Genomic DNA, 54203 nt, shown 5'->3' with positions numbered 1-54203 from the left:
CATCAACTCGGCCGCGAAGACGCTTTACATGTCCGGCGGCCAGATGGGCTGCTCGATCGTGTTCCGCGGTCCGAACGGCGCCGCTGCCCGCGTCGGCGCTCAGCACAGCCAGGACTATGCCGCATGGTATGCGCAGATCCCCGGCCTGAAAGTGGTGATGCCCTATTCCGCGGCCGATGCGAAAGGCCTGCTCAAACAGGCGATCCGCGACCCGAATCCGGTCATCTTCCTTGAGAACGAGATCATGTATGGCCGCAGCTTCGAGGTTCCCGACCTTGAAGACTTCACCATCCCCTTCGGCAAGGCGCGCATCGCCCGCGAAGGCAAGGATGTCACGCTGGTCAGCTTCGGCATCGGCATGACCCACGCGCTCGACGCGGCCGAGAAACTGGCCGCAGAAGGCATCGACGCCGAGGTGATCGACCTGCGCACCCTGCGCCCGCTTGACTATGGCACCATCATCGAATCGGTGAAGAAGACCAACCGTCTTGTCACCGTCGAGGAAGGCTTCCCGGTCGGCGCGATCGGCAACCACATCTCGGCCTATGTCATGGAAAACGCCTTCGATTATCTCGATGCGCCGGTCATCAACTGCACCGGCAAGGACGTGCCCATGCCCTATGCCGCGAATCTTGAAAAGCACGCGCTCATCACCACGGCCGAGGTGGTCGAGGCGGTGAAAAAAGTCACCTACCGCTAAGGGAAACGCGAGATGCCGACAGAAATCCTGATGCCTGCGCTTTCCCCCACCATGGAGGAAGGCACGCTGGCCAAATGGCTGGTGAAGGAAGGCGACGAGGTGAAAGCGGGCGACGTCATCGCCGAGATCGAAACCGACAAGGCCACGATGGAGTTCGAGGCCGTTGACGAAGGTCGCGTGGGCAAGATCCTGATCGCCGAGGGCAGCGCCGGGGTCAAGGTGAACACCCCCATCGCCGTGCTGCTGGAAGAAGGCGAATCCGCGGCGGACATCGGTGCGGCCGCCGCCCCGAAAGCCGCGGCCACGACCGAAGCTCCCAAGGCCGAGGCGGCCCCGGCACCTGCCGCCGCCAGCGCCCCTGCCCCCGCCGCCGCGAAGGCAGCGGATGGCGGCCGCATCTTCGCCTCGCCGCTTGCGCGCCGGATCGCAGCCGAGAAAGGCATCGACCTGGCCACCCTGACCGGCTCGGGCCCGCGCGGCCGGATCGTCAAGGCAGACCTGGAAGGGGCAAAGCCCGGCGCGGCGAAACCCGCAGCCGAGGCTCCGCGCGCCGCTGCCGCTCCGGCTGCGACCGCACCTGCCGGCCCGTCGGCGGAAACCATCCTCAAGATGTATGCCGAGCGCGAGACGACCGAGGTTCAGCTGGACGGCATGCGCCGTACCATCGCCGCACGCCTCAGCGAGGCCAAGCAGACCATCCCGCATTTCTATCTGCGCCGCTCGGCCAAGCTGGACGCGCTGATGGAATTCCGTGCCTTGCTGAACAAGCAGCTGGAATCGCGGGGCGTGAAGCTGTCGGTCAACGACTTCATCATCAAGGCCTCGGCCCTGGCGCTGCAGGAAGTTCCCGACGCCAATGCCGTCTGGGCAGGCGACCGCATCCTGAAGCTGAAGCCCTCGGACGTGGCTGTCGCCGTCGCGATCGAAGGTGGCCTGTTCACTCCGGTCCTCAAGGATGCGCAGCAAAAGACGCTGTCCACCCTTTCGGCCGAGATGAAAGACCTGGCCAGCCGCGCCAAGTCGAAGAAGCTGGCCCCGCATGAATATCAGGGTGGCAGCTTCGCCATCTCGAACCTCGGCATGTTCGGGATCGAGAATTTCGACGCGGTCATCAATCCGCCGCATGGCGCGATCCTGGCGGTCGGCGCAGGCATCCAGACCCCCGTGGTCGAGAATGGCGAGATCGTCATCCGCAATGTCATGTCGATGACGCTGTCGGTGGACCATCGCGTGATCGACGGGGCATTGGGCGCCCAGTTGCTGGAAAAGATCGTCAGCCATCTGGAAAACCCGATGGGCATGCTGGCCTGATCCGACCCGGATCGCCACGACGACAAAGGGGCCCTCGCGGGCCCCTTTACTGTTTCAAAATAGCCCAGGGTCCGGGGCAGCGCCCGGTCCTGCGTCACTCGCCCGGCATGTCCGGTGCCGAGTTGAGCCCGATCCGTCGCCCCAGCCAGCCCCCGATCCGGCTTTGACCGCCGTGGATCACCGAGAACAGCGACGGCACGAACAGCAGGGACAGCAGCGTCGACAGAAGCAGCCCACCAATCACGGCAATGGCCATGGGGGCGCTGAACTCTGCACCCTCTCCCGTGCCCATGGCCGAAGGCACCATGCCTGCGGTCATCGCGATGGTGGTCATGACGATCGGCCGCGCGCGCTTGTGAACCGCATCCAGAATGGCCGCTCGCTTCGGCGTTCCGCGATCCATGGCGGACAATGCGAATTCGATCAGCATGATCGCGTTCTTGGTCACGATCCCCATCAGCATCAGGAAGCCGATCACCACCGCCATGCTGATCGAGTTTCCGGTCAGGAACAGCGCCAGGATCGCGCCCCCGATGGCCAGCGGCAGCGACATCAGGATCGAGATCGGGGTGACGAAATTGTGGAACAGCAGCACCAGCACGACATAGGTCAGCATGACGCCCGACACCATCGCGACGGCGAAAGCCTCGAAGACTTCGCCCATGATCTCGGCATCGCCCGAGGGTTTGATCTCCGTGCCCGGTGGCAATTCGATCTGCTGCTGCAATTGGGCCACTTGCTGGTTGACCGGACCCAGCAACGCGCCCTCGGCCAGGTTGGCCGAGACCGTGGTGCGATAGCGCCGATCATAGCGCCCGATCTCGGTCGCACCCGCCGAGATAGCTATATCGGCCACCGCCTCCAGCGGAACCTGCCCGGCAGAGCTGGGCACGCGCAGGTCACGCACGGTCATCAGGTCGTGGCGCGCGCCTTCGTTCAGGCGCACCATGATCGGGATCTGCTCCTCGCCGGTGTTGAACTTGGCAAGGTTCGACTCGGTATCGCCCAAGGTTGCGATGCGCAGCGTGGTCGCCAGCGCGCTTGCGGTCACGCCAAGCTCGGCCGCGACGGCATCGCGGGGATGGATCTGGATCTCGGGCCGCTGAAGTGCCGCCGATGAGGTCACGTCCTCAAGTGTCGGCAGGCCCTTCATCGCAGCCATCAGGCGTTCCGCCGCCTCGGCCGCGCCCTGTTCGGTCGTGCCCAGAACCGAAATCTCGAAATCGTTGGTCCCCGCCTCGTTCAGGAAGTTCAGGCGCATGTCGGGGAACTCGGACAAGTCGCGCTTCAGCACATCCTCGATCTCGAAGCTTGAGCGTTTGCGTTCCTTCTTGGGGCCGTAATTGACCAGAACGCGCGCATCGGTCACCTGCCCGTCACCGCCATTGACGAAGACCGAGCGGACCTCTGGCTCCTGCATGATCCGTTCCGAGATGCGCCGCGTCGCCTCGGATGTCTGCGCGATCGTCGATCCCGGCGGCAGCTCCACCGAAACCTGGCTGCGTCCGACATCCTGCGCGGGCACGAACTCGGTCGGCAGCAGCGTCGCCGAAAAGATCGAGCCGGCAAAGATCCCCAGCCCCAGCAGCAGTGTCAGCCCGCGATGCCGCAGGGTCCAGCCCAGGATGCGCATCAGGAAACGCAGCATCGCTCCGTCGCGCCCTTCCGCGATATGGGTATTGTCGCGCAGGATATAGGCCGCCAGCATCGGCGTGATCAGCCGCGCCACAAGAAGCGAGAACAGGACCGATACCGCCACGGTCAGCCCGAACTGCTTGAAATACTGACCGGCAATGCCACTCATGAAGCTGACCGGCGCAAAGACCGCGACGATCGAGAAACTGATCGCGATCACGGTCAGGCCGATCTCGTTCGCGGCCTCCATGCTCGCCTCATAGGCGGGGACGCCCATGTTGATATGTCGGACGATGTTCTCGATCTCGACGATGGCGTCGTCGACAAGGATGCCAGTCACCAGCGTGATCGCCAGCAGGCTCACCCCGTTCAGCGTGAAGCCCAGCAAATGCATGACGAAGAATGTCGGGATGATCGACAGCGGCAGGGCCACCGCCGCGATCAGCGTGGCGCGCCAGTTGCGCAGGAACAGGAAGACCACGATCACCGCAAGCGCCGCGCCCTCGTAGAGCGTGTCCATGGCCGAGTGATAGCTGGCCGCCGTATGCGTGGTTGCGTCGTCGATCAGATCGATCCGGGTGCCGGGATTGCGGTCCATGATCTCGGCGATGCGCGCCTTGGTGCCGTCGCCCGCGACAAGGTCGGATTCACCGCTGGCACGAAAGACGCCGAAGGCCACGACAGGCTGGCCGTTCAGCAACGCGAATTTTCGTTCTTCGCTGGGACCATCGGTCACGCTGCCCAGCTGGTCCAGCCGGACCGTCCGGCCCTGCCCGATCAGGATCGGGGTCGCCGCCAGTCGCGCGACATCGGGGGCCGATCCCAGCGCGCGGATCGAGTATTCGGTCCCGCCCAGATTGCCCCGTCCGCCGCCAAGATCGATGTTCTTGGTCCGCAGCTGGTCCGAGATTTCGGCCGCCGTCAGCCCGAACGCCTGCATCCGCGCCGGGTCCAGATCGACGTTGATCTGCCGTTCGGCCCCGCCGATGCGCGTGATGCTGGCAACACCCCTGACAGTCGACAGGTCGCGTTCAACAACGTCGTCGACGAATTTCGACAGCTCCTCGATCGACTTTCCGGGATCGCTGACGGCATAGGTCAGGATCGCCATGCCGCTGATGTCGATGCGCTGGACCAGTGGTTCAAGGATCGAGTCGGGCAGGTCCGATCGCACGTTCGAGACCGCGTCCTTGACGTCGTTCACGGCGCGGTCGGTATCCGTCTCAAGCTCGAACTCGACGGTGATGACGGCCGAACTGTCGGTCGCGGTCGAGCTGATATGCCGCACCCCGGTGATGGACGAGATCGAATCCTCGATCGGCTGGATTACCTGCCGCGTCAGTTCCGACGGCGCGGCGCCGGGTTGCGAGACCGTGACGCTGACCAGCGGAAGGTCGATATTCGGCATCGCGGTGACGGCAAGCTTGCTGAAGCTGTAAAGCCCGATCAGAAGCAGGACCAGAAAGACCGCAATCGGTGGAACCGGACGGCGGATGGACCAGGTGGCGAAATTCATGGCGCGGCTTCGGCAAGGTCGCCGTCCTGCTGCGCGGGCCGGGTACGAACCCGGTCACCACCCCGGAAGAAGGCCCCGGCACGGGCGATGACTTCTTCCCCCGGCTCCAACCCCTCGACCACCTCGCGCTGGCCCTGCCAGACGATGCCGGCCTTGACCGGGCGGGTCTCGACGACGCCGTCGCGCACGACCTGCACACGCTCGCCCTCGTCATCGGCAAGAATGGCTGTCGTGGGCACAGTGATGGCCTGGCGGCGGTCGGTAATGACCCAGCCGCTGGCGAACAAGCCGATGCGCAAGCGGGGATCGGAGGCAAGCGAGATGCGGGCCTGACCCAGTCGCGTGACGGGATCGACAGTAGCGGGCACCAGCCTGACCTTGCCTTCGACCGGGACGATGCCGGCCAGCATGACTTCGACCGGATCATCTTGCTTGATCTGCATCAGCGCGGTTTCAATCACGTCGGCGGCAAGTTCGATCTCCCCGCGCGCGATCATGGTGAAAAGCGCGTCACCACCCGTGCCGGAAATCGTCCCCATCTCGGCCGTGCGTCCGACGACCACGCCATCAACCGGCGCCTTGACGCGCGAACGGTCAAGGTCAAGCCGCGCGATATGGCGCGCGGCATCGGCCTGCGCCAATTGTGCCTGCGCGACACCCAGCCCATCCGAGGCCGAAGCCGTCGCCGCGCGGGCCGCGGCTTCGGTCGCCACCGCGTCGTCCAGCGCGGCCTGCGCGGCGCTGCCGCTTTTGCGCAGGCTTTGCGTGCGGTCCAGCGCAAGCTGGGCCTGCCGCATTGTTGCTTCCGCGCTGACGATCTGGCTTTGCGCCTGGCTGACAGCGGCCACAGCGCGCTGATGTTCAGCATCGGCCTGCGCAAGCTGCGCGGCCAGCGTTTCGTCATCCAGGACGGCCAGCACGTCCCCCGCCTTCACCGTGTCGCCGACCTCGGCCAGCACTTCGCGGATCTTGTGTCCGGCGACATTGGCGTGGACCTGCACCGGCTCTCTTCCCACCAGCGATCCCGTGACGGGCACCCGCGCTTCGATCGTGGCGACGGCGGCCTGCGCGGTGGTGACCACCGGCACCTCCTGGGCGACGGTCGCCGCATCGGCCTCTTGCCCCGGCACGGGCTGCGCCAGCGACAGGGCCATGCCAAGACCGGCCCAAAGGGCGGCGATGCACCTGCGACTTGCTGACATCGTCGAAATTTCCTCCCGGCACGTGCCGCAGAGATAGGCATGACCTGCCGCGGCAACAATGGTTCGAAGGGGACTTAGAACGATACGGAAACGCCGGGAAGCCGCAATTCCGTGAACAGGTCGCGAAGCTCCTGCCGGGCGGCGATGTTGGACATGCTCAGCTGATCGGTGCCGATGTCCTTCAGGTCCAGCAGCGTCAATCCGCGCGGGAACAGTTCGCGAAAGATCACCCGCTCGGAAAAGCCCGGCGCGACCCGGAATCCGATTCGCCGCGACAGGGTTTCAAGGGCACCGCCGACCTTGCGCTTGTTGTGCATCTGCTGCGTTCCCAGTCGGTTGCGCAGGACCAGCCAGTCGATGGGGCCCGCCCCCGCCTCGCCCCGCATCTGGCGCGCGCCCCAGACCATCTCGGCATAGATCGAGGGGCCAAGAACCTTTCCGTCAGGCGACATCCGCGCCAGAAGGTCGAAATCGATGAAGCTGTCATTCATCGGGGTGATAAGCGTATCGGCCAGCGAATGCGCCATCTGGCTTAGCCGGGTGTGCGAGCCGGGGCAGTCAAGCAGGATGAAATCGCAGACCGTCTCAAGTCCCGCGATGGCGTGGGACAAGGGATCGGTGCCGTGGATCTCGGGTTCCAGCAGGCCAAGCATCGGCGTCGGCAAGTCCATCCCTTCGCGCGACAGGAAATGGATGCGGTTTTCAAGATAGCGGGCGAAGCTGCGCTGGCGCACGTCAAGGTCCAGTGCCCCGACCCTGTGCCCCATCCGCGCCAGCGCCGTCGCGACATGCATCGAGGTGGTGGATTTGCCCGAACCGCCCTTTTCGTTCCCGACGACGATGATATGCGCCACGAATCCCCCTGCCAGACCACGTCACTGCGGCTGAGAATAGGAGGCGCATCCCGACTTGAAAAGCGTGGGCTGGCAACGAAACTCGACAGCAGCGGCGACCTGAAATCCGCGCATACTGCGCGTCGGGCATCGGCAACACGCTGGAAACGTGACATTTTAAAAGACGATGAAGCCGGTAGAGTTTTTCTTGCAAAAGACGATCATCTATGTCGTAATAAACCCTGCCAGCAAATGCGCTGCGCGGCTGTGTCACGAAAGGAGCCAAAGATGACGATGCTGAACCATCTGTCGGCTTTCGCCGATCGCGCGATCCGGGCGACGGTGCCCGCCTCGCCCAGCTATGCCGTGTCGCTGATCGATCGCTGTTCGGGCCGGCCGCACATGATCTCGGGGATCCCTCTGGTCCTGATCTCGCGCGAGCCGGTCGAAACCTCGCGCGAACTGATGCGCAATCGCGACCCGTCGCGCTGGGACACATTCATCGAACGCATGGACGAAAAGGGGAACCGCCAATGATCCGCTTCAGACTTGCCGCTGTCGGCCGCGCCGTCACCCCCTTGCAACGCTATGCCACGATCGCGCTTTCCGCGCATCAAAGCGTGCAGGGCCCGGTGCTGCGCCGTTACCACGACGGGCGCGTGATGATCGACACCGGCAGTGGCCCCGTGACCGGCAGGCCACTGGGCGCGGGTCAGGTCAATGCCCCGGTCTGGTCGCCGCTTTTCGCAGGCATGATCTGACCTTCAACCGGTCACTCCGGGCGCCTCCCTCCGGCTTTCGGACAGGCCCACCGTTTCGAAAACCCGGCCCGGAAAGAGAAACGCCGCCCGAAAGGGCGGCGTTTCCAATTCAGCGCGACGGCAGGGATCAGAAGCCCAGACCGGCGTATTTGTTTTTGAACTTCGACACGCGACCACCGGTGTCCATCAGCTTGGCCGAGCCGCCGGTCCATGCCGGGTGCACGGTCGGGTCGATGTCCAGCGACATGACGTCGCCTTCCTTGCCCCAGGTCGAGCGAACGGCATAGATGGTGCCATCGATCATCTTGACTTCGATCAGGTGGTAGTCGGGATGGATGTCTGCTTTCATGGCGCGTCTCCTCAGGCCTTGGCGTCGGCTTTGGGCTTGTAGTTGGTGACCTCGGCGATACGAGCCGATTTACCGCGACGATCACGCAGGTAGTACAGCTTGGCGCGACGAACGCGGCCACGGCGGACGACGGTGATCGAATCTACGTTGGTCGAATACAGCGGGAAGACGCGCTCGACGCCTTCGCCGAACGAGATCTTGCGCACGGTGAAGGACGCGCCGATGCCGCCGCCCTTGCGCGAAATCACGACGCCTTCGTACATCTGGACGCGCGAACGCGTGCCTTCGGTGACTTTATAGCCGACACGAACGGTGTCGCCGGCCTTGAAGTCCGGAATTTCCTTGCCGAGCGCAGCGATCTGCTCGGCTTCGAGTTGGGCGATCAGGTTCATCGCTTTTGATCCTCTGGTTGCTCGCGGTAAGTCCGCGATTGGTCTGATGCGCCCGAGAGCTGTCGGTCCTTTGTCGGGTCCATACGGGTTTCCTCGTATGCCCGCCACAGGTCGGGGCGGCGTTCCTTGGTCAGCCTTTCGGCCATGTCGCGTCGCCATGCGGCAATAGCCGCGTGATTGCCGGATAGAAGAACATCCGGGATCGCGCGGCCTTCCCACTGGGCGGGCTTCGTATACTGCGGATGTTCAAGCAGGCCGTCGGAAAAGGATTCCTCGGCCAGAGAGTCCTGATTCCCCAGCACGCGCGGTATAAGGCGAACTGTCGCGTCGATCAAGACCTGAGCTGCAAGCTCTCCTCCGGTCAGGACATAGTCCCCGATGCTGATCTCTTCGACCCCGTGCGCGTCCAGCACACGCTGGTCGACGCCTTCGAACCGGCCGCAGATCAGCGTCATGCCGGGACCGTTCGCCAGCTCGCGCGCTCGGGCCTGGGTAAAGGGCTTTCCGCGCGGCGAAAGATAGATGACGGGAAGCTGCCCGCCCGCCTCGCGCAGCGCCGCGTCCATCACATCGGCGCGGATCACCATCCCCGCGCCGCCGCCTGCGGGCGTGTCATCGACATTGCGGTGCTTGCCGATGCCAAAGGGGCGCAGGTCGGTGGTGCGCAGGTTCCACAGCCCCTCGGCCAGCGCACGCCCCGTCAGGGACAGGCCCAGAATGCCGGGGAACGCCTCGGGGAACAGCGTCACGATCTGCGCGGTCCAGGCGCCGCGCACCTGTGGTTCGGCCATCAGGTCGCGCGGTCGCAGGCTCGGCTGGATCGACAGGCGGCCATGCGATTTCGAACCCGAGGATTTGGGTTGATCGCTCATGCCTTGCGCAGTCGCAGAAGGTTGGCGGCGGCGGCCAGAAGCGCGCCTGCGACGGTGCTGCCGACCGGCGCATTCGCGGGCAGGATCTTCGGCTGGAACAACCCCCCAAGATACCAGGCCCCCAGCGCAATCGCGCCGCAGATCAGGATGCCCTGCACCATCACGCGCGGGCTGGGCGAAAGGTTGCGCCCGGCAAGGGCCGGGATCACCCCGGCCAGCATCACCGGTGCAAAGACATAGGCGTTCGGGTTTTCGGCCCCACTCAGCCCCTGCAGGAAGGGGCCGGTCAGCATCAGAAGCACGGCCAGGACGAACAGGGCACGATACATCATTCGTCCTGCTCCTCTTCGGGCGGATCGGCGATGAGGCGGCCGGCCGCGATGTCCACGGTCGGCACAAAGGCGCGGGTAAAGGGCAGAAGCAACGCCTGGTTCCGACCCGGACCAAAGATTTCAAGGATGTCGCCCGCGCCGTGGTCATAGACCGCGCGGACCTTGCCGATCAGGACGCCGCCCGCGTCATAGACGCTCAGGCCGATCAGGTCGGTGTGATAGAATTCGTCATCCGGCAAAGCCGGCAGCTTTTCGCGGTCGGCCCAAAGGGTGACGCCCTTCAATGCCTCGGCATCGTCACGTGTCTCGACGCCCGAAAGCCGGGCGCCAAGCCCGCCCGTCACCGGCCGCGTCAGCCGCACGGTGAACGAACGCTTGCCATCCTCGGACCAGAGCGGACCATAGGCGGCGATATCGTTGGGCTCCGAGGTGAAGCTTTTCAGCCGCACCTCACCCCGGACGCCAAAGGCGCCCGCGATCGCGCCGACACAGATCCGCTCGGTCATCGGATTATTCCGAAGCGGCTTCTTCGGCGGGGGCAGCGGCGCGCGCGGCCTTCTTCTCGGCGCGCTCTTTCGCGGCCTTGCCCGGCTCGCCTTTTTTCAGGTTCTTGCGCTCGGCTTTCTCTTTCACGCCGGCAGCTTCCAGGAAGCGGGCGACGCGGTCGGTCGGCTGGGCGCCTTGCGAGAGCCAGTACTGGACGCGCTCGACATCCATCTTGATGCGGTCTTCCGAGTCCTTGGCGAGCAGCGGGTTATAGGTGCCCAGCTTCTCAAGGAAGCGGCCATCACGCGGCATGCGCGAGTCGGTCGCGACGATGGCGTAGTGCGGACGTTTCTTCGAGCCACCACGGGCCAGGCGGATCTTCATAGCCATTGAGATTTCTCCTTTGAAATGGCGGGATTGCGGGGAAACCCCGCGTCAGGATTGAAAGGTTTCGTGGTGCCGGATCACTTCGGCAATCACGAAGTTCAGGAATTTGCGCGCGAATTCCGGGTCGAGATCGGCCTCGCGCGCGAGGCGTTCCAACCGCTCGATCTGCTGCGACTCGCGCGCGGGATCGGACGGAGGAAGGTCGTGTTCGGCCTTGAGGCGGCCGACGGATTGGGTGTGCTTGAACCGCTCGGCCAGCGTATAGACAAGGATCGCGTCCAGCCTGTCGATGCTGGCGCGGTGCTCTTTCAAAAGGTTCGCGGCGCGGGCGATGGCGTCAGTCATTCAGGTCTCCGGGCTGGGTGCGCAGCGTGCACTTGGCAATGCGTGTCGTGATCATGCTCAGGCGGTTCCCATCGGATGACGGAACACGACGCAGGGTGTGCCGCGGATCACGGTTTCCGATTCCGGCGCGGCGCCCATCCGCTCGGCCAGACGGCGCGAGCGCAGGTTCCCATGCGCGATAAGCGAGATCAGCGGCCCAAGACCCATTGCGCCATAGGCATGTTCGCGCGCGGCAAGCGCGGCTTCGTAGGCGATACCCTTGCCCTCGAAACCATCATAGAGATGCCAGCCGAGTTCCGGCTCGGGCCAGTCGATGTTGTGGCCGATGCCAGTCCGGCCAGCGGCCTGCCCCGTCGCCTTGTCTTCGATCATCCACCAGCCGTAGCCCCGGATGATCCAATGGCCGATCATGCCGGTCAGGATCGACCAGCTTTGCCACGGGGGAACCGGTCCGCCCACGAAATGGGAACGCTCGGACAGGCCGAAAGCGGTGATTGCCTCAAGATCGGTGAACCGCGGCGCGCGCAGGATCAGGCGATCGGTCTCGATCACCGGAACATCCACATGCATGGTTTCGATCCCGTGGCGCATCACTTCTTCCCGAACAGCCCGGAAAGCCCGCCGGGCAGGTTCAGACCGCCAAGTTGGCCGCCAAGGCCCTTGGAATCCTGCAGCATCTTGGTCGCCTCGGCCATCTGCGCGGGATCGACATTGGCCATGTCGGGCAGCCCGCCGCCCTTGCCCGCCATCGCGCGCATGGCCTGCTTCAGCATGCCGCCCTTGCCCATCTTGCCCAGCTTCTTCATCGTGTCGGCCATCTGCTTCTGCATCTTCAGAAGCTTGTTCAGCTCGGACACGTCCATGCCCGCCCCGGCCGCGATCCGCCTTTTGCGGCTGGCCTGCAGCATGTCGGGATTGGCCCGCTCTTTCTTGGTCATCGAGTTGATCAGTGCGACCTGACGCTTCAGCGCCTTGTCGTCCAGACCCGCGGCCTCGGCCTGCTTGGCCATCTTGCCCATGCCCGGCATCATGCCCATGATGGACTGCATCCCGCCCATCTTCATCATCTGCTCAAGCTGGTTCTTCAGGTCGTTCATGTTGAACAGACCCTTCTGGAAGCGCTTCATCATGCGCTCGGCCTGTTCGACCTCCAGCACTTCCTGCGCCTTCTCGACCAGCGCGACGATGTCGCCCATGCCAAGGATGCGGCCCGCGATCCGATGTGCGTCGAAGACCTCGATCGCGTCCATCTTTTCGCCAAGGCCGACGAAACGGATCGGCTTGCCGGTCACGGCCCGCATCGACAGCGCCGCACCGCCGCGACCGTCGCCATCCATCCGGGTCAGGACGACGCCGGAAATGCCGACCTTGCCGTCGAATTCGGTTGCGACGTTGACGGCGTCCTGACCCGTCAGGCCGTCAACGACCAGCAGGGTTTCGCGCGGGTTTGCTACATCACGAACCGCCTGGACCTCGTCCATCAGGACCTGATCGATATGCAGGCGGCCCGCGGTATCAAGCATGTAGACGTCATAGCCGCCCAGCGTCGCCTGCTGCTTGGCGCGCTTGGCGATCTGGACCGCGTTTTCGCCCGGCACGATCGGCAGGGTGTCGACACCGATCTGCTGGCCAAGGATGGCCAGCTGCTCCATCGCGGCGGGACGGTTGGTGTCAAGCGAGGCCATCAGCACCCGCTTCTTCTCACGGTCCTTCAGGCGTTTCGCCAGCTTCGCGGTCGTCGTGGTCTTGCCCGAACCCTGCAGGCCGACCATCAGGATCGGCGCCGGGGGGCTATCGATGCGCAATGCGTCCGGCGCATCCTCGCCCTGCAGGACCTTGATCAGCTCGTCATGGACGATTTTCACGACCTGCTGGCCGGGCGTCACCGATTTCGTGACCGCCGCGCCCGTGGCCTTTCCGGTCACCGCCTTGACGAAGCTGCGCGCCACCGGCAGCGACACGTCCGCTTCAAGCAGCGCGACGCGCACTTCGCGCATCGCGGCGGCGACGTCATCCTCGGACAGCGCGCCCTGCTTGGTCAGCCGGTCGAAGACGCCGCCAAGGCGGTCGGACAGGTTTTCAAACATCGGCGGCCTCCATAGGTCGGTTTCCGTGCGCCCCGCGAAACGGGACATGATAAGCAGTAACGCCCCCGTGGGCGCAACGCGCTGACGGGGGGCGATCCCCGCCCAGCGGGGACCGGAAGGGCTGTCCTTCCGGGAATTCGGCGATCAAATACGAAAAAACGGCCTCCGAGTCAACGAAGGCCGTTTCTTTCCGGCAAAAGACGGAATCAGGCGGCGATCTTGTCCAGCGCTTCCTGCGCACGGGCAAGGCCGGCTTCGCGGTCAAAGGCCAGACGGTCGGCCGGAACGAACTCGACATCGGTGATGCCGATGAAGCCCAGAATATGACGGATATAGCCCGAAGCGAAGTCCACATCCGAACCGAAGGGCGTGCCCGCCGCCGCATAGGCGATAATGGCGCGCTTGCCCGTCAGCAGGCCTTCCGGACCTTCGGCGGTATAGCGGAAGCTGACACCGGCACGGGCGATCTGGTCGAACCAGTTCTTCAACTGCGCGGTCAGCGTGAAGTTATAGATGGGCAGGCCGATCACCAGCACGTCCGCGGCCTGCACTTCGGCCAGATACGCGTTCGAGGTGTCGATCAGGGCCTGCTGCTCGGCCGTCGGGTTTTCCGGCGACAGGCGGACGGCCTGGAACCAGTCGTTGTCGATCGCGGGCACACCTTCGGCCAGGTCGCGATAGGTGACGGTGGCATCGGCGCGCTCGGCTTTCAGCTTGGCGACGATCTCGGCCGTCAGTTGACGCGAGACCGAAGCATCGCCGGTGATCGCGCTGTCAATATGGAGGATGTTCATCTGCGGTCTCCGCTAAATCTGTTTCGGGATTGAATTAGGTCTTTGCGCAGATGAACAAAAGGGCGATATTTGTGCAGTGACTGTGCGCAGGTGCACAATGGAAACGGAAAGCTGGGACGATATCCGCGCCGCATTGGCGGTCGCGCGCTGCGGTACTGTCAGCGGTGCGGCGCATCTGCTGGATGTGCATCACGCGACGGTCATCCGTCGTATCGACGCGCTTGAGGCGCGGCTGGGCGCCCGGCTGTTCCAGCGCCACTCGCGCGGCTATTCCCTGACCGAGGCCGGGCGGCTGCTGCTTGATGCCGCCTCGGCCGCCGAGGCGCGCTTTGCCCAGATGGCCGCACGCATCACAGGAACCGGCGACCGGATCGAGGGCGAGATCACCGTGACCTCCCTGATGGGGCTTTCAGAACTGGTCATGCCGCGGCTGGTCCCGCTGTTGCGACAGCATCCGGGACTGCGGCTGAACTATACCACCGACACGCGACTGTTCCGGCTGGATGCTGGCGAAGCGCATGTCGCGATCCGAGCGGGCGCCAAGCCGGTCGAACCAGATTACGTCGTCAGCCCCTGGGTCCGCGTGCCCGAGACACTCTATGGATCGGCCGACTACCTGCGCCAGCATGGCCCGGTCGAGGATCTGAGCACACATCGCTTCGTCCTGCCTGGCGCAGAGTCGCGGCCCGCACCGCATATGCGCTGGTTGGCCGAACAGTTGCCCCAGGCCAGCGTCGTCATGGCCAGCAATGACAGCAGCGCCCGACTTGAGGCGATCCGCGCCGGTCTGGGTCTGGGTTGGCTTTTGCCTGCCGACGCGGGCGAGATGATCGCTGTCATGTCGCTGCCGGAATGGGAATCGCAGCTTTGGCTGGTCAGCCATGTCGATCTGCACCGTTCCCCGAAGGTCCAGGCGGTCCTGCGCGCCCTGCGCGAGACCGGCTAGCGTGGTCGCCCAAGGGGGCTTGTATCCCGGCAACAGATGTCGATGCTCTGCCCGCCTGAACACAAGGGGAAGAATCCATGGCCGATACGATCGCAGTGCCGCATGAGCGGCGGGAATCGCTGCGCGGCCATGCTGCCATGCTGGTGTTTTCCCTGCTGATTGCCGGATCCTTCTCGCTTGGGGCGCGGGCCGCAAACCTGATCGACCCGGCGGCCATATCGGCCGCGCGCTTCGTCATCGCGGCGGCGGCGGTCGGCGGCTTTGCGCTGGCGGCGGGCCCGGGCCTTCCGCGCGAGGCGTTTCGCGCGCCCTGGCGCTACCTGATCCTGGGCGGACTTTTCGCCGCCTATTTCGTGCTGATGTTCGAGGGCCTGAAAACCGCCCTGCCCGTCTCGGCCGCGGCGGTCTTTACCCTGACCCCGGTGATGGCGGCAGCCTTTGGCTGGATGCTGATGCGCCAGCGCATGACCTCGCGCCTGGCAATGGCACTGGCGCTTGGCGCGGCCGGATCGTTGTGGGTCATCTTCCGCGGCGATGCCGCCGCGTTGATGCGGCTGGAATTCGGTCGAGGAGAGGCGATCTATCTGGTCGGATGCGCCGCCCATGCCCTTTACACGCCCATGGTGCGGCGGCTGAACCGGGGCGAGAACCCGCTGGCTTCGACCTTCGCGACGCTGGTCGCAGGCGCGATCATCCTGGCCGTCTGGGGCTGGCAGGCGATTATCCACACCGACTGGACCAGCCTGCCCGCGATCGTCTGGATCACACTTTTCTACGTCGCGATTTTCGCAAGCGCCATGACCACCGCGCTTGTGCAATACGCGACCATGCGCCTGCCTTCCGCCAAGGTCATGGCGTATACCTACCTGACACCGGTCTGGGTCATCCTGCTGGAGGCGATGCTGACCCACACCGTCCCCGGGATGATGATCCTGCCCGGCGTGATCGCGACCGTCGCCGCGCTGCTCCTGCTTCTCAAGGACTGATCGCGGACTTGGCAAGATGGGTATTTGGAAAACGGTGAAGACGGACGCCGCGCACCAGAACTCACCGTTTCTACAAATACCCCTGCGACGCGCGCCACAAGCTCAGGCAGCAACCTCGTCGGGCCCGGCGAGTGCCACGATATCCATCATGATGCGATTCAGCTCGAAATCCTTGGGGGTATAGACGCGAGCGACGCCCATTTCCTCCAGACGCCCGGCATCCTCTTCGGGGATGATGCCACCGACGATCACGGGGATATGGGAAAGGCCCGCCCCGCGCATCCGCGCCATGACCTCGTCGATCAACGGAAGGTGACTGCCTGACAGGATGGACAGGCCGACGACATGCGCATCATCCTGCGCGGCCCGCGCGACAATCTGTTCGGGGGTCAGGCGGATACCTTCATAGGTGATGTCCATACCGCAATCACGCGCGCGAAAGGCGATCTGCTCGGCACCGTTCGAATGGCCGTCCAGCCCCGGCTTGCCGACCAGAAACTTCAGCCTCCGCCCCAGCCGCCGGCTGACCTGGTCCACCGCCTCGCGGATCGGCTCAAGCCCCTGCGTCCGGTTCGACGGGCTGGCAGAGACGCCGGTCGGGCCGCGATACTCGCCATAGACCTCGCGCATCACCGACGCCCATTCGCCTGTCGTTACACCGGCACGTGCCGCCGCGATGCTGGGTGGCATGATATTCGCGCCCCCCTGCGCGGCCACGCGCAGCGCCGCAAGGGCGGCAAGGGCGGCCGCGTCGTCGCGGGCCTCGCGCCAGGCCAGAAGCCGCGCGATCTGGTCCTGTTCATCCGCGGGATCGACGACAAGGATCCCGCCTTCGCCCGCGGTCAGGGGTGAGGGTTCACCCTGCTGCCAGCGGTTCACGCCGACCACGACGGTCTCGGCCGCCTCGATCCGGTTCAGGCGCTCGGCGTTTGATTCGACCAGCCGAGACTTCATGTAGTCGATGGACGCGATCGCCCCGCCCATGCCATCCAGAAGCGCAAGTTCGGCCCTGGCGCCAGTCTTCAACTCTGCGACCCGGGCGGCGATGACGGGGTTTCCGTCGAACAGGTCGCCATATTCCAGCAGGTCGGTTTCATAAGCCAGGATCTGCTGCATCCGCAGCGACCATTGCTGATCCCAGGGTCGGGGCAGGCCCAGCGCCTCGTTCCAGGCGGGAAGCTGAACCGCGCGGGCGCGCGCATTCCTGGACAGCGTGACCGCCAGCGTCTCAAGCAGGATCCGGTAGACGTTGTTTTCGGGCTGCTGCTCGGTCAGGCCAAGGCTGTTCACCTGCACGCCATAGCGAAAGCGGCGGAACCGTTCATCCTCGATTCCATAGCGCTCGCGGCAAAGTTCGTCCCACAATTCGGTGAAGGCGCGCATCTTGCAAAGCTCGGTCACGAAGCGAATGCCGGCATTCACGAAGAACGAAATGCGCCCGACCATTGCCGGGAAATCCCGCGCCTCGACCTTGCCCCGCAGATCGTCGAGAACGGCGATAGCCGTCGCCAGCGCATAGGCAAGTTCCTGTTCGGGCGTCGCCCCCGCCTCTTGCAGGTGGTACGAGCAGACGTTCATCGGGTTCCATTTTGGCATGTGCCGAGCGGTGTGGGCCGCGACATCGGTGATCATGCGCAGGCTGGGCGCCGGCGGGCAGATATAGGTGCCGCGCGACAGGTATTCCTTGATGATGTCGTTCTGCACCGTGCCCTGAAGCGCGGAAACGTCGGCGCCCTGCTCTTCTGCCACCGCGATGTAAAGCGACAGCAGCCATGGCGCGGTCGCGTTGATGGTCATCGAGGTGTTCATCTGTTCCAGCGGGATCTGGTCGAACAGCGCGCGCATGTCGCCAAGATGGCCGATCGGCACACCGACCTTGCCGACTTCGCCCCGTGCCAGGACATGGTCGCTGTCATAGCCGGTCTGCGTCGGCAGGTCGAAGGCGACGGACAGCCCGGTCTGCCCCCGCGCGAGGTTCATGCGATACAGGGCGTTCGACCGGGCCGCCGTCGAATGGCCGGCATAGGTGCGGAAAAGCCAGGGCTTGTCCTTGATGGGCGCGCGTTCCGTCATCATCCATCCCGCAATATTATTTCTGCACCTGCGTTGATATCGTAACAATCGTGCCCGGTCAATTCGCCGCAGCGCAGAGAGCGCTGCCACTTGCTCCGCCCGCCAAGCAAGGGACCAGGGCGGTGGGGACACATTTATTCCACTCCTTCGCCCGGATGTTCATTTGTATGTTTGGACTGCGGGGAATGGGATGTTAGCGTCCAAACTCAGAACACCGACCGAGGGGCCGAATGATCACCCGCCGAACCGTCCTTGCCTCGCTGGCCGCGACGCTCGCCGCGCCGGCGCTTGCCAGTCCGAAGACCCCGTCCGGGATCATGGAACTGGCCTATTCCGACCATTCGCCCCGCAACATGCTGGACATCTATCGCCCCGAGGGGCCCGGCCCCTTTCCCGCGATCCTGGATATCCACGGCGGCGGCTTTCTGACCGGCGACAAGCGCGACCTGCGGGTGCCTCGGCAGGTGCTGGATCGTGGAATCGCGGTGGTCCGCATGAATTACCGCCTGTCCAGCCAGTCGCGCTGGCCCGCGCAGCAGGATGACGTGCTGAGCGCGGCCGCCTTTCTGCAAAAGCACGGCAAGGATCTGGGGCTGGTAACAGACCGGATCGCGCTTGGCGGTCGCTCGGCCGGGGCATTTCTGGCCGTTTCGGCCGCGCTCAGTATGGTGCAGGCAGGCTGGTCCCCGGCCGCAGTGGTGAATTTCTACGGGCCGATGGATTTCGGCAGCATGGACGCCGACATGGCCCGGCTGGACCTGAAGGTCACACGCCCGCCCGCGGATTCTGCGCAAAGCGTCGAATCGCTGCTGGTCGGTTATGCGGTCGGCGACCGCCGGAAAGAGGCGACGGCGATGGGCCCCGTCGGAAGGCTGGCCATGATGGCAGAGGGTGTGCGGCTGCCGCCGCTGATGATCCGCCACGGGATCCGGGACAATATCGTCTCGGCCCATCAGGCCGAACACCTGCGCACCGCCTGGCACCGCGTCGATCCGCTGACACCGATCGACTTCCAGCTTTTGCCCGATGAGGGGCATGGCACGGCAGCCTTTGGCGGCGACAAGGTGCTGGGAGATCTGGCCTCTTTCCTGGCGCGCTATCTGGTTCCTGTCATGAGCGGCTGACCTGCCAGAATCGGCTGGGTTATATTGTTGCTCATTCGCGCCAGAATTTTATTGCAATGTTGCGCGAGCGATTTTACTCAGGGGGTGAGACGCCGATTCTGCACTGCGGCAAGACAGGAGATGCCGATGGCCCTTGATGCACCGAACTCCATCGCGCCCTATGACGCGCCCCTGAAGGATTTGTACGAGGTCGGAGAGATGCCGCCCTTGGGACATGTGCCCAAGCAGATGTATGCTTGGGCAATCCGGCGCGAGCGGCATGGCGAACCCGACAAGGCGATGCAGATCGAAGTCGTGGACACGCCCAGCATCGACAGCAACGAAGTGCTGGTTCTGGTGATGGCGGCAGGCGTCAATTACAACGGCATCTGGGCGGGGCTTGGCGTTCCGATCAGCCCCTTCGACGGACATGGCGCGGATTACCACATCGCTGGTTCGGACGCGTCCGGCATCGTCTGGGCGGTCGGAGATCGGGTCCGGAACTGGAAGGTTGGCGATCAGGTCGTCATCCACTGCAACCAGGACGACGGCAATGACGAGGAATGCAACGGCGGAGATCCGATGTATTCCCCGACCCAACGCATCTGGGGATACGAGACGCCGGATGGCAGCTTTGCGCAGTTCACCCGTGTGCAGGCGCAGCAATTGATGAAGCGTCCACAACACCTGACCTGGGAAGAATCCGCCTGCTATACGCTGACGCTGGCCACCGCCTATCGCATGCTTTTCGGGCATGAGCCGCATGAGCTGAAGCCGGGGATGAACGTGCTGGTCTGGGGTGCGTCGGGCGGACTTGGTTCCTACGCGATCCAACTGATCAATGCCGCCGGCGGCAATGCGATCGGCGTCATATCGGAAGAGGACAAGCGGGACTTCGTCATGGGCCTGGGCGCCAAGGGCGTCATCAACCGCAAGGAGTTCAGTTGCTGGGGCCAGCTTCCGACCGTGAACACCCCCGAATACAAGGAGTGGTTCAATGAGGTGCGTCGCTTCGGCAAGGCGATCTGGGACATCACCGGCAAGGGCGTGAACGTCGACATCGTCTTCGAGCATCCCGGCGAGGCGACCTTTCCCGTCTCGACCTTCGTCTGCAAGAAGGGCGGCATGGTCGTGATCTGCGCGGGCACCACCGGGTTCAATTGCACCTTTGACGTGCGTTACCTGTGGATGCACCAGAAGCGCCTGCAAGGCAGCCACTTCGCGCATCTGAAACAGGCCAGCGCCGCCAACAAGCTGATGCTCGAACGCCGTCTTGACCCCTGTATGTCCGAGGTCTTTCCTTGGGCCGAAATCCCCGCGGCGCATCTGAAGATGTATCGCAACCAGCACAAGCCCGGCAATATGGCCGTCCTTGTGCAGGCCCCGACCACCGGCCTGCGCACTTTCGAGGATGCGCTGGAAGCCGGACGGCGCTAAGACGAATGCCGGTCGCGGCCGTTCAGGCCGCGATCCGGTTTCCGCGCGAACGGCAGCCCCACCGGTGGATGGTTTCGCGCGGATGACTTCGCTTCCATTCCGCCAATTGGCTTTGTCCCTGTATCATGCACGTCATCAACCCGACGTCCTGGGTGAAAAGCAGGCTGCGATCCTGGCATTGCATCGGGCTTGCCGTCAGGCAGGTGACGAAGAACAGCTCGATCATGGGTCAATCCCCGCTGTAGTCGCCCTCCCCTGATTTCATCATGCCAGCAGCTGCGATCCGGCGGAAATCCGCGATCCGGGGGCTTCAGGCCGCGCCATCTGTTGCCGATCCAGTGCGCAGGCTCGGGGCCGCTTGCCCGCGGTCGGGGCAAAAAGGGGACCAGATCTCGCGCATTTCCGGGTGCGCATATCGGCACTTCCACTCGCGCACCCGCTCACGCGGATGACCTTCGACCCAGCGCGCCAATTCGGTTTGACCGCGCTGCATGCAGGTGAAAAGCCCGTGCCTTTCCTCGAACAACAGGCTGTGCGGGTGACAAACCTGGGGGTCTGCGATCAGGCAGGTCACGAAGAACAGCTCGATCATGGCGTCTCCTCCGACCCAGTCAGCATACACGCTGGAACGACAGAAAAGTAGCCCGCAGGCAATTCCGGGTAACGCAATTGCAGGTTGAAACGCCTGTTCCCGCCGCGCTAAGCCAACCGGCAAACTGCCGTTGGATACCCATGCTGATCTTTATCGAACCGCGCCTTGTCCTGCTTTCGGTCCCCAAGACCGGGACGACGGCGCTTGAACAGGCGCTTCTGCCCCATGCCGAAATTTCCTTCCGCTCTCGGCCCGAGATCAAGCACATCAACCACCGGCAATATCTCAAGCAGATCCGGCCGCTGCTGGCGCCGCTGGGCCACCCGTCCTTTGACCGCGTGGCCGTCATCCGCGAGCCATTGGACTGGCTGCGCAGCTGGTATCGATACCGCGCACGGGATGCGCTGATCGGCCACCCGAACAGCACTGCCCAGATCAGCTTCGACCAGTTCCTGCGCGACTACCTGAGCGAGGGCGAGCGTCCGGCCCATGCCCGTCTGGGGCGGCAGTCGGATTTCCTGCTGGACGCGACGGGTCGGATCAGCATCCAGCACCTTTACCGCTATGAGGCGCTGCCCGAGCTGGTCCGGTTCCTGTCCCAGCGGATCGGTGTGCCGATCAGTCTGGGCCGCAGCAATGTCTCGCCCGAGGCAGCCACGGATCTTGACCCCAAGGCCGAGGTCTGGGCCCGTGGGGCGCTGGCGCGGGAATACGAGGTGTGGGAGGGCGCGCGTCAGGCAGCGCCATACAATTCCTTGGCGCGCTCTTCGAACGCGCGGACGATACGGACCATAGCTTCGTGAAAGACCACCCCGATGACCTTGCCCAGGATGGCATTGCGGAATTCGAAATCGACGAAGAACTCGACCAGACTGCCGCCTTCGGGCTGATCGACAAAGGTCCAGCCACTTTTCAGGTATTTGAACGGTCCGTCCAGATATTCGGTGTCGATGCGCCTTTCGTCTGCCCACAGAGTGACGCGGCTGCCGAAACGTTCACGAAAGACCTTGAAGCTGATGACCAGGTCGGCCTCGACCAGCTCGCTGCCATCGGGACGCATCTGGCGGGACCGGATGCGCGCGGCGCTGTTCCAGGGCAGGAACTGCGGATAGCTTTCGATATCGGCGACCAGCCCATACATCTGGTCGGCGGAATAGGGCAGGATGCGGCTGTCGCTGTGATGAGGCAAGACATGGTCCCGGAGCTTGTTTCCGTTTCGCGCAGCACTAGCAGGGGATGGGGCAAATGAACAACCTCAACTGGCTGATCCGGGCGTCCCGCTGGGCCCGCCACCCGCCCAGCGGGAAAAGGGTTCGGCTGGTTCTCGCCGTGGTGGGCATATCCCTGGTCCTGGTCGGGTTGGAGCATTTCGGCCTGTGGCCGGATTGGGCGACGATGGACCGCCCGCGTGGAATGCACCTGCACCGACCCTGAACATCACGCACGATAACAGATGATCACGACTTGCTGATTGCCTTTTTCATGGGGCCGATGCAACGTCGCCCCAGATGATCCCTGGAGTCGACAGAATTGTCCTTACGTCCCGTTATGATTGCCTTTTCCGCGCTTGTCCTGATCGCTGGATGTCAGGATGAAGGCAGCCGCCGACCGAATGACTTCACCCAGTCCAACATCAACCGCGAAACCCGGATCGTGAAGAACGACCCTGCGACACGGGCGATGGTGATGAATGATTGCCGGGCCAATGTCCGCAGGGGATCCGCCAAGGACCGTCAAAACATCGCCGTCTTCATGAAAGTGCCTGTGGCCGAGGCGGCGGAGACGTTCTGCTCAAGGATAGTCGGCGGACTGGAGAGCGGTCGACTGACCGCAGCGGACGGGAACGCTCTCAAGCGCGGCCGGATCACGCCCGCCGCGCTGGCGGTCCTTCAGGGCGAGTGAATGACGCGGCGGGGCCTACAGCCCCGCTTCCTTGAATGTGTTGCACTGCGCGATCTGCCCACTGTCGAAGCCGCGCTTGAACCAGGTCATGCGGTCCTGCGATGAGCCGTGGGTAAAGCTGTCCGGGCGCACCGCCCGGCCCGCATTCTGCATCAGGGTGTCGTCACCGACGGCGGCGGCTGCATTGATGGCCTCTTCGATATCGCCATCCTCGATGGTGCCGAACTGCTCGTTGGCGTTCTTGCCCCAAACCCCGGCAAAGCAATCGGCCTGAAGTTCGGTCAGGACGGAGATGTGGTTCGCGTCGGCTTCGCTGGATTGCTGGCGCAGTTTCATCGTCTCGCCCAGGATGCCCAATAGGTTCTGGACATGGTGCCCAACCTCATGCGCAACCACATAGGCATAGGCGAAATCGCCGCCAGCCCCCATCTTCTGCTGCATGATCTTGAAGAAATCGGTGTCGAGGTAAAGCTTCTGGTCATTCGGGCAATAGAACGGCCCCATCGCCGCCGACGCACCACCGCAAGCCGACTGCACCGCGCCCGAAAACATCACAAGTTGCGGATCGGTATACTGGACGCCGGCCTGTTCGGGCAGGATGCGCTGCCAGACTTCCTCGGTATCGGCCAGCACGACCGAGACGAATTGCCCGACTTCCTGTTCCTCCTGGGTCAGTTCGCGGGGTTCCGAGCTTTCCTGACCCTGGTCGATGGCCCCCACGATGGGTGAGATGTCGATCCCGAAGAAATAACCGACGGCCAGGACGACCAGGACGCCCACGATCCCCATCCCCCCCGCGCCCGCCGTGCTGATGCCGCGCCTGTCATCGACGTTCCGGCTTTCCCGTCTGCCCCGCCACTGCATGAGACTTCCTCCACCACCCCAGATCCGGCGCGATCAGGCTACGCCAAACGCGCCATTGCACAATAGGTCTCAAGGGTTGACAGCGCCGCATGCGACCTTCAGCAAGCCCCCCAGACAAATGGAGTAACGCATGTTCGACTGGGTGGTTTCGACGATCGACAGCTGGGGCTATCTTGGCGTGCTGTTGCTGATGCTGGCCGAGAACGTCTTTCCCCCGATCCCTTCCGAGATCATCATGCCGCTGGCCGGGTTCCTGGCGGGACGCGGCGATCTGTCGCTGGGCCTGACGATCCTGATGGGCACCATCGGTTCGGTTCTGGGCACGCTGATGTGGTACCTGATCGCGATGTGGATCGGCGAGGCGCGCCTGCGTCATTTTGCTGCCCGGCACGGGCGGTGGCTGACCATGTCGCCCAGCGACATCGACACGGCACAGGGCTGGTTCGACCGTCACGGTGCAGCCGCAGTCTTCTTTGGCCGGATGCTTCCCACGATCCGCACCCTGATCTCGGTCCCCGCGGGCATCTCGCACCTGCCGTTCTGGAAGTTCCTGATCTACACCACCTTCGGCAGCGCGATCTGGACCGGCGGGCTGACCGTCGCGGGCCTGCTGCTGCACGAAAACTATGCGCTGGTCGGGGATTACGTCGATCCCGTCTCGAAGCTGATCGTGCTGGTCGTGGTCGTGATCTATCTTTACCGCGTGTTCACCTGGAAACCCCATTGAGATCACGCGATTGGCACTTGCCGGAAATCGCCTGCGGCCCTAACCCGGCAGCATGACCCAGACGAGCAACAAACAGCTAGGAATGCTTGCAGGCGCGGGATCCGCCGCGCTGCTGGCGGCCGCCCTGACCTTCCAGTCGCTGGGTTATGCGCCCTGCGAATTGTGCATCCTGCAGCGTTGGCCGCATCTGGCGGCGGCGATCATCGCCGCGCTGATGGCGGTCCTGGGCTGGCGACGGTGGCTGGCACTGCTGGGGCTGATCGCTGCGGCGACCGCCTTTGGCTTTGCCGTCTATCACACCGGGGTCGAAATGAAGCTGTGGCTGGGGCCGCAACACTGTTCGGGCGGGGTTTCGGGCCTTGCCACCATGTCCACGGGCGACCTGATGGCTGCGCTGGAAAAGGCGCCGGTCGTGCGCTGTGACGAAATCAGCTGGAGCCTGTTCGGCATCTCCATGGCGGGCTGGAACGCGATCTTCTCGGCGGGGCTGACGGCGCTTTGGGCGGCCTGCCTGCGCGGGCGCAAAAGGGTCGCCGGGCTGGCCTGAGTCGCGTTTTCCGGGCCGTCAAGATTGCACCCTCGGCTGGTATGGGATAGACCTCATATCAACAAAATGTTGAGGCGTTCCAGTGTCCGATACCCCCGATCACGACGATGACGAGACCAATGAAAATGGTACCCCGGAACGTGCCGTGATGGCCCATGACGGGCCGGTCATCGACATCGCGAGCGAGATGCGCTCGTCCTACCTCGACTATGCCATGTCGGTCATCGTCAGCCGGGCGATCCCGGACCTGCGCGACGGGCTGAAGCCGGTGCACAGGCGCGTGCTTTTCGCGATGCACGAAACCGGGAACACCCATGACAAGGCCTATCGCAAATCCGCGCGTCCGGTCGGCGACACCATGGGTAAATATCACCCGCATGGCGACGCCTCGATCTATGACGCGCTCGTCAGGATGGCGCAGGACTTTTCCATGTCCCTGCCCTTGCTGGACGGCCAGGGCAACTTCGGCAGCATGGACGGCGACAGCCCCGCGGCCATGCGCTATACCGAAGTGCGGATGGACAAGCCCGCTGCCTATCTGCTGATGGACATCGACAAGGACACGGTCGATTTCCAGGACAACTATGACGGCAAGGACCGCGAACCGACCGTCCTGCCCGCGCGCTTTCCCAACATGCTGGTCAACGGCGCCGGCGGCATCGCCGTCGGCATGGCGACGAACATCCCGCCCCACAACCTGGGCGAGGTGGTCGAGGCGACGCTGGCGCTGATCGAGAATCCCGACCTGCCGACCGAACGCCTGCTGGAAATCGTGCCCGGCCCCGACTTTCCGACGGGCGGGATCATCCTGGGCCGCTCCGGCGCGCGCAAAGCCTATCTCGAAGGGCGCGGCAGCGTCATCATCCGCGCCAAGACGCGGATCGAGGAAGGCCGCAACGGCCGCCAGATGATCGTGCTGGACGAGATCCCCTATCAGGTGAACAAGGCCAGCCTGATCGAGAAGATCGCCGAACTTGCCAAGGAAAAGCGCATCGAGGGCATCGCCCATGTCCAGGACGAATCCGACCGCGTCGGCGTCCGGGTCGTGATCGAGCTGAAGCGCGATGCCACCGCCGAGGTGGTGCTGAACCAGCTGTTCCGCTTTACGCCGATGCAGACCAGCTTCGGCTGCAACATGCTGGCGCTGAACGGCGGTCGTCCCGAACAGCTGACCCTGCGCGACTTCCTGACTCACTTCCTGACCTTCCGCGAAGAGGTGGTCGCCCGTCGGACCGCCTTTGAACTGCGCAAGGCCCGCGAACGCGCCCATGTGCTGTGCGGCCTGGCCGTCGCAGTCTCGAACGTGGACGAAGTCGTTGCGACCATCCGCAGCTCGGCCGACGCTGCCGAGGCGCGTTCTCGCCTGATGGAACGGCGCTGGCCCGCCCACGAGATCGTCGAATACCTGCGTCTGATCGACGATCCGCTGCACCCGGTGAACGAGGATGGCACTTATAACCTGTCCGAGACGCAGGCGCGTGCGATCCTTGAGCTTCGCCTGCAGCGCCTGACCCAGCTTGGGGTGCAGGAAGTCACCGACGAATTGAAGACCTTGGCCGAGTCGATCCGCGAATACCTGGCGATCCTGGCGTCGCGCGACCGGATCATGGCGATCATTGCGGGTGAGCTGCGCGAAGTCAGCGCGCAATTCGCCGTTCCGCGCCGGACCGAGATCACCGACTGGGCCGGTGACATGGACGACGAGGACCTGATCGAGCGCGAGGACATGGTCGTGACCATTACCTCGGGCGGCTATATCAAGCGCACCGCGCTGGCCGAATTCCGTGCCCAGCGGCGCGGCGGCAAGGGCCTGTCCGGCATGGCGACCAAGGAAGACGATCTCGTCACCACCCTGTTCGTCGCCAATACCCATACCGAGCTTCTGTTCTTCACCACGGATGGCATGGTCTATCGGATGAAGACCTGGCGTTTGCCGCTGGGCGGACGGACCTCGAAGGGCAAGGCGATGGTCAACATCCTGCCGATCGACAGCGGCGTCTCAATCGCCGCGCTGATGCCCGTTGATGCGCCCGAGAAGGACTGGGACAATTATCAGGTGATCTTCGCAACGTCGGAAGGCGATGTTCGCCGCAACGCGCTGTCGGATTTCACCAACGTCAAGTCTAACGGCAAGATCGCCATGAAGCTGCCCGAAGGGGTCGAACTGATTGGCGCGCGCATGGCGACCGAGGCCGACGACGTGATGCTGGTCACGGCTTCGGGCCGGGCGATCCGCTTCCCGACGACCGACGTGCGTGTCTTCAAGGGCCGGGATTCCACCGGCGTGCGCGGCATCCGCCTGGGCGAAGGCAACCGCGTGGTCAGCATGTCCGTCATCCGTCACTTCGAAGCCGACCCGGCCGAACGCGCCGCATATCTGAAGATGCGCCGTGCGGTTGCGGGCGCGCTGGATGATGGCGCCGAGCCCGACGAGGACGAGGATGTGGTGGCCGAAGGCAGCATCACCCAGGAACGCTATGCCGAGATGTCGGCGGCCGAGGACCTGATCCTGACCATCACCGCCAAGGGTTCGGGCAAGATCAGCTCGTCCCACGACTATCCCGTGCGGGGACGCGGTGGCCAAGGGGTCATGGCGATGGACAAGGCCATGCGCGGTGGCGAGTTGGTCGCCAGCTTCCCGGTCGAACCTGATGACCAGATCATGCTGGCCACCTCGACCGGGCAATCGATCCGCGTACCTGTCGACGGGATCAGCTTCCGGTCGCGCTCTGCCGGCGGAGTGCGCGTGTTCAATACCGGGGCGGATGAAACCGTGGTTTCAGTTGCCCGCATCGCCGAGAATGGCGAGGATGAAGCCGAAGCCTGACGCCTGCTGCCGGGGCGTCGTGCCCCGGCCCCGGCCCGCATCAGGCGAAACCTTAAGGGGACGTCTTGAGCGCAAATGACTCGCAGCTGAGCGAAAGGCTGCAGACGGGATTTCTTGGCGTCATCGCCTTTGCGCTGCTGCTGTTCCTGCTGGTGCAGGCGCGTTTCATGCTGACCTGCCTGGCTTTCTCGATCATCATCTTCTCGCTGACCAGCGACGCGATCTCGGCCTTTGCGCGGCTCAGGGTGCCGAACTGGCTGGCAACCACGCTGGCGCTGATAGCCATTGCCATCGCCCTGCTCTGGGCCGCGACAACGGTGGTCGCGCAGGTAAACGAGGTCGTCTCGACCTCGATCCTTTACGCCGACCGCGCTCAGGCAACGATCCTCAGCCTCAGCCAGCGCTGGGGGCCACGGGTGCAGGAATCGATCCTGACCTTTTTGGGCGGCATCGACTTTGCCGGCTGGATTCGTTCCGCCGCCAGCCAGGCGTCGAACCTGATTTCCGGCTCGGTCCTGGTGCTGACCTTTGTCGGGTTCATGTTCGCCGAACGGATCTGGTTCCCGGTCAAGGTCGAGCGCCTGACCGGCGATCCCGCCCGCGCGACCGAAGTGCTGCGCATCATCCACAGCATCATGCGCCGCGTGAACCGCTATCTGGTGGTCAAGGCCGCGATCAGCGCGGTAACCGCGGCATTGATCTGGGTGATCTTCCGATCCGCCGGTCTGGAGCTATCCGGGGCCGTCGCAACGCTGAGCTTCATTCTCAACTTCATTCCGACCATCGGATCGATCATCGCCACGGTGATCGCAATTGCGGTGGTGCTGGCGCAGACGGGCGATCCCACGACAACCCTGGCCATCGGCAGCGCCTGCACGGCGGTCCATTTCCTGATCGGCAACATCTTCGACCCGATGCTTCTGGGCCAGACGCTGCGCCTGTCCTCATTCGGGATCGTTCTGGCGCTGGCCTTCTGGGGAGCGGTCTGGGGGATCGCAGGAACCTTCCTGGCGGTCCCGATCATGGTCGCGGTGATGATCGTCTGCGCCCATATCCGCTGGCTGCGACCGCTTGCCGTGATGCTGTCTCACGAGGGGCTGCCCGAGGAAGAGCCGCCCCGACCCCGCCTGCGGGGTTGAGGCTCAGCCCCAAGCTTCAGGCGCGGCCATCCCCGTCGCCGTCCCCATCCCCGTCGAGATCGCCGTCATTGTCGTATTCCGGCGCGTCATCGCGCGGAATGGGGGCGTTGACGGGCGCGGGTTCGGGCTGCGCGGGGCCAAGAACCTTGCCGGTCGCGCTGCGCGTCTGAGCGTCAAGATGACTGGCAAGCTGGGCAAGGACTTCGGGATTGCGCAGCCAGACATCCCTTTGCGCATTCGGGATCTCGATCCCCTCGTCGGCAAAGCGCCGGACAATCTGGTGGTTGATCTCGGACGTCACGCCCGCGCCACCATTAATGTCGGAGAGGACCGCGCGGATCTCGAAATTCATGCTGTCCTGACCGAAGCCCCGGAACAGGATCGCGGGCGCCGGATTGATCAGAACCGTCGGCTGATCCTCGGCGATCTCCATCAAGATGCGCGCGACCTTGCGGGTGTCGCTGCCATAGGCCACGCCCACCGGCACGATGATGCGCCCCTGAAGGCTGCCGCGCGTCCAGTTCGTCACCTGCTGCGTGATCAGGTCCGAGTTCGGGACGATCACGTTGTTGCGGTCGAAGGTCTGGATCTGGGTGGCGCGGACCGACATCTTCTTGACCACGCCCTGCTTGGCCCCGACCTCGATCCAGTCGCCCACGGCTATCGGTCGTTCGACCAGCAGGATGATGCCCGAGACGAAGTTCGACACCACCTGCTGCATCCCGAAACCGATGCCGACCGAAAGCGCACCGGCGACGATGGCAAGAGATGACAGGTTGATCCCCGCCGCCGTGATTGCCAGGACAGCCGCCAGCGCCATCCCGACATAGCCCAGGATCGAGACAACCGCATTCTGGCCGCCGACATCCAGCCGCGTCTTGGGCAGGATCGAGTTGCGGAACGCGCCCTGCACGAAGCGCGTCATGAAATAGCCCAGCAGGAAGATCAGTGCGAAGGTCACGATCGCGGTCGGCGACAGGCGAACGCCCCCCAGGCTGACGCCCTGCTTGATCTTGGTCCATGCCTCGGCCAGGTCGCTGGAGCGCGCGCCCCAGATCAGGGCGAACATGGGCAGGGACAGCACGACCAGCGCAAAGCTGATCAGCACCGGCATCAGCGCGTCCCGCGCCGACTGGTCGCCCCCCGTGGCCATCGCATAGAGGTCCGCGATGAAATCCTGCAACACGATCAGCAACGCGACCAGCGCCAGCGACATGATCGAGGACCACAGGATCGCGTTCCCCGCCGTGACATAGCCAGCCGCCGCCAGCACGGGTGAAGCGACCGCGACCACCCGGCCGATGATCCCCAGCAGGACCACGATCCGCGTGCGGTAATCCGGCGCCTCGTGTTCGCCCGGCTTCAGCTTGCGCAGGACATTGCAAAGCTGGAACAGGAAGAAGGCGCCCAGCAGGATCATGAAGAAGTGCCAGACCCCGGCGGATGCCTCGCTCAGGCGCTCGGGCACGGTAAAGGCGTCGTTCTGGCTGTGGAAACCGGCCAGCGGCAGAACCGTGCGCGAGAACATCTGGTGCAGCGCCATCGCGAAGGCCAGCACGGTCGCGCGGAATGCAGCCATCCGCCTTTGCTTCTCGTCGATCGGCAGCGGCGGCGAATCCGAGGTGCCGGGTTCCGGAAAGACCCGGCGGACCAGCCAGAAGCCACCAAAGAACGCCATGCCCGCAACCGGGATGGACAGAAGAAGCGGCCGCCCCCAGGCACCGAACAGGTCGGTCGCGCTCAGCGCAGCGACGCCCAGCACGATGCCAAGGAAGGGAATTGCGATCTGCCCCAGCGAAACCGCGAAGATCAGCGCAGCCCGCGACCTTTCGCTGGCGCGCACGGACAGGCGCGAGGGCAGCGAGTCGACCCAATGGCGCCCGCGTGACAGCAGCAGCACCGCCGCCAGCAGGAAGCCCAGGGTGACGATGATCCGGCCCACCATGTCCGGCCCGCTGCCGAAATCGTTCCAGTTCTCGTGGACTTCCTTATAGACGTGGACGCCGACATCGCCGGCCTCGGTCAGCGCCGGTCCCCAATTTGCAGGGTTGAGCGGCGTTGGCGTCCTGCGGATCAGCGCATGGGTCTGGCGCTGGCGGACCTTCTGGTCGATCTGCTGGATGATGCCATCCGCGCGACCATAGGATTCGACCGCCTTCAGGCCCGGCGCCTGCAATTCGGAAAGCTGGGTACCCAGCTCCTTGCGCCGCGCGGCCACATCCTCGGCCTCGGTCTGCCCCTCGGCCGGGGCCGGGCCGAGGGCCGCGATCTGGTCCTTCAGCGTGGCGATACGGGTCGAGTTCGTGCCCTGCGCGGCCTGAAAGGTATCGCGCCAATGGACCATCTTCTCGCGCAGGTCCTGAAGATCGCCATCGCTGGCCTGTCCGCTTTCCAGCGCATCTTCCGTCTTGTCCGCCTGACGGGTCCACGCCTCGTAATCGGGCGGCTGAGGCTGGGGCTGTTCCTGCGCAAGCGCCGGAAGCGAAAGCATCAGCGCCAGCATCAGAAACAGCGGCGCAATCAGTTTGGTAAGACGGGTCATGCGGTCGATCAGTCCTCGAAGACCTCCGGCAGCGCGGCCGGTTTGCGGGTCAGCCATTGAGGGACCGGCAGCCCCTTGGCGCGCAGGAATTCCGGGTTGAACAGCTTGGTTTGATAGCGGGTGCCATAGTCGCAGAGCACCGTGACGATCGTGTGGCCGGGGCCCATTTCCCGCGCCATGCGGACAGCACCCGCGATATTGATCCCGGACGAGCCCCCAAGGCAAAGCCCCTCGTATTCCAGCAGGTCGAAGACGACCGGCAAGGCCTCGGAATCGGGGATGCGATACGAGAAGTCGGGGGTGAAGCCTTCAAGGTTCGCGGTGATGCGCCCCTGCCCGATCCCCTCGGTAATGGACGAGCCGGGGCTTTCGAACACCCCCTCGGTGTAGAAACTGTGCAGCGCCGCGCCCTCGGGGTCGGCCAGTCCAATCTTGACGCCCTTGGGTTGCAGCGCCATCGCCACGCCCGCCAGCGTTCCGCCCGAGCCGACGGCGCAGATGAACCCATCGACCTTGCCACCGGTCTGTTCCCAGATCTCGGGGCCGGTGGTTTCGACATGGGCCTGACGGTTGGCGACATTGTCGAACTGGTTGGCCCAGATGGCGCCGTTCGGCTCGGTCCGCGCCAATTCCTCGGCCAGTCGCCCGGAATAGCGGACATAGTTGTTGGGGTTCTTGTAGGGCGCGGCGGGAACCTCGACCAGTTCGGCCCCGGCAAGCCGGAGCATGTCCTTTTTCTCCTGGCTCTGGGTCTCGGGGATCACGATGACCGAGCGGAAGCCCATGGACGAGCCGACAAGCGCCAGCCCGATGCCGGTATTGCCGGCCGTACCCTCGACGATGGTGCCGCCGGGCTTCAGCTCACCGCGCGCGACCGCATCCTTGATGATGTAAAGCGCGGCGCGATCCTTGACCGATTGGCCGGGGTTCATGAACTCGGCCTTGCCCAGAATCTCGCAGCCGGTTTCGTCCGAGGCACGGTTCAGCCGGATCAGGGGGGTATTGCCGATGGCGGAGGCGAGGTCGGGGCAGATGCGCATGGCGGGCCTTTCGCGATTTGGTCGCCCCCGGTCTACACGCGGCCGCCGCCGGGCGGCAACCCCGTGGCGGGTATGCAAGCGCGTGATCAACCAGCCACGGGCAGCCCAAGTTCCGCCCGGATGCGCGCCGCGCCGATTTCCAGCCACAGCGCCAGCGACAGAAGCGGCCCGTTGCGGATCTCTCCGGCCATCGCCATGCGGGTCAATTCGACGCGCGGGACGACATGGGAACGGATGTCCTCATCCTCGGAGGCAAGGCCCCCGAACCCCGCCGCATCATCGGGCAGGTCAGCGATCCCGACATAAAGGTAAAGGAACTCTGCCATTGCTCCGGGGCTTGAGTAATGGTGCGGTCCGGGGATCAGTCGATCAAGCGTGATGCCGGTTTCCTCGATCGCCTCGCGCAGCGCCGCCTGTTCGGGTGTCTCGCCCGCATCGACGCGCCCGGCCACCGTCTCGTAAAACCAGGGTTGCCGGTCCCCCCGCGCCACGGGACCAGGGCGGAACTGGTCAATGAGCAGGACATGGTCGCGAACGGGATCCCAAGGCAGCACGACCGTCGCGTCGCCTGACACGAAGATCGCCCGCAGCATGTCCGGCGACCAGTCGCCACGATGGCGCCTTTGCCGCAGCACCAGCGATTCGACAGAAAAATGATCGGCATAGGGTTCGCTCCACCCTGTCAGCCTCACGCGCTCCTCCCCGTCCGGGCCAAGCCGGGGCAGATCCGCCGTCTCGATACCGGCCCGCAGACGAGATGCGATCCAGCCCGCGATCAGGGGCAGGCGACGGCGAATGTCCGCGGCCGAGCGGTCCTGCTGACGCGTCAGCAGCCAATCCGCGATGGCCGCTGCCAGTTGGGGCTGCCACGCCCCCTCCCCTCGATCATCGCCGATGCCCAGCACCTCTCGTCCATCAAGTTGCCGGGGCACCAACGCGAAGATTTCGGCATAGCGGGACAGGTCGGGGGTCCAGGGCGTTTCCCAGGCGGGAAGCTGGGACCCGCCAGGCAGAAAGGCTGGAAAGCCCTCGGCCGCGATCCCGGCAAGAGCACCGCCCACCAGCCGCCCATTCAGCGGCGCAGTGGCCGTCGCCTGCGGTGCAAGGCGCTCGCGCAGCGATGGATCCCCCAGCGGTCCGGTCAGAACCGGCATGGCGCAATCCCCGTCTTTGCGCGATCCGCGCGGCTGCTCCCGGCAAGAAAATCCATCTGTCACCCGATCTGCGTAAGGGAAGAAATGTTTTGCGCTTTTTTCTCCCGAACCCCCTTGCGCTTCAACCCCGGCCCGTCTAAATCCCCGCCACCACCCAAGAGCGCGGAGAGGTGCCGGAGTGGTCGAACGGGGCGGTCTCGAAAACCGTTGAGCCTGCAAGGGTTCCGTGGGTTCGAATCCCACCCTCTCCGCCACTTGGTTGTGGTTTTTCTTCCCAGAAAATCAGACGCATAACGCCAGCCATCCTTGGCTGTCGCTAGCGTTTCAGGATTGCCACCAGGTCCAGTTGGCCGGTGCTGCGTTCGGTCAGGTCAAGGTCGCGCTTGATCTGCGCAAGATGGTCGCGCATCAGTTCAGCCGCCAGATCCGCGTCGCGGTCGCGGATCGCATCGACGATGCTGGAGTGATCGTGGTCGCGGCAATCGGTCATGTCCTGCGCGCCGAAGATCCCGATGATCAGCGAGGTTCGCGTGATCAGTTCCCGCATCATCCGGGACATGACCGAATTGGCGGCGACCTGCGCCAGAAGCCCGTGGAACTGCCCGGACAGGCGGATCGCATCCCGGCGACGCCCCGAATGATGGGCCTGATGCTCAAGCTCGATATGCTCGGCCAATGCGGCGATGTCGGCATCGGTGGCACGCGCGACGGCCAGCCTCGTGATCGAAGGCTCCAGCGTCAGGCGTGCTTCAAATACTTCATGCGCCTGCTCGGCGGTGGGGCTTGCGACAAAAGCGCCGCGATTCGTGTGCAGGTCGACGATCTGCTGGCTGGCCAGCAACAGAAGCGCGCGACGGATCCGCATCCGACCGACCCCGAATGCCTCGCACAGGGCCGATTCGGAAAGTTTCGTGCCCGGCGGCAATCGCTGATCCACGACTGCCTCAAATATGTGCTCGACGATGTCTTCTTCGCCAATATCGGTGCCTTCGCCCTGTGCTTCGGCATAGTTCATCGGCGCTTGATCCCCCGTAATATGCTGCGGCCCAAGGAAATAGGTGCATTTGAAATCTACGGCAAGAATTCGGCTTTAGCCATATTGTTAACGAACGCTTGACAGAACCGTTAACAAGATCACCATGAGTGTGTCAGATCAGTTTCATAAACGCCTCCGCATCTATCGGAGTCAGTTGCGGACGGCCCAAATAACAGGGAGCACTGAAATGCAGCGTCGCAACTTTCTGAAAACCACCGCGCTTGCGGCCGTGGCAAGCATGGTGATGTTTTCGGCCGCCCATGCCGAAAACGCCAAGCTGAAGATCGGTTTCGTCGGCGTCACCTCGGGGCCTGCCGCGGCTTGGGGGATTTCAAACCAAAGATCGATGGAAGCCCGTGCCGCCTGGCTGAACGAATTGGGTGGGGTCAAGATCGGGGATACGACCTATGATATCCAGATCGTGCCCTTCGACGACCAGAAGGATCCCAAGCGCGCCATTGCCGGCATGGAAAAGATGGCGCAGGAAGGCGTCCATTACGTCGTCGGCCCGAACGTCGATGACGGCGCCGCCGCCGTGCGCCCGGTTGCCGAACAGAAGGGCATAATCTATTTCCCCTATGCTTTTCCGAAAACGCTTTATGTCGCCCCGGCATCGAATGCGATCCTGGGCATGGTCGCCAATTACCAATCCGGTCCGGCGATTTACAAATACCTGATCGACAACAAGGGGATCAAGAAGATCGCCTTTGTCGCCGCCAATGAATCCGATCCGTTGAGCCAACGCGATTCCGGGGTCGAGGCAGCAAAGGCCCTTGGGTTGGAAGTGGTTTCGGACAAGGTGACGTATCAGGTCGATACCACCGATTTCACCCCGGTGCTGCTGCCGGTCATCCAGACGCAGCCTGATCTGCTGGTCCTGTCCGGCGTATCACCGGCCAATGCGCCGCAATTGATCCGCTCGGCCCGCGAATTGGGTTATCAGGGGCTGATCTCGACCGAAACGGCGCAGGATGCGGCTGTTCTGGCCGAAGGCGCGGGCGAGTTGGCGAATGGCTTCATTTCGGTGGGCGGAGCCTCGACCCCCGAACTGGCCAGCGACGCGATGAAGGAATTCGTGGATCGCTATACCAAGATGTTCGGCGAATATAATGACGAGTCGAACACCAAGGTCTATGCGCTTGAATACATCATCGAGACGCTGAAAGCGAACCCTGCCGCGATCGACAATGTCGACGAATACAAGAAGACCATCGACACGTTCGAGGCCCCGAACCCCTTCATGGTCGGTGACGCCAAGCTTCATTACGTCGGCACGACCTCGTTCCAGCAGAAACGGCAGATTTCGGTCCCGCTGGTGGTGAACGAATACAAGGACGGGGCTTTCCAGACCCTGTTCGTGGCGCAGGTCGACTGACACGGCCCACAAAAGCGCACGCGCGCCCCGGGGACCGGCCCGACCGGCCCCCGGCTTTCAAACACAGGGTGCGGAATGGAACAGATCATCGCAAACGGGCTGTATCTGGGTGCGCAATACGCACTGATCGCCCTGGGCCTGACACTTATCTTTTCCTTGATGAACGTGCTGAACTTTGCGCACGGCCAGATGTATGTCTTTGGCGGCTTTGTCTGCTACACGGTCGTTTCGCAGCTGGGACTGCCTTTCATCGTCGGGTTGATTGCCTCGGCGCTGGTGCTGGGGGTGATGGGCGCGCTGATCGAGCGCTTCCTGTTCCGCCCCGTGATCCGAAGATCCAAGCGCGACGAATCCACGATGTTGCTGGCGGCGGGGATCGCCTTTTTTCTGGACGCGCTGATCCTGCTTCTGTTCGGGGAAAAGCAGCGCGGCGTGCCCAAGATCGTCAACGGAGTCTTCAACTGGGATTTCCGCCTTATCATGCCCTATGACCGCATCCTGATCGGGGTATTGGCGATCGCCCTGATCCTGGGGTTCATCCTGTTCATGCAGTATTCGAAGGCAGGTCGCGCGATGCGGGCCCTGGCGCAAGACCGGACGGCAGCGCAGCTGATGGGCGTGGATGTGGACCGTTATTCGATGCTGGGCTTCGCGATGGGGGCGATGCTGGCCGGGCTGGTCGGTGCGCTTCTGGTCACGATCACGGGCGTCAACCTGGGGATGGGCGGGCCAACCTCGGTCAAGGCCTTCCTGATGATCATGATCGGCGGCGCCGGTGTCATCTCGGGTGCCATCGCCGGAGGCTTCATCCTGGGCATGATGGAAAGCGTGGGCCTGTCGGTCCTGTCCTCGTATGGCGACGTGACCTATCTGGTCATCTTCGCGACGCTCATGACGTTCCTTGCGATCCGTCCGCAGGGGCTTATGGGCAAGCCGTGGGGTTGATGCCATGAACATGCCGAACCAAACCCAAAGCCGTCCCTCGCTGAAGTCCGGCAAGGCCCTGTCAATGCCACGCCTGCTGGGCGTGGCCGCCTTCCTGGCCTTTGTCTTTGCCGGCGTCCCGATGCTGATCGCGGCATCCGGCAGGTGGGATTTCTACTACACGCTGACCTCGGTGGCGCTTTTGTCCATCGGGGCAGCAGGGGTCTGGCTGACCTTCTATATCGGCCGCATCAACATCGGACAGGGCGCCTATGCGCTGGCGGGGGGCTATGTCTCGGCGATCCTGATCACGCAAGTCGGGGTCAGCTTCTGGCTGACGCTGCCGCTGGCGGGGCTGTTCTGCGCGCTGATCTCGGTCCTGATCGGGCTGCCGATCCTGCGCCTGCGCGGGGTCTATTTCGCGATGGTCACACTGGTCCTGACCGAGGTGGCACGCCTGACCGCGCTGGCCCTGCCGGTCACACACGGGGCCAAGGGGATCACCTCGATCCCGATGCCGGGGGCACTGTCGGTCTTCGGCATCACTTTGATCCCCGATTTCGCGACGCTGCAGAATCCGCGGCAGGCGTTCTATTTCGTCGCCGCCACGCTGATGATCCTGGCCTATCTGGTGATGTGGCGGATCGTGAATTCGCGCTTGGGGCACCTGTGCCGCAGCCTTCAGCAAAACGAGGAACTGTCCGCCTCGATCGGCGTAAACACCGCATGGCTGCGGGTGCTGGCCTATGCGATCTCCAGCTTCTTCGGCGGGGTCGCGGGGGCGATGTTCGTGTCGATCTCGCAATCCATCTACCCCTCTTCCTTCGTGGTACAGGATAGCGTGAACTTCATGCTCTACTGCTTCCTTGGCGGGCTGGGCTATGTCTTCGGGCCGATGCTGGGGACGCTGCTTCTGTATTTCGGCTGGGATCTGCTGTCGGCGACCGGACGATACCAGTTGCTGCTGTATTCCGGGATCATGATCGCGCTGATGCTGGTGCTGCCGAACGGTGTTCTCAGCCTTTTTGACCGGAAGGAGGGCGGGAAATGACCCCTATCCTTGAAGTCCGCGGCGTCACCAAGAAGTTCGGTGGCCTTACCGCGAACAACGCGATCAGCTTTACCGTCGCCGCAGGCGAGATCCTGTCCGTGATCGGGCCGAACGGGGCCGGGAAATCCACCCTGTTCAAGCAGATCGCGGGTTTCCAGCGACCGACCAGCGGCGAGGTGATCTTTCAGGGTCAGCGCATCTCGGGCCTGCCCCCGCATAAGGTGGCGCGCATGGGCGTTGTGCGGACCTTTCAGGAAACCACCATCTTCCGCTCGATGACCGTGCGAGAGAACGTCATCGTCGCGCATCACCTGCGTTCTCGCGCCAGCCTGCTGGAATATTTCCTCGGCACATCCGCCGCTCGTTCTGACGAGGCGGAATTCGCCCGCTCGGCCGACGAGATCATCGGCTTCCTGGGACTGGCAGAGATCGGGGACGAACTGGCATCGACCCTGCCGCAGGGCCATCTGCGCGCTCTTGGCATGGCGATCGGGCTGGCCACCGACCCAAAGGTCATCCTGCTGGACGAACCCTTCGCCGGCATGAACCGGGACGAAACGATGCGCATGGTCGCCCTTGTTCGCCGGTTGCGCGACGAGCGCGGGGTAACGGTGCTGCTGGTCGAACATGACATGCCCGCGGTGATGAAGATCTCGGACCGGATCGTCTGCATCAATTTCGGCGAAAAGATCGCCGAGGGCACTCCCGCCGACATCCAGGCCAACCCCCGCGTCATCGAGGCCTATCTGGGCTCGGAAGACGCCGCGATCGGGATCTGAGCGCATGACCACAATGCTGAGCTTCGACAATGTCGAACTGTATTACGATCACGTCTATGCGCTGAAGGGCGTCTCGATCCAGTTGAACGAAGGCGAGACAGTGGCGCTGATCGGCGCGAACGGGGCCGGAAAATCCTCGATCCTGCGGGCGATCACGGGGCTGCGAAAGATCAAGTCCGGCTCGATCAGCTATATGGGGAACCGGTTGGACGGAACCCCGGCGGCCGAGATCGTCCGCAAGGGCATCGCCATGGTGCCCGAGGGCCGGCGCGTCTTTCCATTGATGAGCGTCAAGGACAACCTGCTGATGGGCGCCTTTACCCGAAGCGACAAGGCGGGGATCCAGCAGACGCTGGACAGCGTGCTGACCCGCTTTCCGCGGCTTCGCGAACGCTTCAACCAGCAGGCCAGCACCCTGTCGGGGGGCGAACAGCAGATGATGGTGATCGGGCGCGCGCTGATGGCGCGGCCCCGACTGCTGCTGCTGGACGAACCCTCGCTGGGGATTGCACCCAAGCTGGTGCAGGACATCGCGCGGGCCATCGTCGCGATCAGCCGGGACGAAGGCGTCTCGGTGCTGCTGGTCGAACAGAACAGCCGCATGGCCCTGTCGATTTCAAACCGCGCCTATGCGCTGTCCACCGGGCAGGTCGTGCTGGCGGGAAACTCGCGCGAGCTTCTGGACGATCCGCGCGTCAAGGCCGCCTATCTCGGCGGAGAGGTCTGAGGGAACATGCGCATCCTGGTTCTGAACCCCAACACCACTGCCGCGATGACCGAAAAGATCGGGGCCGCCGCGCGGCGCATCGCCTCGGCCGGGACCGAGATCATCGCCGCGAACCCGACCAGCGGGCCGCCTTCGATCGAAGGCTTCTATGACGAGGCGATGTGCCTGCCGGGACTGTTGCAGGTGATCCGCGACACGCCCGACGTCGATGCGGTTGTGATTGCCTGCTTCGACGATACCGGGCTGGACGCCGCGCGCTGCCTGACCGACAAGCCGATCATCGGCATCGGCGAGGCGGCCTATCACATGGCCTCGATGATCGCGAACAAGTTCTCGGTCGTGACCACGCTGGCGCGGTCGGTCCCGGCGCTGGAACACAACCTTCACCGCTATGGGCTGGCGGCGCGATGCGCGCGCGTGCGCTCATCCGAGGTCGCGGTGCTGGAACTGGAGGATCCGGGCAGCAATGCCTATGCCCGGATCACCGACGAGATCGGTCGCGCCGTTGCCGAGGATCGGGCCGAGGCCATCGTGCTGGGCTGCGCCGGAATGACCGACCTGACCGAACGGCTGTCGGCCGAACACGGCCTGCCGGTGCTGGACGGCGTCGTTTGCGCCGTCAGTCTGTGCGAGGCGATGGTCAGGCTGCGGCTGCGCACCTCCCGGCTGGGCGGATATGCCCCCGTGCCACGCCAGAAACTTGCCTATGCCTGATCGTCCCAATTCAGACAGGAGAGACCGATGACCCTGCCCCGCCGTTTCCCGCTGCTTCTGGGTGCCGCAATGCTTGCCGCCATTTCTGCCGGGCCGGTGCTGGCCGAGCCGCCGGTGATTGTCCTGATCAACCCGAATTCGAATGCCGAGGCGACGAAATCCATGGCGGACTTGGCGCGTGGCGTCGCCGGGGACCGTGCGGTCATTGTCGAGCGCACGAACGAGGGCGTCCCTGCATTGCTGACCACGCCCCAAGACATGGAGAATGCCGCCAAGGGAGTCGCCGCGATCGGGCAGCAGGCCGCGAAAGAGCCGGGCGTCGCCGCAGTGATCGTCGCGGCCTTCAGCGATCCGGGACTTGATGCGCTGCGCGAAAGCGTCACCGGCATTGGCCTTTATGGCATCGGCGAGGCTGCCTTTCACGAGGCTGCCCGGGACGGCCGCCCATTTTCGATCGTGACGGTCACGCCCGATCCGGGACTGATCGAATCCTTCCGCCTTCGGGCCGAGGCCCTGGGCTATGGCAGCCAGTATCGCGGCGTGACCGTCACTCCCGGCGATCCCAAGGAACTGGTCAAGGATCCAACTGCGCTTGACGCGGCGCTGACCGACGCGGTCCGGCAAGCGGTGGCCGAAAAGCAGGTCTCGGCGATCATCATGGGCGGCGGCCCGCTGTCCGCCCCAGCCCTGCGGATCCAGGACAAGGTCGGGGTGCCGCTGGTCGTCGCGGTCAGCGCCGCGACTGCTGCCGCCCTGTCCGATCTGGCAGCAGGAAAATAGCCGCGGGCTTGGGGTCTATTCGCTGATTTCCGGCTCGACCAGCCGGGCCAGCTTTTGCAGGCATTCCTGCCAGCCAAGATAGCAGCCATCGGGCGGGATCACATCCGGCACACCCTGCTGTTCGATATTGATCTCGGTGCCGACGGACACTGCCTTGAGGGTCACGGTGACGCGCATCTCTCCGGGCAGGTTCGGATCGTCGAAGCTGTCGGTATAGACCAGCCGCTGTGACGGGATGAGCTCGACATAGGTGCCGCCAAACGAATGGCTCTTGCCGGTCGTGAAATTGCGAAAGGACATCCTGTGGCGGCCGCCCACCTTCGGGTCCAGCTCATGTACGGTGCAAAGGAAGCCATGGGGCGGCAACCAGCTTGCAATGGCATCGCTTTCCAGAAAGGCGCGATAGACCTTTTCCGGCCGGGTCGCGATCACTCGGTGAAGGCGGATCGTGCTGGGCATGATTTCTCCTCCTGCTGCGGCAGGGGGCGGGCACGGATGAGCGGCGGGCACACAGGGATACAAGGCGAACCGGCCGCGCGGGGCGCCGCCCCTGACCTGACGGCAGCATAGCAAGATCGGCCCCGCGCGCAAACCCGAGGGCCAGCAGCCTTCAACAGTGCCGCGAAAGGGCCCGGCCGATGCGGCGTTGCGCCTCGCGCAGGGCGAGGCCGGGACGCAACTGGCGCGCCTCAGGTTCGCTTCGGGCCAACTGGTCCTGTGCCAACGCCAGGTTTTCAGCCCGCGTCAGCCCGACCCAGCGGCGCGGAAGAAGGATGACGCGGCGCCGCGCCAGACGGACATGGTCCCCGCTCCAGATCATGAACCAGCGGGGGCCCGCGACCCTGACGCTCCAATGAGAGGTCCGCATGACGGCATGCCAGCGACTGGCCGGCAGCAGCCGTTCGGCATTTCCCGGACTGGTCGTCGCGAGAAACAGCAGGTCCAGGATGCGTTCCGCCAGACCAGGCGTCGCATCCCCCGTGCCGATTTCCATGAGCATGGCTTCTCTCATACTGACGCTATGCGGCTCGAATCCGCATCACAAGCATACACGATATACACGATAGTTTATATCGTTAATCGAGATGTGCGAATGGCGTGAACAGCAGTTGTGGACTTTGCACGGCCCGCGATGATTGCTAATCCTGACCAACTCAGGGCCTGCCCGTGCCCCCAAAAACCGGAGAGCCGATCTTGCGCCAGTATCTTTCCGCGCTTCGCACCGTTCTTGAACAGGGCGTGCCCTCGACCGACCGGACCGGGACGGGCACGATCTCGCATTTCGGGATGCAATGCCGCTATCCTTTGGATCAGGGTTTTCCGCTGGTCACCACGAAGAAGCTGCACCTTCGCTCGATCGTGCACGAACTGCTGTGGTTTCTGTCTGGCGACACCAACATCCGCTATCTCAAGGACAATGGCGTTTCGATCTGGGACGAATGGGCGGATGACGACGGCGATCTTGGCCCGGTCTATGGCCACCAGTGGCGGCATTTCCCGACGGTGCGCGAAGAGGACGGACGTGTCGTGGTGGGCGAAATCGACCAGATCGCCGAACTGGTCCAGCGCATCCGCAAAACCCCGGATTCGCGCCGCCTGATCGTTTCGGCCTGGAACCCCGGAGAGGTGGACCAGATGGCCCTGCCGCCCTGCCACACCCTGTGGCAGGTCCGCATCCAGGGCCGCAAGCTGCATCTGCAGCTTTACCAGCGCTCAGCCGACATGTTCCTGGGCGTTCCGTTCAACATCGCCTCTTACGCGCTGCTGACGCATATGCTGGCCCATGTGACGGGATATGAGCCGGGCGACTTCATCCACACGATGGGAGACGCGCATATCTATTCCAATCACCTGGAGCAGGTGCAGACGCAGTTGGCGCGCGAGCCCCGTCCCCTGCCCCGACTGAGGATCACGCGGGATGTGTCGTCGATCTTCGATTTCCGCTTCGAGGATTTCGAGTTTCTGGACTATGACCCCGCTCCGGCGATCAAGGCTCCGGTGGCCGTCTGATGCTGACCCTGATCGTCGCACGCGCCCGCAACTCGGCCATCGGCAAGGACAACCAGATCCCGTGGCATTCGCCCGAGGACCTGAAGATGTTCCAGCGCGAAACCACCGGGGGCGCCATCATCATGGGCCGCCGGACCTGGGACAGCCTGCCGGTGAATCCCTTGAAGAACCGGCTGAATATCGTGGTGTCCCGCAATGCATCGCTGGCGGAACATGTCGCGCCCTCGGTCCCGGCAGCGATGGCGATGGCCACTGATGCGGGCCACAGCCGGATGTACGGCATCGGCGGACAGGCCATCTATCGCGAGATGCTGCCTTTGGCCGACCGGCTGATGCTGACCGAGGTGGCGCTGGACATCCCCGACGCCGATGCCTTCTTCCCGACCTTCGACGAGGCCGAATGGACCGAGATCTCGCGCCGCGCGCTGCCGGGCGACGGGCCGGCCTGCACGCTGCGCGAGCTGCTGCGCCGCCGTTAAAGCGCGGTCCAGCCCCCGTCGACCGAGATCGTGGTGCCGGTGATCTGGTCCGCCGCGGCCGAACACAGGAACACGGCGGTGCCGCCCATCTGCTCGACCGTGGCGAAGTCGCCCGAGGGCTGGCGCTGCAGCATCACCTTGGCGATCACGTCCTCCCGGCTCATGCCGTGGGTCTTCATCTGGTCCGGGATCTGCTTTTCGACGATGGGCGTCAGCACATAGCCGGGACAGATGGCATTGCAGGTGATCGGCTCGCGCGCGGTTTCCAGCGCCGTCACCTTTGTCAGACCGACAATCCCGTGCTTGGCCGCGACATAGGCGGACTTGAAGGGGCTGGCGGTCAGCCCGTGGGCCGAAGCGATATTGATGATCCGACCCCAACCCGCGCTCTGCATCATTGGCAGCGCCACCGCGGTTGTATGAAACGCCGAGGACAGGTTGATCGCAATGATCGCATCCCATTTCTCGGCCGGGAAATCGGTGATCGGCGCGACATGCTGGATGCCCACATTGTTCACCAGAATGTCGCAGGCCCCCGCCTTTTCGATCAGCGCGCGGCAATCCTGCGCCTTTGACATGTCGGCCTGCAGATAGCGCGCCGTAATCCCATGATCGGAAGCAAGCTTTGCCGCAAGCGCGTGGTCGTCATCAGTATCGGTGAAGCTGTTCAGGACCAGATCGGCCCCCGCCTTGGCCAGTTCGACCGCGATGCCAAGCCCGATGCCGGAATTCGACCCAGTGACCACCGCCGTCTTGCCCTGCAGAAACCTTTGGAACATTCCCGTCTCCCCAACCCTGTTTCACCGTTCAGGGGGCAGGATGTGGAAAAACCACGGGCTAGACAACCCCGCCGGCCGCGTGGCCGAAGCTACATTTTTCCGTGATATGCGCGCTCGCGCGCGACGCGCACAGCTGGCGACAAGCCCCTGTTGAAAATGGGCTTTGACCCAATAAAAATGCGCCCGCACAAGGCGGGCGCTAGTCATGAGGCAGGTTTCATACAGGCAAGAAACCTATCGAGCAGTGCTTTATCTATACGCTTTTCCCCAGATGAGTCCAATGGGTAAGTTTGCCTCGTGGGAATCGTGGCGCTAAGCTCGACCCTCGTAAAACCACAGACCCGAAAAACAGGGCGATCGAGCATGCGATTCTTCAAATTTGCTAACGAATCCGCGATCCGTCGCGCCTTCGCCGTGTTGGCCTGTGTTGCAACGATGCCGCTGGCAAGCGCCGCGGAACCCATGCATGCCCTTGCAATGTATGGAGAACCCGCGCTTCCGGCGGGCTTTTCCCACCTGCCCTATGCCAACCCGGACGCGCCCAAAGGGGGAACGATTCGTCTGGCCGAGTCGGGAAGCTTCGATTCGCTCAATCCCTGGATCCTGATGGGAAACCCGGTCTGGCCGATCTTCACCCAGCCCGGCCTGCTGGCCGAGCCGCTGATGATGCGCTCGATCGACGAACCCTTCACTCTTTACGGCCTGCTGGCCGAAAGCGTCGAGACCGATCCCGACCGCAGCTGGGTCGAATTCACCCTGCGCCCCGAGGCCCGTTTTTCGGATGGCAGCCCGGTCACGGTCGAGGATGTGATGTGGTCCTATGAGACGCTGGGGACCAAGGGCCATCCCCGCTATACCGCCGTCTGGTCCAAGGTCGCCAAGATGGAGCAGACGGGGCCACGCTCGGTCCGGTTCACCTTCAACACCGCCGACCGGGAACTGGCGATGCTGATGGGCATGCGGCCGATCCTGAAGAAGGCGCAATGGCAGGGCCGCGACTTCTCGCAATCGGGGCTGATGGCGCCGATCGGATCTGGCCCCTATGTCATCGACAAGGTCGATCCCGGCCGTGCGATCACCTTTCGGCGCAATCCCGATTACTGGGGTCGCGACCTTCCGGTGAACAAGGGCCTGAACAATTTCGACGAAATCCGCTTCGATTACTTCGGCGACGCCAATGCCATGTTCGAGGCCTTCAAGGCCGGTGAAACGGATGTCTGGCGCGAACTCGTCGCCGCGCGCTGGGACCGCGACTTCGATTTTCCCGCCGTTCGAGACGGCCGCGTCGTGAAATCCGAGATCCCGCATCAGCGGCCGTCGGGAATCATGGGGCTGGTGATGAACACCCGCAATCCGATCTTTGCCGACTGGCGCGTGCGCGAGGCGCTGATCGAGGCCTTCAACTATCGCTTCATCAACATGACGCTTTCAGGGGGCAAGGACGCGCGGATCACCAGCTATTTCTCGAACTCGGACCTGGCGATGCAGCCCGGCCCCGTCACCGGTCGCGAGGCCGAGTTGCTTGCCCCCTTTGCCGACCAGCTTTTGCCCGGCACGCTCGACGGTTATCGCCTGCCGGAAGGGGGCGACCGCGCCATCGACCGCAAGGGGATCCGTGCCGCGCTGAAGCTGCTGGCCGAAGCCGGCTGGACGGTGCGCGACGGCGAACTGCAGGATGCGCAAGGACGCCCCTTTGCCTTCGAGATCCTGCTGAACCAGTCGGGCAGCGCCATGCGCTCCAGCTCCGAGATGCGGCAGATCGTAGACATCTTCGTGGAATCGCTGCGCAACCTGGGCATCCAGCCCCGCGTGACCCAGCTTGATTCCGCGCAATATGTCGAACGGACGAACAATTACCAGTTCGACATGACCTGGTATGAGCGCGGGCTGTCGCTGTCTCCGGGCAACGAACAGCTGCTTTACTGGGGCAGCGCAGGCGTGACGAAGCCCGGCAGCCGCAACTGGATGGGCATGAATTCGCCCGCGGCCGAGGCGATGATCGCCGAGATGGGCCGCGCCGAAACACCCGAGGATTACCGCGCCGCGGTCCGCGCGCTGGACCGCATTCTGACCGCCGGCCGCTTCGTGATCCCCGTTAGCTATTCCCGGATTTCCCGCTTGGCGCACAAGTCAGAGATGCATTATCCTGAAAACACTCCACTTTATGGCGACTGGCCGGGATTCATGCCAGACACCTGGTGGCAAGAAGAAAGGAATTGATCGTGAGGCAGTTCGCAACCCTTGTCGTCCTTCTGGCGTTGGCCGGATGCAACACTGTCGCTGGCGTCGGCCAGGACATCACCGGCGCGTCGCATTGGGCGCAGGGCAACATCGGAGGAGGCGGCGGTTACTGATGAAGTGGGTGCATGTCAGCGAGAATTGGTCTGCTTTTTTTGAGGCGATCATCGAAAAATGGCCCGAGGCCGACGAGGCTGAACTGGAAGAGATCGACGGCGACCAGCGCGCCTTCATCCGCTACATTTCGGAGGTGACCGGTCAGGAAACCGCCGAGACGCGCGACGAAATCCGCGAATGGCTGGCGGGGGAAATCCCCTCGGACATCGTCATGGATCCGGCGCATGACAATCATTCCATCGCGCTGTCGTCGAAATATCTTGGCGAGGGCGAAGACGAATATGATGACGACGCCCGCTTTGGCGACGATGACGAAGTGCGCGGCGACGGGGATCGCCCCCGCGACTAGACCTCAGGCGTCCAGGTCGACCCAGACCGGAACGTGGTCGCTGGGTTTGTCCTTGGCCCGTTCGTCGCGGTCGATGCCAGTGTCGATCAGCAGGTCGACCGCCTGTGGCGACAGCAGGATATGGTCGATGCGGATGCCGTTGTCCCGCTGCCATGCCCCCGCCTGGTAATCCCAGAAGGTAAAGGGCCCACGGGCGTTGTCCGGATCACGCAGCCGGATGGCATCCGTCCAGCCGTCATTCAGGATCCGGCGCAGCGCGGCGCGGCTTTCCGGCTGGAACAGCGCGTCATCGACCCATTTATCGGGGGCCGCCGCGTCGCGCGGCTCGGGGATGACGTTGTAATCGCCCAGAAGGATCGTCGGCATTTCCTGCATGCGCAGGTGACTGGCGCGGGCGCGAAGCCGCTTCATCCATGCCAGCTTGTAGTCGAATTTCGGCCCCGGCTGCGGATTGCCGTTCGGCAAATACAGCCCGCCGATGCGAACTGCACGCTGACCGACCACCGTTGCCTCGATATAGCGCGACTGTTCGTCGGCATCGTCGCCGGGCAGGCCGCGCATCACGTCCTCGATCGGCAGCTTCGACAGGATCGCGACGCCGTTGAAGCCCTTTTGCCCGTGGGTTTCGATATTGTAGCCCAGATCAGCAATCGGATCGGCGGGAAAGCCTTCGTCCTGGGTCTTGATCTCTTGCAGGACCACGACATCCGGCTGTGCCTCGGAAAGCCAGCCGGTCAGGGTTTCGATGCGGGCGCGGACGCCGTTGATATTGAAGGTCGCGATTTTCATGGCGCGCAGACTAGCCGCGCGCCACGCACATGGCCAGATCAGATCGAAAGCCGGATCAGATCGAAAACGAGGTGCCACACCCGCAGGACGACGAGGCATTGGGGTTGTCGATGACGAAACGCGCCCCGATCAGCTCATCCGTGAAATCGATGGTCGCGCCCGCCAGAAATGGCAGCGAGACGGGATCCACGACAACGCTTTGCCCGTCTCCGTTCAGGACAAGGTCATCCTCGGCCGGGTCGTCCAGCCGGATATCGTATTGAAAGCCCGAGCAGCCGCCGCCTGCCACCGCGACGCGCAGGGGGCGCACCGGACCATCCGCATTGATTTCGGCCAGCCGCGCAAAAGCGCGCGGGGTGACCCTGGGGGGCAAGTTCAACTCTACGTTCATGGGGCGTTCCCGTTTCCGTCCTTGGAACTGGAATATAGGCTTCGGGGAAAGACCCCGCAAGGAACGCCGGACGACATGAACGCCCCCTATGCCTGCCAGCCCGAAGAAAGCCGCGGTCGCCACTGGCCCGAACGCATGTCGACCTTTCGCAGTCCTTGGCAGCGTGACCGCGACCGGATCATCCATTCCTCGGCGTTTCGGCGGCTGAAACACAAGACCCAGGTCTTCGTGGAACATGAAGGCGACTATTACCGCACGCGCCTGACCCACACGATCGAGGTGGCGCAGGTCGCCCGGACCATCGCGGGCGTGCTGGGCCTGAACACGGATCTGGCCGAAACGGTGGCCCTGGCCCATGACCTTGGGCACCCGCCCTTCGGCCATACCGGAGAGGACGCGCTGGCGGCCCTGATGGCCCCCTATGGCGGCTTCGACCACAATGCACAGGCCCTGCGCATCGTCACCCGGATGGAACGTCACTATGCCGATTTCGACGGGCTGAACCTGACCTGGGAAAGCCTTGAGGGGATCGCCAAGCACAATGGCCCGGTGACTGGCCCTCTGCCCTATGCGCTGGCCGAGGTGAATGCCGAATGGGACCTGGAGCTTGCGGGGAACGCCAGCGCCGAGGCCCAAGTGGCCGCCGTCGCCGATGACGTGGCCTATAACCATCACGACCTGCATGACGGGCTGCGCGCCGGCCTGTTCACCGAAGAGGATCTGTCCCAGCTTCCCGTCGTGGGCGAGGCTTTCGCCGAAGTCGACGCGCTGCATCCCGGCCTTGACCCGATGCGCCGCCGGCACGAGGCGCTGCGCCGGGTTTTTGGGGTCATGGTCGAGGATGTGATCGCCGTTGCGCAGAACCGGTTGAACAGCCTTCAGCCGCAATCCGTGCAGGACATCCGCGACATGGAGGGGCCGATCATCCGCTTCTCGAAGCCGCTTTACCAGAATCTCAAGGCGATCAAGCTGTTCCTGTTCCAGCGCATGTACCGCGCCCCCTCGGTCGTGGTCGAACGCGAGCGCGTGACACAGATGCTGAACGGCCTGTTTCCGCTGTTCCTGAACGATCCCTCGAAGATGCCGGACCATTGGCTTGCCGCTGCCGAGGCCGCGGGCGATGAAACCGGACGGGCGCGCGTGGTGCTGGACTACGTCGCCGGCATGACCGACCGCTTCGCGATTCAGGAAGCAGAGCGCCTGCTGGGCTAGGTCAAAAAGATCAGCCCCATGCCCGCGACCGCGATCAGCGCCCCCGCCCATGACGCGCCCGAGGGGCGCACGCCGGTCCAGACCCAGAGGATCGGCAGGATCAGCACCGGCGACAGCGCCGACAGTGTGGACACGATGCCCACCTTGCCGCCTTGCAGGGCGAACATCAGCATGGTCATGCCGACGACCATTGCGATCAGGCCGGACAAGGCGGTCGCCCCCAGCACCGCCGGCGTAGGCCGGGCCGTGGCGCGCACGGCACGGATCGGCAGCGCCATCAGCAGGATCAGGCAGGCGACCGCGACCGAAACCCGGATCAGCGACGCCGCATAGGGGTCAAAGCCCCCCGCCATCACCGGGCGCGCGATCAGCGACCCCAGCGCCTGCCCCGCTGCCGCCAGCAACCCGTATGCGGCTGCGACCCAGACCGAGCCATTGACCGCCTCGAACCGGTGGCCGCCTGAACGACCGGTCCGACCCAGCACGGCGACGGCGACCCCCAATGTCGACAGGATCACCCCAAGGATGGCCAAGGGTGGCAGTGCCTCGCCCAGGACCAGCCAGCCCATCACCGCGGCCATCGGCGCATTCAGCGCAAAAAGCGCCCCGGACCGGCGCGGGCCAAGGCGGATCAGCGCGACGTAAAGCAGCGTGTCCCCCATGAAGATCCCGATCAGCCCCGACAGCGCCAGCCGCCCCAGATCGCCCATGGCGATGCCATGCCAGCGCCCGGTGGCCAGAACGATCACCGCCAGCATGGCCGCAACCATGGATTGGCGCAGCCGGTTGAAGCCGAACGGCCCCAGCGCCTGCGCCGCGCCCTGTGACAAGATCCCCGTAAACGCCCAGCACATGGCCGCGCCAAGTGCTGCCAGTTCATGAACCGGCATTTGCTCCACCCCTATTTTCCGGGCGGCATAGGTCGCGGCATGAACCCACGCAAGGGCTGATGCGTTGGGACGCGCAACTTCAGCCATCAGGAGAGAGTGACCATGATCGTCAATTCTGGTTCCGCGAAATGGGAAGGCGGGCTCAAGGACGGAAAGGGCCTGATATCGACCAAATCCGGCGCGCTGTCGGACCAGCCCTATGGGTTCAACACCCGTTTCGAAGGCAAGCCCGGCACGAACCCTGAGGAACTGATCGGCGCGGCGCACGCCGCCTGCTTCAGCATGGCGCTGTCGATGATCCTTCAGGGTGCCGGCGTGACCGATGTGAAGATCGAGACCACCTCGCAGATCGGGCTGGACAAGGAGGGCGAAGGCTTTGCCATCAAGACCGCGCATCTGGTCACCCGGATCACGGGCAATGGCGATCCGGCCGTGATCGAGGACTGCGCGCGTCAGGCCGAAAAAGGCTGCCCCGTCAGCAAGGTGCTGAACGCCGAGGTGACGCTTGACGTGACCGTGGGCTAAAGCTGACGCAGCATGCGGCCCGGCGCGACCCTGCGCCGGGCTGAACTGGGCTGGACAAAACAGTCGATCAAGGCGCGGCTCGATATCCGAGATTGATGAGCGGATATGGTCTACCCTGTCCGTCATGCGTCGATCGGCCGATCGGCTCAAATCCCATGTGCTTATAGAACCCGAGCGCCTTGTGATTTTGTTCGTTCACATCGGTCGTCAGTGCAGGATGATCGGCAAGCGCCGCCTGAACAAGGGCCTTTCCCACTCCTTTGCCGTGCTGGCGTGGGTCTACGAAAAGTGCCTCAAGATGGCCGTCATGCAGGAACATGAAGCCCTGCGCGGTTCCGGAGCAATCGATCGCAAGGATCAAACGCACCTGCGGAAAGAAGCCCAGAACCTCCGCCTCGATAGCGTTTCGGTCGTTGGTAGAGAGAAAATCATGGGTGGCGTCTACCGCGCTCCGCCAGATTTCCATGACACGCGGCAGGTCCAGATCGGTCGAAGTTCGCAGTTCAAACATGCCCCACCTTTCAATGGTGTCCATCGCGCACTGTGGCCCCAGGCGGCTGCCCGGTCGCCCAGCCTTTACACCATCATCTCTTTCGTCGCAGTCAGCTTCAGTTCGGGATGATCGCGCTGCACGCGGTCGATGTCCCATTGCAGCCGCGTCAGATAGACAAGATCGCCGTCGTGGTCTTGCGCCATGTGGCCCTTGTTCGCATTCGCGAAAGTCTCGACCTTGTCTTTCGGTCCCGACACCCAGCGGGCGCTGGTGAATTGCGAGGATTCAAAGCGCACCGGAAGGCCGTATTCGATCTCGATACGGCTTGCCAGAACCTCGAATTGCAGGGCCCCCACGACACCGACGATGAAGCCCGAGCCGATCATCGGCTTGAAGACCTTCGCGGCGCCCTCTTCTGCGAATTGCATCAGGGCCTTTTCCAGATGCTTGGCCTTCATCGGGTCGCCCGCGCGCACGGTCTGCAACAGCTCCGGCGCAAAGCTGGGGATACCGGTGAAGCGCAGGGCCTCGCCTTCGGTCAACGCGTCACCAATGCGAAGCTGGCCGTGGTTCGGAATGCCGATGATGTCGCCGGCCCAGGCCTCTTCGGCCAGTTCGCGGTCGGCGGCCAAAAACAGGACCGGGTTTGACACCGCCATCGGCTTTTTCGAACGGACGTGCAGAAGCTTCATCCCCCGCTCGAAATGTCCCGAGGCAAGGCGAACGAAGGCCACGCGGTCGCGGTGCTTGGGGTCCATGTTGGCCTGAACCTTGAAGACGAAACCGGTCACGGGCTTCTCATCCGGGCTGATCTGGCGCTCGGCCGCGTTCTGCGGTTGGGGCTGCGGACCGAATTCACCGATGCCGCTCATCAGTTCCTTGACGCCGAAGCTGTTGATGGCCGAGCCGAACCAGATCGGCGTCAGATGCCCTTCAAGGAAGCTCTGGCGGTCGAACGCGGGCAGCAGTTCGCGCGCCATTTCCAGGTCCTCGCGCAGCTTGGCCAGCAGGTCGGCCGGCACGTGTTCGGCCAGCTTCGGATCGTCAAGCCCCGCGATCTGGATCGACTCCGCGACCTTGTTGCGGTCCGCGCGGTCCATGATCTCCAGCCGGTCATTCAGCAGGTCATAGGCCCCGATGAAATCACGGCCCATGCCGATCGGCCAGCTGACGGGGGCGACGTCGATGGCCAGGTTTTCCTGGATCTCGTCTATGATCTCGAACGTGTCGCGGCTTTCCCGGTCCATCTTGTTGCAGAAGGTCAGGATCGGCAGGTCGCGCAGCCGGCAGACCTCGAACAGCTTGCGGGTCTGGCTTTCGACGCCCTTGGCCCCGTCGATCACCATGATCGCAGCGTCCACGGCGGTCAGCGTGCGATAGGTGTCTTCCGAAAAGTCGCTGTGACCGGGCGTGTCGACCAGGTTGAACAGATAGGGACCGAACTCGAAGCTCATCGCCGAGGCCGAGACCGAGATCCCGCGGTCCTGCTCCATCTTCATGAAGTCCGAACGCGTGCGCCGCGCCTCGCCCTTGGCACGGACTTGCCCGGCCATCTGGATCGCGCCACCGAACAGCAGGAATTTTTCGGTCAGCGTGGTCTTTCCGGCATCCGGGTGCGAAATGATCGCAAAGGTCCGGCGACGGGCGATTTCGGGCGGAAGGACGGGAAGGTTGCTCATGCCCGGCCCTTTACCGCGCCGGACGGAAAGCCTCAAACGAATTGTTCGCGCATCAGCCGTTCTTCCAGCCCGTGGCCGGGATCGAAAAGCAGGCGGTGGCTGATCGAGGTTTCGGACCGGATCTCGACCCACAGGACCGAATCAACGCCGCGACTGTCGGCATCGGCCATGACCGGGCGCTTGTCCGGTTCCAGCACCTCGAAGCGCAGCGTCGCAGCCTTGGGCAGGATCGCCCCCCGCCAGCGCCTCGGGCGGAAGGCCGCGATCGCGGTTAGCGCCAGCACATCGGAATCAAGCGGCAGAATCGGGCCGTTCGCGGAATAGTTGTAGGCCGTCGATCCGGCAGGCGTGCAAAGCAACGCGCCGTCACAGATCAGCTCTTCCATTCGCACCTGGCCGTTCACGGTTATGCGCAGCCGCGCGGCCTGCGGACCCGCGCGCAAAAGGCTGACCTCATTGATCGCCAGCGCGCAATGTTCATGCCCGTCGGTCGTGCCCGCGGTCATGGCCAGCGGGTTCGTCACGGTCTGTTCGGACGCGGCGATGCGCTCGGGCAGGTTCTCCTCGGAATAGGTGTTCATCAGGAACCCGACGGTGCCACGGTTCATCCCATAGACGGGAATCCCGCGATTCTGATGCATCACGTTCAGCATCAGCCCGTCCCCGCCAAGGGCGACGATCACCTCGGCCTCGCGGATCGGAACATGGCCATAGCGCGCGGAAAGCGCCTCTGCCGCGCTTGAGGCGGCCTCGGTGCTGCTGGAAATGAAATGCATCTTCATGGCCGCCATCATGGCGGCGGATGCGGGGGGCGCAAGCATGAAAGATCTACCGCCCGGGCGTCGCATCCATCCTAGCCGGGGGCGGCAATTCGGTCTATGAGGCCGACGAGCCGCTTCACATGAGGACAAGATGACCGACACCGGATTCTTCACCGAGACGCTGGACAGCCGGGACCCCGAGATTTTCGGCGCGATCCGGCAGG

At 63.9% G+C, this 54203-nt stretch carries 60 protein-coding genes and 1 tRNA gene (1 of these 61 running past the window's edge); 30 read left to right on the top strand and 31 right to left on the bottom strand.

The window, feature by feature from the left end; all coding sequences use genetic code 11:
• Together RM190_RS07630 and RM190_RS07625 are read left to right on the top strand one after the other, a co-directional pair.
• On the top strand, positions 1-700 hold the 3' portion of the coding sequence (locus RM190_RS07630; protein WP_311758823.1) for a pyruvate dehydrogenase complex E1 component subunit beta. Its footprint begins 665 nt before the window's first position; only the last 700 of its 1365 coding nucleotides appear in the window; its start codon lies off the left edge, out of view; its stop codon occupies positions 698-700.
• Between the two features lie 12 nt (positions 701-712).
• A complete protein-coding gene (locus RM190_RS07625; protein WP_311758822.1) occupies positions 713-2011 on the top strand; it encodes a pyruvate dehydrogenase complex dihydrolipoamide acetyltransferase in 1299 nt (432 codons plus the stop codon).
• Positions 2012-2105: 94 nt separating this feature from the next.
• Here the strand turns inward: RM190_RS07625 and RM190_RS07620 are convergent, their stop codons facing one another.
• From RM190_RS07620 to RM190_RS07610, 3 genes are all read right to left on the bottom strand, one after another.
• Entirely contained in the window at positions 2106-5162 is a 3057-nt protein-coding gene (locus tag RM190_RS07620; protein WP_311758821.1) for an efflux RND transporter permease subunit, read from the bottom strand.
• Positions 5159-6364, bottom strand: coding sequence for an efflux RND transporter periplasmic adaptor subunit (locus RM190_RS07615; protein WP_311758820.1), 1206 nt, complete (start codon positions 6362-6364; stop codon positions 5159-5161). Before RM190_RS07615 ends, RM190_RS07620 begins: the two co-directional genes overlap by 4 nt.
• Before the next feature lie 74 nt (positions 6365-6438).
• On the bottom strand, positions 6439-7218 hold the full coding sequence (locus RM190_RS07610) for a division plane positioning ATPase MipZ (protein WP_311758819.1): 780 nt from the start codon (positions 7216-7218) through the stop codon (positions 6439-6441).
• A gap of 267 nt (positions 7219-7485) precedes the next feature.
• Here RM190_RS07610 and RM190_RS07605 point away from each other — a divergent pair, with 267 nt between their 5' ends.
• Positions 7486-7734 (top strand): hypothetical protein, encoded by a 249-nt coding sequence (locus RM190_RS07605; protein ID WP_311758818.1) that lies wholly within the window; start codon positions 7486-7488, stop codon positions 7732-7734.
• Positions 7731-7958 carry a hypothetical protein gene (locus RM190_RS07600; protein ID WP_311758817.1) on the top strand — a complete coding sequence of 76 codons (228 nt, stop codon included), beginning with the start codon at positions 7731-7733 and terminating at the stop codon, positions 7956-7958. The genes RM190_RS07605 and RM190_RS07600 overlap by 4 nt, the downstream gene beginning before the upstream one ends.
• A gap of 127 nt (positions 7959-8085) precedes the next feature.
• On the opposite strand, the gene rpmE is transcribed toward RM190_RS07600, so the two are convergent.
• From rpmE to RM190_RS07550, 10 genes are all read right to left on the bottom strand, one after another.
• Positions 8086-8307: a 50S ribosomal protein L31 gene (gene rpmE, locus RM190_RS07595; protein WP_311758816.1), complete on the bottom strand. Its 222-nt coding sequence runs from the start codon at positions 8305-8307 to the stop codon at positions 8086-8088.
• Between the two features lie 11 nt (positions 8308-8318).
• A complete protein-coding gene (rplS, locus tag RM190_RS07590; protein WP_311758815.1) occupies positions 8319-8699 on the bottom strand; it encodes a 50S ribosomal protein L19 in 381 nt (126 codons plus the stop codon).
• Complete coding sequence (gene trmD / locus RM190_RS07585) at positions 8696-9571, bottom strand: tRNA (guanosine(37)-N1)-methyltransferase TrmD (RefSeq protein WP_311758814.1); 876 nt, start codon at positions 9569-9571, stop codon at positions 8696-8698. The genes rplS and trmD overlap by 4 nt, the downstream gene beginning before the upstream one ends.
• Complete coding sequence (locus RM190_RS07580; protein WP_311758813.1) at positions 9568-9903, bottom strand: hypothetical protein; 336 nt, start codon at positions 9901-9903, stop codon at positions 9568-9570. The genes trmD and RM190_RS07580 overlap by 4 nt, the downstream gene beginning before the upstream one ends.
• Entirely contained in the window at positions 9900-10409 is a 510-nt protein-coding gene (gene rimM, locus RM190_RS07575) for a ribosome maturation factor RimM (protein WP_311758812.1), read from the bottom strand. Before rimM ends, RM190_RS07580 begins: the two co-directional genes overlap by 4 nt.
• 4 nt (positions 10410-10413) lie before the next feature.
• Entirely contained in the window at positions 10414-10779 is a 366-nt protein-coding gene (gene rpsP, locus RM190_RS07570) for a 30S ribosomal protein S16 (protein WP_311758811.1), read from the bottom strand.
• Positions 10780-10824: 45 nt separating this feature from the next.
• Positions 10825-11121 (bottom strand): chorismate mutase, encoded by a 297-nt coding sequence (locus RM190_RS07565; RefSeq protein ID WP_311758810.1) that lies wholly within the window; start codon positions 11119-11121, stop codon positions 10825-10827.
• A gap of 57 nt (positions 11122-11178) precedes the next feature.
• On the bottom strand, positions 11179-11712 hold the full coding sequence (locus tag RM190_RS07560; protein ID WP_311758809.1) for a GNAT family N-acetyltransferase: 534 nt from the start codon (positions 11710-11712) through the stop codon (positions 11179-11181).
• Positions 11712-13208, bottom strand: a complete 1497-nt coding sequence (ffh, locus tag RM190_RS07555) for a signal recognition particle protein (protein WP_311758808.1) — start codon at positions 13206-13208, stop codon at positions 11712-11714. The genes RM190_RS07560 and ffh overlap by 1 nt, the downstream gene beginning before the upstream one ends.
• Before the next feature lie 206 nt (positions 13209-13414).
• Positions 13415-14002, bottom strand: coding sequence for an FMN-dependent NADH-azoreductase (locus RM190_RS07550; RefSeq protein ID WP_311758807.1), 588 nt, complete (start codon positions 14000-14002; stop codon positions 13415-13417).
• Positions 14003-14099: 97 nt separating this feature from the next.
• Here RM190_RS07550 and RM190_RS07545 point away from each other — a divergent pair, with 97 nt between their 5' ends.
• Both RM190_RS07545 and RM190_RS07540 read left to right on the top strand, forming a co-directional pair.
• On the top strand, positions 14100-14948 hold the full coding sequence (locus RM190_RS07545; RefSeq protein WP_311758806.1) for a LysR family transcriptional regulator: 849 nt from the start codon (positions 14100-14102) through the stop codon (positions 14946-14948).
• A 77-nt stretch (positions 14949-15025) separates the two neighbouring features.
• Entirely contained in the window at positions 15026-15934 is a 909-nt protein-coding gene (locus RM190_RS07540; RefSeq protein WP_311758805.1) for a DMT family transporter, read from the top strand.
• Between the two features lie 102 nt (positions 15935-16036).
• Here the strand turns inward: RM190_RS07540 and RM190_RS07535 are convergent, their stop codons facing one another.
• Positions 16037-18007 carry a protein meaA gene (locus tag RM190_RS07535; protein WP_311758804.1) on the bottom strand — a complete coding sequence of 657 codons (1971 nt, stop codon included), beginning with the start codon at positions 18005-18007 and terminating at the stop codon, positions 16037-16039.
• 230 nt (positions 18008-18237) lie between these two features.
• Here RM190_RS07535 and RM190_RS07530 point away from each other — a divergent pair, with 230 nt between their 5' ends.
• Both RM190_RS07530 and ccrA read left to right on the top strand, forming a co-directional pair.
• A complete protein-coding gene (locus RM190_RS07530) occupies positions 18238-19131 on the top strand; it encodes an alpha/beta hydrolase (protein ID WP_311758803.1) in 894 nt (297 codons plus the stop codon).
• A 126-nt stretch (positions 19132-19257) separates the two neighbouring features.
• The gene (gene ccrA, locus RM190_RS07525; RefSeq protein ID WP_311758802.1) at positions 19258-20547 is read left to right on the top strand and encodes a crotonyl-CoA carboxylase/reductase; all 1290 of its coding nucleotides are present in this window, start codon (positions 19258-19260) and stop codon (positions 20545-20547) included.
• Positions 20548-20569: 22 nt separating this feature from the next.
• Here the strand turns inward: ccrA and RM190_RS07520 are convergent, their stop codons facing one another.
• Together RM190_RS07520 and RM190_RS07515 are read right to left on the bottom strand one after the other, a co-directional pair.
• Positions 20570-20773 (bottom strand): hypothetical protein, encoded by a 204-nt coding sequence (locus RM190_RS07520; protein WP_311758801.1) that lies wholly within the window; start codon positions 20771-20773, stop codon positions 20570-20572.
• 84 nt (positions 20774-20857) lie between these two features.
• Entirely contained in the window at positions 20858-21139 is a 282-nt protein-coding gene (locus RM190_RS07515) for a hypothetical protein (protein ID WP_311758800.1), read from the bottom strand.
• A gap of 140 nt (positions 21140-21279) precedes the next feature.
• Between RM190_RS07515 and RM190_RS07510 the strand changes: the two genes are divergently transcribed.
• Positions 21280-21942 carry a gamma-glutamyl kinase gene (locus RM190_RS07510; protein WP_311758799.1) on the top strand — a complete coding sequence of 221 codons (663 nt, stop codon included), beginning with the start codon at positions 21280-21282 and terminating at the stop codon, positions 21940-21942.
• On the opposite strand, the gene RM190_RS07505 is transcribed toward RM190_RS07510, so the two are convergent.
• The gene (locus tag RM190_RS07505; RefSeq protein ID WP_311758798.1) at positions 21873-22328 is read right to left on the bottom strand and encodes a type II toxin-antitoxin system RatA family toxin; all 456 of its coding nucleotides are present in this window, start codon (positions 22326-22328) and stop codon (positions 21873-21875) included. The genes RM190_RS07510 and RM190_RS07505 overlap by 70 nt on opposite strands.
• A gap of 56 nt (positions 22329-22384) precedes the next feature.
• On the opposite strand from RM190_RS07505, the gene RM190_RS07500 reads away from it, so the two are divergent.
• Entirely contained in the window at positions 22385-22573 is a 189-nt protein-coding gene (locus tag RM190_RS07500) for a hypothetical protein (RefSeq protein ID WP_311758797.1), read from the top strand.
• A 114-nt stretch (positions 22574-22687) separates the two neighbouring features.
• Positions 22688-23041 (top strand): hypothetical protein, encoded by a 354-nt coding sequence (locus RM190_RS07495; protein ID WP_311758796.1) that lies wholly within the window; start codon positions 22688-22690, stop codon positions 23039-23041.
• A 15-nt stretch (positions 23042-23056) separates the two neighbouring features.
• Here the strand turns inward: RM190_RS07495 and ypfJ are convergent, their stop codons facing one another.
• Positions 23057-23905, bottom strand: a complete 849-nt coding sequence (ypfJ, locus tag RM190_RS07490) for a KPN_02809 family neutral zinc metallopeptidase (RefSeq protein ID WP_311758795.1) — start codon at positions 23903-23905, stop codon at positions 23057-23059.
• Between the two features lie 130 nt (positions 23906-24035).
• On the opposite strand from ypfJ, the gene RM190_RS07485 reads away from it, so the two are divergent.
• From RM190_RS07485 to RM190_RS07470, 4 genes are all read left to right on the top strand, one after another.
• Complete coding sequence (locus tag RM190_RS07485) at positions 24036-24632, top strand: DedA family protein (RefSeq protein WP_311758794.1); 597 nt, start codon at positions 24036-24038, stop codon at positions 24630-24632.
• A 52-nt stretch (positions 24633-24684) separates the two neighbouring features.
• On the top strand, positions 24685-25179 hold the full coding sequence (locus RM190_RS07480; RefSeq protein WP_311758793.1) for a disulfide bond formation protein B: 495 nt from the start codon (positions 24685-24687) through the stop codon (positions 25177-25179).
• An 82-nt stretch (positions 25180-25261) separates the two neighbouring features.
• A complete protein-coding gene (gyrA, locus tag RM190_RS07475; protein ID WP_311758792.1) occupies positions 25262-28006 on the top strand; it encodes a DNA gyrase subunit A in 2745 nt (914 codons plus the stop codon).
• 65 nt (positions 28007-28071) lie between these two features.
• Entirely contained in the window at positions 28072-29145 is a 1074-nt protein-coding gene (locus RM190_RS07470; RefSeq protein WP_311758791.1) for an AI-2E family transporter, read from the top strand.
• Positions 29146-29161: 16 nt separating this feature from the next.
• Here the strand turns inward: RM190_RS07470 and RM190_RS07465 are convergent, their stop codons facing one another.
• From RM190_RS07465 to RM190_RS07455, 3 genes are all read right to left on the bottom strand, one after another.
• Complete coding sequence (locus RM190_RS07465) at positions 29162-31687, bottom strand: DUF3772 domain-containing protein (RefSeq protein ID WP_311758790.1); 2526 nt, start codon at positions 31685-31687, stop codon at positions 29162-29164.
• 8 nt (positions 31688-31695) lie between these two features.
• A complete protein-coding gene (locus tag RM190_RS07460) occupies positions 31696-32727 on the bottom strand; it encodes a cysteine synthase A (RefSeq protein WP_311758789.1) in 1032 nt (343 codons plus the stop codon).
• Positions 32728-32813: 86 nt separating this feature from the next.
• Positions 32814-33881 carry an NUDIX domain-containing protein gene (locus RM190_RS07455; protein ID WP_311758788.1) on the bottom strand — a complete coding sequence of 356 codons (1068 nt, stop codon included), beginning with the start codon at positions 33879-33881 and terminating at the stop codon, positions 32814-32816.
• Positions 33882-34045: 164 nt separating this feature from the next.
• Between RM190_RS07455 and RM190_RS07450 the strand changes: the two genes are divergently transcribed.
• Positions 34046-34135, top strand: a tRNA-Ser gene (locus RM190_RS07450).
• A 62-nt stretch (positions 34136-34197) separates the two neighbouring features.
• On the opposite strand, the gene RM190_RS07445 is transcribed toward RM190_RS07450, so the two are convergent.
• Positions 34198-34896: a GntR family transcriptional regulator gene (locus RM190_RS07445; RefSeq protein ID WP_311758787.1), complete on the bottom strand. Its 699-nt coding sequence runs from the start codon at positions 34894-34896 to the stop codon at positions 34198-34200.
• Between the two features lie 208 nt (positions 34897-35104).
• Between RM190_RS07445 and RM190_RS07440 the strand changes: the two genes are divergently transcribed.
• The 7 genes from RM190_RS07440 to RM190_RS07410 all read left to right on the top strand — a co-directional run bounded on the left by RM190_RS07440 (position 35105) and on the right by RM190_RS07410 (position 41267).
• Positions 35105-36292 (top strand): ABC transporter substrate-binding protein, encoded by a 1188-nt coding sequence (locus RM190_RS07440; protein WP_311758786.1) that lies wholly within the window; start codon positions 35105-35107, stop codon positions 36290-36292.
• Between the two features lie 75 nt (positions 36293-36367).
• Positions 36368-37237, top strand: coding sequence for a branched-chain amino acid ABC transporter permease (locus RM190_RS07435; RefSeq protein ID WP_311758785.1), 870 nt, complete (start codon positions 36368-36370; stop codon positions 37235-37237).
• 10 nt (positions 37238-37247) lie between these two features.
• Positions 37248-38267 (top strand): branched-chain amino acid ABC transporter permease, encoded by a 1020-nt coding sequence (locus RM190_RS07430; RefSeq protein WP_311758784.1) that lies wholly within the window; start codon positions 37248-37250, stop codon positions 38265-38267.
• Entirely contained in the window at positions 38264-39046 is a 783-nt protein-coding gene (locus RM190_RS07425; RefSeq protein WP_311758783.1) for an ABC transporter ATP-binding protein, read from the top strand. Before RM190_RS07430 ends, RM190_RS07425 begins: the two co-directional genes overlap by 4 nt.
• Before the next feature lie 4 nt (positions 39047-39050).
• Positions 39051-39773 carry an ABC transporter ATP-binding protein gene (locus tag RM190_RS07420; protein WP_311758782.1) on the top strand — a complete coding sequence of 241 codons (723 nt, stop codon included), beginning with the start codon at positions 39051-39053 and terminating at the stop codon, positions 39771-39773.
• A gap of 6 nt (positions 39774-39779) precedes the next feature.
• Entirely contained in the window at positions 39780-40487 is a 708-nt protein-coding gene (locus RM190_RS07415; protein WP_311758781.1) for an aspartate/glutamate racemase family protein, read from the top strand.
• Positions 40488-40514: 27 nt separating this feature from the next.
• The gene (locus RM190_RS07410; protein ID WP_311758780.1) at positions 40515-41267 is read left to right on the top strand and encodes an aspartate/glutamate racemase family protein; all 753 of its coding nucleotides are present in this window, start codon (positions 40515-40517) and stop codon (positions 41265-41267) included.
• A gap of 15 nt (positions 41268-41282) precedes the next feature.
• Here RM190_RS07410 and RM190_RS07405 read toward each other — a convergent pair whose 3' ends face one another.
• Complete coding sequence (locus RM190_RS07405; protein ID WP_311758779.1) at positions 41283-41726, bottom strand: SRPBCC family protein; 444 nt, start codon at positions 41724-41726, stop codon at positions 41283-41285.
• A 151-nt stretch (positions 41727-41877) separates the two neighbouring features.
• Positions 41878-42261 (bottom strand): hypothetical protein, encoded by a 384-nt coding sequence (locus tag RM190_RS07400; protein ID WP_311758778.1) that lies wholly within the window; start codon positions 42259-42261, stop codon positions 41878-41880.
• Positions 42262-42461: 200 nt separating this feature from the next.
• On the opposite strand from RM190_RS07400, the gene RM190_RS07395 reads away from it, so the two are divergent.
• Entirely contained in the window at positions 42462-43277 is an 816-nt protein-coding gene (locus RM190_RS07395) for a thymidylate synthase (RefSeq protein WP_311759055.1), read from the top strand.
• Positions 43277-43756 (top strand): dihydrofolate reductase, encoded by a 480-nt coding sequence (locus RM190_RS07390; RefSeq protein WP_311758777.1) that lies wholly within the window; start codon positions 43277-43279, stop codon positions 43754-43756. Before RM190_RS07395 ends, RM190_RS07390 begins: the two co-directional genes overlap by 1 nt.
• On the opposite strand, the gene RM190_RS07385 is transcribed toward RM190_RS07390, so the two are convergent.
• Entirely contained in the window at positions 43753-44535 is a 783-nt protein-coding gene (locus RM190_RS07385; RefSeq protein ID WP_311758776.1) for a 3-hydroxybutyrate dehydrogenase, read from the bottom strand. The genes RM190_RS07390 and RM190_RS07385 overlap by 4 nt on opposite strands.
• Positions 44536-44898: 363 nt before the next feature.
• On the opposite strand from RM190_RS07385, the gene RM190_RS07380 reads away from it, so the two are divergent.
• Genes RM190_RS07380 through RM190_RS07370 form a run of 3 tightly spaced genes read left to right on the top strand, consistent with a single transcriptional unit; the run spans position 44899 to position 47239 of the window.
• Complete coding sequence (locus RM190_RS07380) at positions 44899-46755, top strand: extracellular solute-binding protein (protein WP_311758775.1); 1857 nt, start codon at positions 44899-44901, stop codon at positions 46753-46755.
• Positions 46756-46757: 2 nt separating this feature from the next.
• A complete protein-coding gene (locus tag RM190_RS07375) occupies positions 46758-46889 on the top strand; it encodes a hypothetical protein (protein WP_311758774.1) in 132 nt (43 codons plus the stop codon).
• Positions 46889-47239, top strand: a complete 351-nt coding sequence (locus RM190_RS07370; RefSeq protein WP_311758773.1) for a hypothetical protein — start codon at positions 46889-46891, stop codon at positions 47237-47239. Before RM190_RS07375 ends, RM190_RS07370 begins: the two co-directional genes overlap by 1 nt.
• 3 nt (positions 47240-47242) lie before the next feature.
• Here the strand turns inward: RM190_RS07370 and xth are convergent, their stop codons facing one another.
• Positions 47243-48028, bottom strand: coding sequence for an exodeoxyribonuclease III (gene xth, locus RM190_RS07365; RefSeq protein ID WP_311758772.1), 786 nt, complete (start codon positions 48026-48028; stop codon positions 47243-47245).
• 55 nt (positions 48029-48083) lie between these two features.
• Positions 48084-48419 (bottom strand): HesB/IscA family protein, encoded by a 336-nt coding sequence (locus tag RM190_RS07360; protein WP_311758771.1) that lies wholly within the window; start codon positions 48417-48419, stop codon positions 48084-48086.
• A gap of 75 nt (positions 48420-48494) precedes the next feature.
• Here RM190_RS07360 and RM190_RS07355 point away from each other — a divergent pair, with 75 nt between their 5' ends.
• Positions 48495-49631, top strand: coding sequence for a deoxyguanosinetriphosphate triphosphohydrolase (locus tag RM190_RS07355; RefSeq protein WP_311758770.1), 1137 nt, complete (start codon positions 48495-48497; stop codon positions 49629-49631).
• On the opposite strand, the gene RM190_RS07350 is transcribed toward RM190_RS07355, so the two are convergent.
• Complete coding sequence (locus RM190_RS07350) at positions 49628-50608, bottom strand: DMT family transporter (RefSeq protein ID WP_311758769.1); 981 nt, start codon at positions 50606-50608, stop codon at positions 49628-49630. The two genes, RM190_RS07355 and RM190_RS07350, sit on opposite strands and share 4 nt — an antisense overlap.
• Positions 50609-50623: 15 nt before the next feature.
• Here RM190_RS07350 and RM190_RS07345 point away from each other — a divergent pair, with 15 nt between their 5' ends.
• Entirely contained in the window at positions 50624-51046 is a 423-nt protein-coding gene (locus RM190_RS07345) for an OsmC family protein (protein ID WP_311758768.1), read from the top strand.
• Between the two features lie 67 nt (positions 51047-51113).
• Here the strand turns inward: RM190_RS07345 and RM190_RS07340 are convergent, their stop codons facing one another.
• The 3 genes from RM190_RS07340 to RM190_RS07330 form a co-directional block, all read right to left on the bottom strand.
• A complete protein-coding gene (locus tag RM190_RS07340) occupies positions 51114-51557 on the bottom strand; it encodes an acetyltransferase (RefSeq protein WP_311758767.1) in 444 nt (147 codons plus the stop codon).
• 65 nt (positions 51558-51622) lie between these two features.
• Positions 51623-53218: a peptide chain release factor 3 gene (locus tag RM190_RS07335; RefSeq protein WP_311758766.1), complete on the bottom strand. Its 1596-nt coding sequence runs from the start codon at positions 53216-53218 to the stop codon at positions 51623-51625.
• Positions 53219-53250: 32 nt separating this feature from the next.
• Positions 53251-54000 carry an NAD kinase gene (locus RM190_RS07330; RefSeq protein ID WP_311758765.1) on the bottom strand — a complete coding sequence of 250 codons (750 nt, stop codon included), beginning with the start codon at positions 53998-54000 and terminating at the stop codon, positions 53251-53253.
• Positions 54001-54203: the final 203 nt, after the last annotated feature.

The organism is Paracoccus broussonetiae (assembly GCF_031854425.1).
Classification (GTDB): Bacteria; Pseudomonadota; Alphaproteobacteria; order Rhodobacterales; family Rhodobacteraceae; genus Paracoccus; species Paracoccus broussonetiae.
This window is presented reverse-complemented; position numbering and strand designations above follow the sequence as displayed.

Coding starts and splice junctions, on each gene's coding strand:
- RM190_RS07625 (WP_311758822.1), top strand. CDS start 713: ATGCCGACAGAAATCCTGATGCCTGCGCTTTCCCCCACCATGGAGGAA.
- RM190_RS07620 (WP_311758821.1), bottom strand. CDS start 5,162: ATGAATTTCGCCACCTGGTCCATCCGCCGTCCGGTTCCACCGATTGCG.
- RM190_RS07615 (WP_311758820.1), bottom strand. CDS start 6,364: ATGTCAGCAAGTCGCAGGTGCATCGCCGCCCTTTGGGCCGGTCTTGGC.
- RM190_RS07605 (WP_311758818.1), top strand. CDS start 7,486: ATGACGATGCTGAACCATCTGTCGGCTTTCGCCGATCGCGCGATCCGG.
- RM190_RS07600 (WP_311758817.1), top strand. CDS start 7,731: ATGATCCGCTTCAGACTTGCCGCTGTCGGCCGCGCCGTCACCCCCTTG.
- rpmE (WP_311758816.1), bottom strand. CDS start 8,307: ATGAAAGCAGACATCCATCCCGACTACCACCTGATCGAAGTCAAGATG.
- rplS (WP_311758815.1), bottom strand. CDS start 8,699: ATGAACCTGATCGCCCAACTCGAAGCCGAGCAGATCGCTGCGCTCGGC.
- trmD (WP_311758814.1), bottom strand. CDS start 9,571: ATGAGCGATCAACCCAAATCCTCGGGTTCGAAATCGCATGGCCGCCTG.
- RM190_RS07580 (WP_311758813.1), bottom strand. CDS start 9,903: ATGATGTATCGTGCCCTGTTCGTCCTGGCCGTGCTTCTGATGCTGACC.
- rimM (WP_311758812.1), bottom strand. CDS start 10,409: ATGACCGAGCGGATCTGTGTCGGCGCGATCGCGGGCGCCTTTGGCGTC.
- rpsP (WP_311758811.1), bottom strand. CDS start 10,779: ATGGCTATGAAGATCCGCCTGGCCCGTGGTGGCTCGAAGAAACGTCCG.
- RM190_RS07565 (WP_311758810.1), bottom strand. CDS start 11,121: ATGACTGACGCCATCGCCCGCGCCGCGAACCTTTTGAAAGAGCACCGC.
- RM190_RS07560 (WP_311758809.1), bottom strand. CDS start 11,712: ATGCGCCACGGGATCGAAACCATGCATGTGGATGTTCCGGTGATCGAG.
- ffh (WP_311758808.1), bottom strand. CDS start 13,208: ATGTTTGAAAACCTGTCCGACCGCCTTGGCGGCGTCTTCGACCGGCTG.
- RM190_RS07550 (WP_311758807.1), bottom strand. CDS start 14,002: ATGAACATCCTCCATATTGACAGCGCGATCACCGGCGATGCTTCGGTC.
- RM190_RS07545 (WP_311758806.1), top strand. CDS start 14,100: ATGGAAACGGAAAGCTGGGACGATATCCGCGCCGCATTGGCGGTCGCG.
- RM190_RS07540 (WP_311758805.1), top strand. CDS start 15,026: ATGGCCGATACGATCGCAGTGCCGCATGAGCGGCGGGAATCGCTGCGC.
- RM190_RS07535 (WP_311758804.1), bottom strand. CDS start 18,007: ATGACGGAACGCGCGCCCATCAAGGACAAGCCCTGGCTTTTCCGCACC.
- RM190_RS07530 (WP_311758803.1), top strand. CDS start 18,238: ATGATCACCCGCCGAACCGTCCTTGCCTCGCTGGCCGCGACGCTCGCC.
- ccrA (WP_311758802.1), top strand. CDS start 19,258: ATGGCCCTTGATGCACCGAACTCCATCGCGCCCTATGACGCGCCCCTG.
- RM190_RS07520 (WP_311758801.1), bottom strand. CDS start 20,773: ATGATCGAGCTGTTCTTCGTCACCTGCCTGACGGCAAGCCCGATGCAA.
- RM190_RS07515 (WP_311758800.1), bottom strand. CDS start 21,139: ATGATCGAGCTGTTCTTCGTGACCTGCCTGATCGCAGACCCCCAGGTT.
- RM190_RS07510 (WP_311758799.1), top strand. CDS start 21,280: ATGCTGATCTTTATCGAACCGCGCCTTGTCCTGCTTTCGGTCCCCAAG.
- RM190_RS07500 (WP_311758797.1), top strand. CDS start 22,385: ATGAACAACCTCAACTGGCTGATCCGGGCGTCCCGCTGGGCCCGCCAC.
- RM190_RS07495 (WP_311758796.1), top strand. CDS start 22,688: ATGATTGCCTTTTCCGCGCTTGTCCTGATCGCTGGATGTCAGGATGAA.
- ypfJ (WP_311758795.1), bottom strand. CDS start 23,905: ATGCAGTGGCGGGGCAGACGGGAAAGCCGGAACGTCGATGACAGGCGC.
- RM190_RS07485 (WP_311758794.1), top strand. CDS start 24,036: ATGTTCGACTGGGTGGTTTCGACGATCGACAGCTGGGGCTATCTTGGC.
- RM190_RS07480 (WP_311758793.1), top strand. CDS start 24,685: ATGACCCAGACGAGCAACAAACAGCTAGGAATGCTTGCAGGCGCGGGA.
- RM190_RS07465 (WP_311758790.1), bottom strand. CDS start 31,687: ATGACCCGTCTTACCAAACTGATTGCGCCGCTGTTTCTGATGCTGGCG.
- RM190_RS07460 (WP_311758789.1), bottom strand. CDS start 32,727: ATGCGCATCTGCCCCGACCTCGCCTCCGCCATCGGCAATACCCCCCTG.
- RM190_RS07455 (WP_311758788.1), bottom strand. CDS start 33,881: ATGCCGGTTCTGACCGGACCGCTGGGGGATCCATCGCTGCGCGAGCGC.
- RM190_RS07445 (WP_311758787.1), bottom strand. CDS start 34,896: ATGAACTATGCCGAAGCACAGGGCGAAGGCACCGATATTGGCGAAGAA.
- RM190_RS07440 (WP_311758786.1), top strand. CDS start 35,105: ATGCAGCGTCGCAACTTTCTGAAAACCACCGCGCTTGCGGCCGTGGCA.
- RM190_RS07435 (WP_311758785.1), top strand. CDS start 36,368: ATGGAACAGATCATCGCAAACGGGCTGTATCTGGGTGCGCAATACGCA.
- RM190_RS07430 (WP_311758784.1), top strand. CDS start 37,248: ATGCCGAACCAAACCCAAAGCCGTCCCTCGCTGAAGTCCGGCAAGGCC.
- RM190_RS07425 (WP_311758783.1), top strand. CDS start 38,264: ATGACCCCTATCCTTGAAGTCCGCGGCGTCACCAAGAAGTTCGGTGGC.
- RM190_RS07420 (WP_311758782.1), top strand. CDS start 39,051: ATGACCACAATGCTGAGCTTCGACAATGTCGAACTGTATTACGATCAC.
- RM190_RS07415 (WP_311758781.1), top strand. CDS start 39,780: ATGCGCATCCTGGTTCTGAACCCCAACACCACTGCCGCGATGACCGAA.
- RM190_RS07410 (WP_311758780.1), top strand. CDS start 40,515: ATGACCCTGCCCCGCCGTTTCCCGCTGCTTCTGGGTGCCGCAATGCTT.
- RM190_RS07405 (WP_311758779.1), bottom strand. CDS start 41,726: ATGCCCAGCACGATCCGCCTTCACCGAGTGATCGCGACCCGGCCGGAA.
- RM190_RS07400 (WP_311758778.1), bottom strand. CDS start 42,261: ATGGAAATCGGCACGGGGGATGCGACGCCTGGTCTGGCGGAACGCATC.
- RM190_RS07390 (WP_311758777.1), top strand. CDS start 43,277: ATGCTGACCCTGATCGTCGCACGCGCCCGCAACTCGGCCATCGGCAAG.
- RM190_RS07385 (WP_311758776.1), bottom strand. CDS start 44,535: ATGTTCCAAAGGTTTCTGCAGGGCAAGACGGCGGTGGTCACTGGGTCG.
- RM190_RS07380 (WP_311758775.1), top strand. CDS start 44,899: ATGCGATTCTTCAAATTTGCTAACGAATCCGCGATCCGTCGCGCCTTC.
- RM190_RS07370 (WP_311758773.1), top strand. CDS start 46,889: ATGAAGTGGGTGCATGTCAGCGAGAATTGGTCTGCTTTTTTTGAGGCG.
- xth (WP_311758772.1), bottom strand. CDS start 48,028: ATGAAAATCGCGACCTTCAATATCAACGGCGTCCGCGCCCGCATCGAA.
- RM190_RS07360 (WP_311758771.1), bottom strand. CDS start 48,419: ATGAACGTAGAGTTGAACTTGCCCCCCAGGGTCACCCCGCGCGCTTTT.
- RM190_RS07355 (WP_311758770.1), top strand. CDS start 48,495: ATGAACGCCCCCTATGCCTGCCAGCCCGAAGAAAGCCGCGGTCGCCAC.
- RM190_RS07350 (WP_311758769.1), bottom strand. CDS start 50,608: ATGGCTGAAGTTGCGCGTCCCAACGCATCAGCCCTTGCGTGGGTTCAT.
- RM190_RS07345 (WP_311758768.1), top strand. CDS start 50,624: ATGATCGTCAATTCTGGTTCCGCGAAATGGGAAGGCGGGCTCAAGGAC.
- RM190_RS07340 (WP_311758767.1), bottom strand. CDS start 51,557: ATGTTTGAACTGCGAACTTCGACCGATCTGGACCTGCCGCGTGTCATG.
- RM190_RS07335 (WP_311758766.1), bottom strand. CDS start 53,218: ATGAGCAACCTTCCCGTCCTTCCGCCCGAAATCGCCCGTCGCCGGACC.
- RM190_RS07330 (WP_311758765.1), bottom strand. CDS start 54,000: ATGAAGATGCATTTCATTTCCAGCAGCACCGAGGCCGCCTCAAGCGCG.